At 42.6% G+C, this 57671-nt stretch carries 48 protein-coding genes (1 of these 48 running past the window's edge); 22 read left to right on the top strand and 26 right to left on the bottom strand.

Annotation, left to right across the window (positions count from 1 at the left end; genetic code table 11):
- Positions 1-450 precede the first annotated feature (450 nt).
- The 3 genes from dcuC to ACY3ZI_RS02275 form a co-directional block, all read right to left on the bottom strand.
- Positions 451-1809, bottom strand: a complete 1359-nt coding sequence (gene dcuC, locus ACY3ZI_RS02285; protein ID WP_036955315.1) for an anaerobic C4-dicarboxylate transporter DcuC — start codon at positions 1807-1809, stop codon at positions 451-453.
- A gap of 280 nt (positions 1810-2089) precedes the next feature.
- Positions 2090-2548, bottom strand: a complete 459-nt coding sequence (locus ACY3ZI_RS02280; protein WP_036955318.1) for a regulatory protein RecX — start codon at positions 2546-2548, stop codon at positions 2090-2092.
- Positions 2549-2617: 69 nt separating this feature from the next.
- A complete protein-coding gene (locus tag ACY3ZI_RS02275) occupies positions 2618-4066 on the bottom strand; it encodes a DUF4026 domain-containing protein (RefSeq protein ID WP_211887887.1) in 1449 nt (482 codons plus the stop codon).
- Between the two features lie 263 nt (positions 4067-4329).
- On the opposite strand from ACY3ZI_RS02275, the gene ACY3ZI_RS02270 reads away from it, so the two are divergent.
- From ACY3ZI_RS02270 to ACY3ZI_RS02235, 8 genes are all read left to right on the top strand, one after another.
- Entirely contained in the window at positions 4330-4512 is a 183-nt protein-coding gene (locus ACY3ZI_RS02270) for a hypothetical protein (RefSeq protein WP_006658236.1), read from the top strand.
- A gap of 256 nt (positions 4513-4768) precedes the next feature.
- Positions 4769-5770: a hypothetical protein gene (locus ACY3ZI_RS02265; RefSeq protein ID WP_487375917.1), complete on the top strand. Its 1002-nt coding sequence runs from the start codon at positions 4769-4771 to the stop codon at positions 5768-5770.
- Positions 5770-6915: a BamA/TamA family outer membrane protein gene (locus ACY3ZI_RS02260; RefSeq protein WP_211887889.1), complete on the top strand. Its 1146-nt coding sequence runs from the start codon at positions 5770-5772 to the stop codon at positions 6913-6915. The genes ACY3ZI_RS02265 and ACY3ZI_RS02260 overlap by 1 nt, the downstream gene beginning before the upstream one ends.
- Positions 6915-8066, top strand: a complete 1152-nt coding sequence (locus ACY3ZI_RS02255; RefSeq protein ID WP_487375916.1) for a DUF4056 domain-containing protein — start codon at positions 6915-6917, stop codon at positions 8064-8066. Before ACY3ZI_RS02260 ends, ACY3ZI_RS02255 begins: the two co-directional genes overlap by 1 nt.
- Positions 8067-8537: 471 nt before the next feature.
- A complete protein-coding gene (locus ACY3ZI_RS02250) occupies positions 8538-9344 on the top strand; it encodes a protein bax (RefSeq protein WP_036955332.1) in 807 nt (268 codons plus the stop codon).
- A gap of 455 nt (positions 9345-9799) precedes the next feature.
- Positions 9800-11218 (top strand): MBOAT family O-acyltransferase, encoded by a 1419-nt coding sequence (locus ACY3ZI_RS02245; protein ID WP_487375915.1) that lies wholly within the window; start codon positions 9800-9802, stop codon positions 11216-11218.
- On the top strand, positions 11205-12389 hold the full coding sequence (locus ACY3ZI_RS02240; RefSeq protein WP_487375914.1) for an SGNH/GDSL hydrolase family protein: 1185 nt from the start codon (positions 11205-11207) through the stop codon (positions 12387-12389). The genes ACY3ZI_RS02245 and ACY3ZI_RS02240 overlap by 14 nt, the downstream gene beginning before the upstream one ends.
- Positions 12340-13566, top strand: coding sequence for an SGNH/GDSL hydrolase family protein (locus tag ACY3ZI_RS02235; RefSeq protein WP_211887893.1), 1227 nt, complete (start codon positions 12340-12342; stop codon positions 13564-13566). The genes ACY3ZI_RS02240 and ACY3ZI_RS02235 overlap by 50 nt, the downstream gene beginning before the upstream one ends.
- A 91-nt stretch (positions 13567-13657) precedes the next feature.
- Here the strand turns inward: ACY3ZI_RS02235 and gntU are convergent, their stop codons facing one another.
- The 3 genes from gntU to gntR form a co-directional block, all read right to left on the bottom strand.
- On the bottom strand, positions 13658-15016 hold the full coding sequence (gene gntU / locus ACY3ZI_RS02230; protein WP_211887894.1) for a gluconate transporter: 1359 nt from the start codon (positions 15014-15016) through the stop codon (positions 13658-13660).
- Positions 15013-15555: a gluconokinase gene (gntK, locus tag ACY3ZI_RS02225; protein WP_211887895.1), complete on the bottom strand. Its 543-nt coding sequence runs from the start codon at positions 15553-15555 to the stop codon at positions 15013-15015. The genes gntU and gntK overlap by 4 nt, the downstream gene beginning before the upstream one ends.
- Positions 15556-15770: 215 nt before the next feature.
- Positions 15771-16766, bottom strand: a complete 996-nt coding sequence (gene gntR, locus ACY3ZI_RS02220) for a gluconate operon transcriptional repressor GntR (protein WP_211887896.1) — start codon at positions 16764-16766, stop codon at positions 15771-15773.
- Positions 16767-16960: 194 nt separating this feature from the next.
- On the opposite strand from gntR, the gene ACY3ZI_RS02215 reads away from it, so the two are divergent.
- The 8 genes from ACY3ZI_RS02215 to ACY3ZI_RS02180 all read left to right on the top strand — a co-directional run bounded on the left by ACY3ZI_RS02215 (position 16961) and on the right by ACY3ZI_RS02180 (position 25490).
- The gene (locus ACY3ZI_RS02215) at positions 16961-17992 is read left to right on the top strand and encodes an ABC transporter substrate-binding protein (protein ID WP_211887897.1); all 1032 of its coding nucleotides are present in this window, start codon (positions 16961-16963) and stop codon (positions 17990-17992) included.
- 41 nt (positions 17993-18033) lie between these two features.
- On the top strand, positions 18034-18993 hold the full coding sequence (locus ACY3ZI_RS02210; RefSeq protein ID WP_487377427.1) for a FecCD family ABC transporter permease: 960 nt from the start codon (positions 18034-18036) through the stop codon (positions 18991-18993).
- Positions 18990-19757: an ABC transporter ATP-binding protein gene (locus ACY3ZI_RS02205; protein WP_487375913.1), complete on the top strand. Its 768-nt coding sequence runs from the start codon at positions 18990-18992 to the stop codon at positions 19755-19757. Before ACY3ZI_RS02210 ends, ACY3ZI_RS02205 begins: the two co-directional genes overlap by 4 nt.
- A gap of 11 nt (positions 19758-19768) precedes the next feature.
- Positions 19769-20587: a class I SAM-dependent methyltransferase gene (locus tag ACY3ZI_RS02200; RefSeq protein ID WP_487375912.1), complete on the top strand. Its 819-nt coding sequence runs from the start codon at positions 19769-19771 to the stop codon at positions 20585-20587.
- Positions 20584-21429 (top strand): ModD protein, encoded by an 846-nt coding sequence (modD, locus tag ACY3ZI_RS02195; RefSeq protein WP_487375911.1) that lies wholly within the window; start codon positions 20584-20586, stop codon positions 21427-21429. Before ACY3ZI_RS02200 ends, modD begins: the two co-directional genes overlap by 4 nt.
- Positions 21430-21570: 141 nt before the next feature.
- Entirely contained in the window at positions 21571-23601 is a 2031-nt protein-coding gene (locus ACY3ZI_RS02190) for a TonB-dependent receptor plug domain-containing protein (protein WP_487375910.1), read from the top strand.
- 452 nt (positions 23602-24053) lie between these two features.
- A complete protein-coding gene (locus ACY3ZI_RS02185; protein WP_487375909.1) occupies positions 24054-25013 on the top strand; it encodes a winged helix-turn-helix domain-containing protein in 960 nt (319 codons plus the stop codon).
- Entirely contained in the window at positions 25014-25490 is a 477-nt protein-coding gene (locus ACY3ZI_RS02180; protein ID WP_487375908.1) for a FidL-like protein, read from the top strand.
- Between the two features lie 147 nt (positions 25491-25637).
- Here ACY3ZI_RS02180 and ACY3ZI_RS02175 read toward each other — a convergent pair whose 3' ends face one another.
- From ACY3ZI_RS02175 to ACY3ZI_RS02145, 7 genes are all read right to left on the bottom strand, one after another.
- Complete coding sequence (locus tag ACY3ZI_RS02175) at positions 25638-26492, bottom strand: MrpH family fimbial adhesin (RefSeq protein WP_487375907.1); 855 nt, start codon at positions 26490-26492, stop codon at positions 25638-25640.
- 65 nt (positions 26493-26557) lie between these two features.
- Entirely contained in the window at positions 26558-27109 is a 552-nt protein-coding gene (locus ACY3ZI_RS02170; protein ID WP_211887905.1) for a fimbrial protein, read from the bottom strand.
- Complete coding sequence (locus ACY3ZI_RS02165) at positions 27109-27603, bottom strand: fimbrial protein (protein WP_036955377.1); 495 nt, start codon at positions 27601-27603, stop codon at positions 27109-27111. Before ACY3ZI_RS02165 ends, ACY3ZI_RS02170 begins: the two co-directional genes overlap by 1 nt.
- A gap of 11 nt (positions 27604-27614) precedes the next feature.
- On the bottom strand, positions 27615-28106 hold the full coding sequence (locus ACY3ZI_RS02160; RefSeq protein ID WP_211887906.1) for a fimbrial protein: 492 nt from the start codon (positions 28104-28106) through the stop codon (positions 27615-27617).
- A gap of 11 nt (positions 28107-28117) precedes the next feature.
- Positions 28118-28855 (bottom strand): fimbria/pilus periplasmic chaperone, encoded by a 738-nt coding sequence (locus ACY3ZI_RS02155; RefSeq protein WP_211887907.1) that lies wholly within the window; start codon positions 28853-28855, stop codon positions 28118-28120.
- A gap of 34 nt (positions 28856-28889) precedes the next feature.
- Entirely contained in the window at positions 28890-31379 is a 2490-nt protein-coding gene (locus ACY3ZI_RS02150; RefSeq protein ID WP_487375906.1) for a fimbria/pilus outer membrane usher protein, read from the bottom strand.
- 92 nt (positions 31380-31471) lie between these two features.
- Positions 31472-32050, bottom strand: a complete 579-nt coding sequence (locus tag ACY3ZI_RS02145; RefSeq protein WP_036955392.1) for a fimbrial protein — start codon at positions 32048-32050, stop codon at positions 31472-31474.
- A 966-nt stretch (positions 32051-33016) separates the two neighbouring features.
- On the opposite strand from ACY3ZI_RS02145, the gene zur reads away from it, so the two are divergent.
- Positions 33017-33532: a zinc uptake transcriptional repressor Zur gene (gene zur / locus ACY3ZI_RS02140; RefSeq protein ID WP_036955395.1), complete on the top strand. Its 516-nt coding sequence runs from the start codon at positions 33017-33019 to the stop codon at positions 33530-33532.
- Positions 33533-33690: 158 nt separating this feature from the next.
- Here zur and lexA read toward each other — a convergent pair whose 3' ends face one another.
- Both lexA and ACY3ZI_RS02130 read right to left on the bottom strand, forming a co-directional pair.
- Positions 33691-34308, bottom strand: coding sequence for a transcriptional repressor LexA (lexA, locus tag ACY3ZI_RS02135; protein WP_036955398.1), 618 nt, complete (start codon positions 34306-34308; stop codon positions 33691-33693).
- A gap of 137 nt (positions 34309-34445) precedes the next feature.
- Entirely contained in the window at positions 34446-34820 is a 375-nt protein-coding gene (locus ACY3ZI_RS02130) for a diacylglycerol kinase (RefSeq protein ID WP_154634461.1), read from the bottom strand.
- A gap of 124 nt (positions 34821-34944) precedes the next feature.
- On the opposite strand from ACY3ZI_RS02130, the gene plsB reads away from it, so the two are divergent.
- Positions 34945-37449, top strand: a complete 2505-nt coding sequence (plsB, locus tag ACY3ZI_RS02125) for a glycerol-3-phosphate 1-O-acyltransferase PlsB (RefSeq protein WP_487375905.1) — start codon at positions 34945-34947, stop codon at positions 37447-37449.
- Between the two features lie 78 nt (positions 37450-37527).
- Here the strand turns inward: plsB and ubiA are convergent, their stop codons facing one another.
- The 3 genes from ubiA to pgi form a co-directional block, all read right to left on the bottom strand.
- Positions 37528-38382, bottom strand: a complete 855-nt coding sequence (ubiA, locus tag ACY3ZI_RS02120) for a 4-hydroxybenzoate octaprenyltransferase (RefSeq protein ID WP_036955408.1) — start codon at positions 38380-38382, stop codon at positions 37528-37530.
- 74 nt (positions 38383-38456) lie between these two features.
- Positions 38457-38960: a chorismate lyase gene (gene ubiC, locus ACY3ZI_RS02115; RefSeq protein ID WP_036955412.1), complete on the bottom strand. Its 504-nt coding sequence runs from the start codon at positions 38958-38960 to the stop codon at positions 38457-38459.
- 305 nt (positions 38961-39265) lie between these two features.
- On the bottom strand, positions 39266-40912 hold the full coding sequence (pgi, locus tag ACY3ZI_RS02110) for a glucose-6-phosphate isomerase (protein ID WP_211887910.1): 1647 nt from the start codon (positions 40910-40912) through the stop codon (positions 39266-39268).
- 359 nt (positions 40913-41271) lie between these two features.
- On the opposite strand from pgi, the gene lysC reads away from it, so the two are divergent.
- Entirely contained in the window at positions 41272-42639 is a 1368-nt protein-coding gene (gene lysC, locus ACY3ZI_RS02105) for a lysine-sensitive aspartokinase 3 (RefSeq protein WP_487375904.1), read from the top strand.
- A gap of 90 nt (positions 42640-42729) precedes the next feature.
- Here the strand turns inward: lysC and ACY3ZI_RS02100 are convergent, their stop codons facing one another.
- From ACY3ZI_RS02100 to metH, 4 genes are all read right to left on the bottom strand, one after another.
- Positions 42730-42975 carry a hypothetical protein gene (locus ACY3ZI_RS02100; protein ID WP_036955421.1) on the bottom strand — a complete coding sequence of 82 codons (246 nt, stop codon included), beginning with the start codon at positions 42973-42975 and terminating at the stop codon, positions 42730-42732.
- A 339-nt stretch (positions 42976-43314) separates the two neighbouring features.
- Positions 43315-44871, bottom strand: coding sequence for a tetratricopeptide repeat protein (locus ACY3ZI_RS02095; protein ID WP_211887911.1), 1557 nt, complete (start codon positions 44869-44871; stop codon positions 43315-43317).
- Between the two features lie 195 nt (positions 44872-45066).
- Positions 45067-45654: a hypothetical protein gene (locus ACY3ZI_RS02090; RefSeq protein ID WP_187128669.1), complete on the bottom strand. Its 588-nt coding sequence runs from the start codon at positions 45652-45654 to the stop codon at positions 45067-45069.
- A gap of 72 nt (positions 45655-45726) precedes the next feature.
- The gene (gene metH, locus ACY3ZI_RS02085) at positions 45727-49410 is read right to left on the bottom strand and encodes a methionine synthase (RefSeq protein ID WP_487375903.1); all 3684 of its coding nucleotides are present in this window, start codon (positions 49408-49410) and stop codon (positions 45727-45729) included.
- 261 nt (positions 49411-49671) lie between these two features.
- Here metH and iclR point away from each other — a divergent pair, with 261 nt between their 5' ends.
- A complete protein-coding gene (gene iclR, locus ACY3ZI_RS02080; RefSeq protein WP_036955435.1) occupies positions 49672-50502 on the top strand; it encodes a glyoxylate bypass operon transcriptional repressor IclR in 831 nt (276 codons plus the stop codon).
- A 56-nt stretch (positions 50503-50558) separates the two neighbouring features.
- Here the strand turns inward: iclR and ACY3ZI_RS02075 are convergent, their stop codons facing one another.
- The 3 genes from ACY3ZI_RS02075 to ACY3ZI_RS02065 form a co-directional block, all read right to left on the bottom strand.
- On the bottom strand, positions 50559-51446 hold the full coding sequence (locus ACY3ZI_RS02075) for an N-acetylmuramoyl-L-alanine amidase (protein WP_211887913.1): 888 nt from the start codon (positions 51444-51446) through the stop codon (positions 50559-50561).
- Between the two features lie 328 nt (positions 51447-51774).
- The gene (locus ACY3ZI_RS02070; protein ID WP_036955440.1) at positions 51775-52053 is read right to left on the bottom strand and encodes a helix-turn-helix domain-containing protein; all 279 of its coding nucleotides are present in this window, start codon (positions 52051-52053) and stop codon (positions 51775-51777) included.
- 411 nt (positions 52054-52464) lie between these two features.
- Positions 52465-53259: an N-acetylmuramoyl-L-alanine amidase-like domain-containing protein gene (locus ACY3ZI_RS02065; protein WP_487375902.1), complete on the bottom strand. Its 795-nt coding sequence runs from the start codon at positions 53257-53259 to the stop codon at positions 52465-52467.
- Positions 53260-53494: 235 nt separating this feature from the next.
- Between ACY3ZI_RS02065 and edd the strand changes: the two genes are divergently transcribed.
- Complete coding sequence (edd, locus tag ACY3ZI_RS02060; protein WP_211887915.1) at positions 53495-55345, top strand: phosphogluconate dehydratase; 1851 nt, start codon at positions 53495-53497, stop codon at positions 55343-55345.
- A 25-nt stretch (positions 55346-55370) separates the two neighbouring features.
- Positions 55371-56009 (top strand): bifunctional 4-hydroxy-2-oxoglutarate aldolase/2-dehydro-3-deoxy-phosphogluconate aldolase, encoded by a 639-nt coding sequence (locus ACY3ZI_RS02055; RefSeq protein WP_211887916.1) that lies wholly within the window; start codon positions 55371-55373, stop codon positions 56007-56009.
- 42 nt (positions 56010-56051) lie between these two features.
- Here ACY3ZI_RS02055 and aceK read toward each other — a convergent pair whose 3' ends face one another.
- On the bottom strand, positions 56052-57671 hold the 3' portion of the coding sequence (gene aceK / locus ACY3ZI_RS02050; RefSeq protein WP_211887917.1) for a bifunctional isocitrate dehydrogenase kinase/phosphatase. The gene runs 123 nt beyond the window's last position; the window shows 1620 of its 1743 coding nt (coding positions 124-1743); its start codon lies off the right edge, out of view; the stop codon is at positions 56052-56054.

The following is a 57671-nucleotide window of genomic DNA, read 5'->3' as shown; positions in this document are numbered from 1 at the left end:
AAAAAAGATGCGGCGAATTTTGCATTAAATGCGTTAGAGCAACTAGCTTATTTTGATTAATCTTTCTGGCTTTTTGGTGTAGATCTCATATCTGAATTTAAAAAAATGACAATTTGTTAATAATCGCAAATAAATTTTTATCATTTGATTGAAAATACCAAAACACCACATCAAAAAAGCGTAGAGTTTTTTTTCTTTTGAACCTAAGTTTTAACCGAAATAAATATCGATAAAAAAATGGCTAGAATAATTTCTAGCCATCAGACCATTTCCAAACCCATCAGGGTTGGAAATGGCTCTTTTGGGTTGTAGAATTAACAAGGAAAATCAATTCATTGATTTTCGCCTGATAACACAAAGAGGGAAAAACCACGCTTTTGTCCCTCTTTGTCAGCAACATAATGGCTAGAATAATTTCTAGCCATTTTTGTTTGGTAAATACCTATTTTGTTACAAATAGACTGGCACTAAAATCTCGGTAGCAATCACAACAACGATAAGCCCAACTAATACAGGAACCGAGGTTCTTTTCACCACTTCAAACGGTGAAATCTTCGCCATCCCCGATACCGCAACCACCACCCCAGAAACCGGTGATAATGTACGACCTAAGTTAGATGCCTGTAACATTGGAATGACAAGGTAAGCTGGGTTGACGCCCATTTGCTTCGCTAAGTGAGGGATCAATTCAACGAATGCGTAGAATGGTGCGTTACCAGAACCAGTGGTCATCGCCGCTAACATAGTGATCACCACCAGCGCAATCATCATCACAATCGCGCCAGAACCAAAGGATTGCGCTAAGTCGATCAAGCCTTTAATAAAGCCGATGGTGCTTAGACCCTGAGCAAATACGCCAGCTGCCACTAACAGCATCACGACGGTTGCAAACGCATCAGCCATACCTCTATAGCAAACTTCTAAGCCACCATAGACGTGTTTTGCACTGAAGCTACGAATGAACTCAATGATTGCAGCCATAATAATACAGCCAACAATAATAGTGACGATATGTAGCTCAGGCGCCCATTTACCATCAAACACTAATACGCCGATGATTGGAGTAAATGGTAGAATCGCGTAGAAACCTGGTGCGTGGGTTTTAATTTCATTCACATCCAGCATTTCGGTTTTGACGTGCTCTTTTCTATCCAGAAAACGCTGCCAGAAGAAGTGAGCCACTGACATCGCAACAATGGCAGCAATGGAGATAGGCAGTGTGGTTTTGAATGCAAAATCAATCAGAGGCATTTCCGCTGCTTTCGCCGCTAAGATAACGTCTCCAGACGTTGGTGCTAGAATGATAGCGGCTGGTGACGCACAGATAGCCGCCGCTGCGCCACGGCTGATCCCAACGTTAACCATCACAGGGAACAGGGTTGCCATCAATAACACCCCTAAACCTGTTGCCGATGAAACTGCCAGTGACATCAAGCAAGCAACAATATACGCCGCAACCATCAATAAGTATGGGGAGTTGATCATTTTTAATGGCTTGGAGGCAATTTTAACCACCACGTCATTCGCACCGATGTGAGTCATATAAGACGCAAACCCACACAGCACCATGATCATCATACCGAGGTCACCACCTCGGCTCATTAATAAGAACTTGATGTATTCCAGAATATCAGTAACGCGCCATCCCGTTGCTTTCACTGATTCTGGTAAAATGCTTTTACCCATTAACGCAGTAATAATTAGGAGTAAAATACCCCCCGTCATTAATACCCCAGTTGCAGAGTAACCCTTTATTATATAGCGCCCAACTCCAACGGCGACCAATACGCCTATTAAGAGCTCAATCATGTGTTTCTCCTGCCCGTCTCATTTTGTAATTATTGGTGGTACTCTGCCTAAAAAAAAAGCGAAATACACTGATAATGATCATAGTGGACAATATTTTTAATCTAGAAATAGATAAAAACACAAGTCAAAAAAATATTATTTTTTGACTAAGCAAAAGAAATGAAATTCAGGGGCATTAAACATTTAAACTAAAGCCAAATAATAGTAATTTAAGCGATATTAAATGGCGTGATTATCTACATAATGACCATCATAAATAATGTAAGATTAACTGCAAAAATTAGCGCGAGAATAACTCAAATATCATGTCACCAAAAAAACCTCGGTATTGCAGATAACGAATTTGTTTACCCTTCTCTTTAAAGTCAGTTGGGATTTCATCCCCAAATTTTTTACTGCGTACTTCTGCTGCCTTTTCAAACCAGTCGACATCAAGCTCAGCAAAATGGTGTTCGACTAATGTCTCGGCAAATCCTTTTTGCCGCATTTCTTGTTTGATCCGCAAAGGTCCATATCCTTTACGCGAATACCCTTGCAATAGCAGTGATACCACACGGTCATCATCCAAAAAGTGCTGCTCACTCAGTTTATCCAACACCCCTTCAATCAACTGCTCATCGATAATCCCCTCATTTTTTTCATACATACGGCGCTTCATACGGGCAAATAACTCCGCTTTGCCATAATCGCGTCTGGAAAGTAAAAATAGGGCATATTGGTACAGTTCAGGTTGGGTCATTGTCACATTTAACTCATTAAAAAGGGCACTGAATTCAGTGCCCTATTCGCATTAGTCAATCAAGATAGATTAATGCACTTGAGCACCACTAAGAAGTTTATAGATTGTATCAGGAGTATAGCTACCGTCCTGATAATAAATAGTCCAATCCGTGATATGGTCACGCGTTAGCGGATAAACACCGCCCTCTTCCATGGTTTCCACATAGAATGGGTGATTAATTAAACGGCCTTCAAACTGGTCGCCGTTCCATGTCAACGGCTCAAACCACATATGTTCGTGCCCTTCATCACCCTCTTCATCTTGATAACTAATGCCGCATTTAATTAAGAAGCGCCACTCTGATTCTTCCTCTTCTTCCGATTTTCCGAGCAGCTTCGCAAATAGCCCTTTTTTCGGTGCGACTGGCTTTGGACCATAGTTATCGAGCATGTGAGTGAAGTATTCCCAACGTAGTCTGGCTTTGCTGGACATATCCGCCGTTTCTTCATCAGTGCGCATAAACATCATTGCATTTTGGTCTTCAAACCCTTCAAAGAAGCTTTCCAATGTTGGGTTTTCTTGCGTGACACGGAATAACATTACGGATGGATGCTGGTGAGATTCGTCACGGTCGTGCCAATCCCCCATAAAACGCTCAGAGCTCATATCGCCAAACTCGAAGTTCATCTCTTCCAGCGGTTTTAAGTTATCGATCGGTGTGGAAGTTCCTACATGAAGGAGACCTTCTTCAAAAGGTACCGCCACTAAATATTCATAGCCGGTTTGTGTTTGCCCAATGAAAATCGGCTCATTAAAGTCGATTTTTCCGTTGGTAATGCTGTTGTTCACAAAGCTCCAGAACAACTCAGGGATCCCATAATAAGACGCAATCGGGTGTGGAATGATAATTTCCGCTTCCGATAAACCACAACGGGCTAACCCATGAGTATGGAACCAATATTTGGTCGGTGCTGAATCTTCTGAGTTTTCATCATGATCGTAAATGGCATGCACCACATACAAAGAATCAATGCTTGGCATTAAATCGTCGATCAGCTGGAAGTTAAGCCATTCACGGGTAAAGACTTTACCTGCGGCAGAAATATCCAAGCCCAGTAATAAATCAGGCACTAAAATTTGGATAATTTTAAGCTGCTGTAGGTAGCTCACTAAAGGCTTTTCTTGGAATAGGCATTCAACCACCACGGCCTGTGGCGCATTGCTTGCCTGCGTGTAAAGTTCTTGGCTAATAGGATCTGTCGCGAAATACGGGTTGATGGTGTATTCCGGGTCGCTCTCCACAAGCGAAACGTAAAAACGTAACTCTTCTTCGCCACGTTTACAGCTAAAGAAGAAACCGCCGCCTTCTTCATCAGGCAGGTAATCGATTTCCCCTTCAGTAAAGTAGGTTTGCTCTTCCAGACGCTGTTCAAGTTGTAGGGAGGTCAGCTCTGATGCAGGGATGGCCACCATCATCGAGGCTTCTTTCTCCCCGTTTCCAGCAGCAATATCAAGGTATTGTTGTTTATTGTTCACTATTTTGCCCTGTTATTTATTATCTTACTGGAGGATATCAGCTTATATTCGATAAGAATATTGTGATAATTCTTAACCCAATCAGATAGGCGTTTAATCTCTCATATTTAAACTAGGAGCACTAATCATCATTATTTGATGCAACGTAATTCCACTTTTCATCCCGTATTCACTAAGGCACAATGAGAACCAGCATCACCAAGGCTTTTGGTTGGTGAAATAATCCTTTCTTATATAGGTTTTGAAAATAGAGGCTTTACAACATGGCTGATTTATCTGAGAAACAAAAAGAATATATTGATGACCTCGCAATGAAGCGCGTTTTTGATATGAATAATGATGATGTCTTAATTAATGCGCTGGAACAAAAAATTCACAGCATGGAAGCGCATTTAAAAGATTATTTCCATGAGCGTGTTCAGTTTCATCAGAAAAACAGCAAATAATACCCTTCTTCTTCATATTCGTGCTGAGATATCCAAAATTTCAGCACGCTCTTTAGCACTTCAATAGCATCTTCCTAATATCTTAATCACATCCATCATATTGATAATAATACGCATTCATAGGTAGCGAAATATCATTAAAATAGCATCATGAGCCATATTATCAATTGTCATATATGCTAAACTTTTGTCGATAACTGTAAGTTAATTAATTTATTGTTTCCTTCATTCTATTCTACTAATCATTGAGTTCATTATGACACGCATTCATTACAGCGCAGCGCTGCTACTTTCCTCTTGTCTGGCTATCCCTGCCAGTTTTGCCGATAGTGACACTCCACTATTTTCATTAAGCATGAGCGAATCTGGAGTCCCTAAAAATAATAGCGAAGGCGGTGTCACGCGTTCATCAACGACTGAATCCCGTGTATTGCCTATTTGGGGAGATGAAGCACGCGCTCGAGGTTATGACTTACCACAGCCTTTTGGTGCCAGCTATGGCTATATGAATCTGCGTCAGGACATTGTCGTTGATAGCATTGGGTTTAATGCAAGCAAACCATTGGGGCAAGCTTTACTCTCTCAAATATCAGTAGAAACAGGTCATACTCGTGAGAAGAATGAATCACATACATTGAAGCTTGATGCTTGGGTGTTACCTTTCATGAATCTATATGGCGTCTACGGTAAAACCAAAGGTACCTCTAAAACGAACATCACAGGGATTTATATGGGTGATAGTCCTGATCGCATGTGGGATAAAGACATGCCTTTCGTTTTAGATTTTGAAGGTAAAACCTATGGTGGAGGCGTCACATTTGCAGGTGCATATAATCAGTTCTTCGGTACGTTAGATATGAACTATACCCGTACCAACCTCGATATTCTTGATGGTGATATTAGTGCCTTTGTTGTCACACCCCGTATCGGTTATGAATTCGTTTTTGAACCTTTAATTGCCGGTCAAGGAAATACCAAAGTTCAAGTTTGGACAGGTGCTATGTACCAAGATATTACCCAGCGCTTTAAAGGGGATGTCAGTAAGCTTAGCTTGCCAGAAGAACTCGACGATATGATGAATGGTGATTTTAAGCCTTTGATTGGAAATGTAAAATTCGACGTTAAACAACACCTTGCCCATAAATGGAACAATACCGTCGGTGCTCGTGTTGAGTTAACCCGCAACTTTAACGTTCTGACCGAAGTGGGCTTTAATAACCGTAACAGCTTCTTTATTTCAGGCGAGTTCCGTTTTTAATGTTACAACAGAAACACCTGCGTAGGCTGACACTGCTCAGCCTTATCATTGCCTTCTCCTCGCAAGCACAAATCCTTCCTGAACGGGAAAAAATTGATGGTTGGCTCAGCGAGCTTGGGGGCGAAAACAGCTTTGATGAATCCAAAACTATCGACTGGGGCGTCTTACCGGGGCCTTTCTATACTCCTGAAATGGGGTTAGGTGTCGGAACCGCTTTAGTGGGTTTATATCGTCTCGACAAACAAGACACCAAAACCCAGCCCTCTTCGATTGGATTAAGTGGTTTTGCATCATCCACAGGGGCTTTTGGACTCAACTTCACTAACTACAACTTTGTAGATAGCGACCAATGGCGACTATTTGTATCTGGCACCATCAATAATGTACCGACTTATTATTGGGGTAAAGGATACGCAGCGGGTAAAAAAGAGAGCAATAAAGAAAAATACCATTCCCAAGAGTTCAAAATTACCCCAAGGGCTTTATATAAGCTAACCGATGCCACCTATGTGGGACTAGGTTGGAATTTTTCGTCGATCAATGCCAGCGATCCCGATGAAGGCGCAAAAGCTTACTTTTCGCAATCAGTTGGCGGGCGTTCGGTTATCAGTTCAGGCGTCAGCGCCTACTATAGCTATGACACCCGAGACTTTTTACCCAACGCACATCATGGGCAAACACTCGAGGTTATCTATACTTATTTTTCACCAAACCTCGGTAGTGATACCCGTTTTCAAGCGGCCCAGTTGCAGTATGCCTATTACCATGAGCTCACAGAGAAAACCGTCGTAGCCGTTGATAACTATGCCCGCTTTACTACGGGAGATGTACCGTGGAATCAGCTTTCTTTATTAGGTAACAGTAACCGCATGCGGGGTTACTATGAAGGGCGCTATCGGGACAACAATATTTTTACTAGTCAAATCGAGTTACGACATAAATTAGACTGGCGGCACGGGGTTGTTGGCTGGTTAGGCACGGGGACCATGAGCGACTCTCCCTCAGAATTAGGTGCTGGACACTGGCTACCAAGTGCCGGTGTAGGCTATCGTTTTGAATTTAAGCCTAGGATGAATGTGAGACTGGATTTTGGTGTTGGTCGCAACAGTACGGGCGTCTATTTCCAAGTTGGTGAGTCTTTTTAATGTTTAAGCTGCTAATAACTTCATGTTTTTTACTTATGCTCGTCGCCTGCCAAACTCGCGAGGAGCTGAACTTACCTGCGGCGAACCTTCATCTAGATACGATTTCCAACGAGGAAGCATCTCAAGCGTGGTCTGTTCTGCAAGATCTCAAAGCCCCTCAAGGACTTCGAGCCTGCTGTGCTTTTGGCTATGACCTTCAAGCAGAAGTAGCAGGTATTCCCGTTCCTTTCTATACCATCGACAACATAGTGGAAGCCGATAATCTTGGTGAGCACCATTATAATGATAGTTACTTGGGCGCCACCGCAGGTCTAATGGGGATCAGTAACGAAAAAGTGGGGCTTATCTATACCACAGATGGCGGGTTTATTGATATTGCCCATGTTCGAGATACCGCCGACTATACGTTATATCTCTTTAGCCAGATTTACCCAAAACTTGGTGAAGAGTGGACACTAACCCTCAGCGATGAACTCGCGAGCAGACAAATCCATTTTTCCGCCTTTACACCACCTGCGTCCCCCGCAGAGCGCTATACGTTAAGTACTTATCTGGCAGCTAAACTTGCATTTCAGTTAGCTGCTTGGCATGAAATTGCACAATGGTATGGTTATCAATCAGTTCCTGGCTTTTCGGAGGGGATATCTGCCTTCTCTCCCGAAGACTTATATTCCAACTTAGTGGGAGCAAGGCTAGCAAGTTCGCTGATTTTACAAGGTCGTGCTGAGTCACTTGCGATATTCTCGCAATCTCTCGAAGCACTGCTTCCCATTGCACTACATCAACTTGGGGCTCAAGAAAAACCCTTAACTCGCGATGCATTTAACAAAATTGATGGGCTTTGGTGGAATAGTGCGAAGCGTGTTCCAGATAAATTTTTAGTGCTCACACGCGATTATGACACCACCGATAGCCGCTATCCGTTTTTACCTACCCAAGCTGTAGCGACTTTGGGGCTGAAACTCAGTTTGCCGTCGGAATATGCAGGATTCGCATTATCCTCTCTCGCACAGTTTCGCTTAGTACCCACCGATCATATGGCACAACTTCCTATCCCAGAGACATATTGGACAGTTGATGATTTCAAACGGCTCGCGGAGAATGCAAAAATTGAAGATCAGAAACAGCAAACCGTGCCATTGAACGACTAAAAAAGTCGTCGATTAATAGTAATATTTGGCTGAAGCAAAAGGTCAAAAAACGGTATTTTTTTTGTCCTTTTCACACATTGAAAGTCGATTTTGATTCTGTATTTTTAACAACCAATACCACTCATAAAATGCGAAACACCCCATTTTGTTTAAAATTTAGACCACTGATCGGTTATTTTTTAAGCATAATAACCCTACAATACACCTGTTAATTGTTTGAAAATTAATCTAATTTGGCTTAAATCAGATGATTGCAAGATGAAATCAAAAACAAAAATTGATAAATAAAGCATTGAAAATATAAATAACGCAATTATTTCTAATATAAAATCATTAAGTTAAAATAAATCAACACTTAATGACATACTAATACAGAAATTTACCTAATGTGAGTCGGATAAAGGTAGCTCGTGAAAAATTATTCTGCTACCATTCGCTCGATTTTTGTTCAGAGAAACATAGGAGAAGCAAATGCCCTCTCGAACGATGGGGACAAACGCCGTCTTCGCTTTCTTATTTTTACTTTTGTTTTCGGGCCTCAGTTTTGGCTCCACCAGTACCAGTACGATGCTTAAAAAAGACTTCACACTGAAGTCGGCACAAAACTCAAATCAAGCAGAAACACCACTGCCTGATATGCGTAAATACCCGTCTGGTACTCCACGTAAGAAAGCGTTTTTGAAAACGATTGTCCCGGTGATTGAAAAAGTCAATCAACAGATTATGGAAGAGCGTAACTGGCTGCTTTCCGTGCGCACGAACACCAAATGGAGCGCCCAAGAGCTACGTCGCCTAACCCAGATCTGCGATAGTTATGGCATCAGTTGCAGCAACCCAAAACGTATTAATTGGGATAAGCTGTTAAGTCGTGTAGACATCATGCCAACGCATTTAGTTGCGACACAAGCGGCTACAGAGTCTGGTTGGGGTACTTCTCAGCTTGCTCTACAAAACGGAAATTTATTTGGTATGCGCTGTGGTAGCGGTTGCCAAGTTAGCAAAGGAAAGATCAAAGGCTACTCAGCTTACGCTTCTGTTGAAGCAACAGTGACTGCCTATATGAAGAATATGAATACCCATAACGCGTATGAGTCTTTACGTCACTCGCGTGCTAAACAGCGTCAATCACAAGATGAGTTAGACTCCGTCAAGCTGATTAACGATATGAAAGGGTACTCAGAGTTAGGTTCATCATATAACCGCTATTTGAAAGAGATGTACGCGAGCAACGAAGAATTGATTACACAAGCTCAACAAAGAGCAGCGACTCGCAGCTAATTTTAGTATCTACACACCAGGTACACAGTATAAAAATCCACTTTTTCGAAAGTGGATTTTTTTTGCACTTTTTCTCATCTACTCGAAATATGACAACCCACCCCGCCCCAGCTATACTTCTTAGACTCTGAATCTTGAATCTTGAATCTTGAATCTTGAACTTTGAATCTTACATAACTTATTTCCCTTATCCCCTATTTACTCTAAATAATTCGGGTTTTAGGTAGGCGGCAAGAGAAGATATCCCTAGGAGCATACATAAGTATGTGACTAGGGTAGCTGAGCGCAGCCAACACCCCTAAAATTCGAAGTATAACGAGTAAACATAAGTATGTGACTAGGATGGCGATACAATGACAACACCGCGACAGCGCGAAATATGACGAAATTCTGATTGCAAGCCGAGGAAGAATAAATATCATGGTCACCCATAACAAATAACACCTGAGTCTAATATGAATTTCTTCTCATTTGAGTTTCTTGGCTCTTTTTTAGTTTTTTTTCTTATTTATTGGGGCTGCCAACCCAGCTCTAAATTACAGAATGGGCTGCTCATTACGGCAAGTTATTTCTTTGTTTACTCGTTTAGCCCTGACTTTGCCTATATTCTGTTTGGCTACACGTTATTTATCTATTTGCTCACCAACTGGGCAACGGTTTGGTTATCTAACCGATGGGTATATTCGTTATTAGCTATCGGGATCATTGGCTGCTTTACTGCGTTTAAATATTATTCTTTTTTCCAGGAAACTATTCAGCAAACCCTCGATAAGTTTGGATTTAGCGTTGGACTGCCTGTACTGGAACTGTTGGCACCATTGGGGCTCTCTTTCTACGCCTTCCATTCCGTCAGCTATACCGTTTCTGTATGCCGCAAAGAAATTGAAAAAGCCGACTTTTTTGACGTCGTATTATATTTGGCTTTTTTCCCAAGTATCGTTGCGGGTCCAATTAACCGTGCGAAAAACTTTTTACCGCAAATCCAAGCTGAAAGCCGTGTTATTCTCGACTCTCGCCGCGCCATTTTGTTAATTAGCTTAGCACTGGTAAAACTGTTTCTATTCAGCTCTTACCTCGCTGAAAACTACGTTAATCCGGTATTTGATGCTCCCGCAGGCTTTAGTGCAGGGGAAATATTAATTGCCACCTACGCTTACGCGTGGAATATTTATTTTAACTTCTCCGGTTATACCAACTTAGTGACGGGGATTGCATTACTATTAGGCTTTAGAGTGCCACTTAACTTTAATGCCCCATATTTAGCCACCAACTTACAAGATTTCTGGAAACGTTGGCATATCAGTTTATCGACCTTCATCATGGATTATATCTATATTCCATTGGGCGGTAGTCGCAAAGGATTTGTGCGCAAAAATATCAACGTACTAACCGCAATGTTAATTTCAGGTCTGTGGCATGGTGCGGCAATGACGTTTGTTATTTGGGGCGCCATTCATGGCTTAGGAACGGTAATTTTTAATATTAAAACTGAGCTAATGAAAAAACTGGGGAGAACCCAGTTAATTCCCAACGCCCACGTTTCAAAATTACTTGCACGAATTCTGACTTTCCATTTTGTCTGCTTTGCATGGATCTTTTTCCGTAGCCCATCGTTTGATGATGCGCTGGTAATGCTCAATCAATTTATTGAGCCTGGATTTATCGCCTCAATTAGCGCGAACCTCGGCTTGCTGATTGCATTCTGGGTACTATTCCTCGCCTACCCGTATTTCGTTCAAGGCTACCAGTATGTTGCCAAGAAATATCAAGATATCGCTTGGTACTATTACCCAATCCCATTAGCCATCGTGTTGACGATTATGTTTATGCTTTCACCTTCGGGAATGCCAGGATTTATCTATGCTAACTTCTGAGTTTAAAAATAACCTGAAAAAAACCGGACAAGTGGTGCTGATTGTCATCATCACAGGCTTGCTACTGATTTGGTTAAACCAAAGCTCCTTAGAGCGATTCTGGCAGCAAAAGTATCACCAAGATACTCCATGGGCGAAAATCAGCGGAAACCCCGTCTGGGATTACGGGAGCGCGTTACATGATGGCGTCCAAGAAGCAGGTGCAACTTTTGCCTATCACGCATCTGGACAAAAAGCCGCTGAAGATAAACTTGCCGCCCAAATGGCCGCTAACCACGAAACGTTAGTTTTCCCACAAGATTTCCGTGTCGGGCTACACTTTGTTAATGGTTATATTCATCCTGCAGAGAGCTTATCGGTCACGTTCCCTGAGTTATTAAAGCGCCCTCAAGCTCGCGCTAAAATTCCGGGCCGAACCTTTGCGGGAGTGACTATTGCACAGCCTGAAGGACCTGTCGTTCAAAAACAGATAGCTAATATTGCTGCGGGGGATCAAGTCTTGTTTGCTGGGGACTCCATGATGCAGGGTGTCGCTCCCCATGTTAAAAACATGCTGTTGAAAAAGTATAATATTGAGAGTATTAACTTAAGTAAGCAGAGTACCGGTCTCGCATACCCTAAATTCTTTAACTGGCCAGATACCATTGCCAAAGCATTGAACGATAACCCGAATATTAAAGTTTTAGTGGTCTTTTTAGGTCCTAATGACCCGTGGGATATGCCACCACAATCGGGCTATAAGTATGTGAAATTCAAGAGCGAAGAGTGGGAGCAAACCTATCGTTCGCGTATCAGTGAAATTCTCTCCACCGCACGCCAACATCATGTCGATGTGATTTGGGTGGGTCCACCGAATATGCGTAAAAACACCCTCTCCGATGGGATGAAGTTCCTACGCGGTCTCTACCAAACCGAAGTTGCGAAGTATGGCGAAATGTACATTTCTGCCAATGACGTCTTTAAATATAAAAATGACGACTATTCCGACTATATTGGGGATGGTAGCAATGCTATAAAATTGCGCAGTGGTGATGGGATCCATTTCAGTGGTAAAGGGCAACAAATGATTGCCGAAAGCGTATTTTCACTGATCCATTTCGAAGAGGAAGACAAGGAACCTCATGAAACTGAACAACCAGAATCAGGTCAAAAGCAAGCTACTCACAGCTAGTGTTATTACCCTGCTGTCATTAGGCTTAGTCTCTTGTCAAACCCCTGATACTAAACGCGGCAAAACGTCGCAAACTCAGTGGCAAGCGCCTACAGAGCAAGAGCAGTTAGTCAATAACGGTGAACCCAATTTAAGTCAATTGGCGTCTAAACTGCGCCAAGGTGGTCAACAAGTCCATATCGTTCAGATAGGGGATTCACACACGGCCGCAGATTTTTTCACTGGTGAATTAAGAGCATTGTTCCAACAACGTTATGGAGATGCAGGTCCTGGTTTTGTACCGCCAATTTCGGTACCGGGTCAACGCACCGCCACCATTAATCGCGTCAGTGATAAGTCAGATTGGTCACTTTCCAGTAGCCGCAAAGACGAGCGTTTTGACTACCCGTTAGGTGGATTGATAGCGGAGCCACAAGGTAGCAAGAGCAATGTGTTATTAAAACCGTTGCAGCCTGTCCAAAATAGTTATCGCTTACAAGCACTGTACCAAAGCTCGAATGGTGCCCAGATGCAGGTTTCGCCATCCTCATCTTCGACAGTTGCCTTACCTGCCACGGGAAATAGCTGGCAATTCTCTGCACCAGTGAGCACGCAATTGCCATCAACCGTGTCAGTTGGAACGACAAGTAATCTCAAGGTGGGTGGATGGTTAGTCCGTTCGAATAAACCCGGTGTGATGTTATCTGCTATCGGTTTGAACGGTGCGACCATCAACATGCTGGATAAATGGCAACCACAGTGGAGTGCCACGCTGGCTCAAATGTCGCCGGATATGGTGATTTTAGCTTTCGGTACCAACGAAGCATTTAATGACACCCTGAATTTGGCAGCTTACGAACAAAACCTACGGGATAAAATTCGCCAAATTCGCCAGCAGTCGCCTAATGCAGTGATTATGCTAGTGGGGCCAAGCGACTCAATTAAATTCAGTAATGCGGCGGGTTGTAGCGCACAGATGCCGGTGAATTTGATGGATGTTATTCGTATTCAGAAAAACATTGCCGCTCAGGAACATACGCTGTTTTGGGATTGGCAAGCTAACATGGGCGGGCCTTGTTCTATCCGCGCATGGGCATCACAAGGTTTAGCCCGTCCTGATAATGTGCATTTCTCTGCAGATGGTTATAAGAAAAGCGCACAAGCACTGTATAGCCAGTTTAATCAGATGCTGAAATAAACCTATTTCGTTATCTTCACATACAAAAAAGTCAGCTTACCGAAGTAAGCTGACTTTTGTTTTTTACAGCAGAGATAGAGAGAAATCAGTTTTACAGGAAGGTAAAGAAAATCATCCCAACAATCGCACCTGTCGTTCCTAAAATCGTTTCCATGATAGTCCACGTTTTTAAGGTTTGAGCTTCAGTTGCACCTGTAAATTTACCGAATAACCAGAAACCGGAGTCATTCACATGGCTCAGAATTAATGAACCACCAGAGATACAAATCGCTAATGCAGCCAGTTGTGCGCCAGAGTAACCTAGCTCACCGATAACAGGCAGGACTAAACCAACAGTCGTTAGACAAGCAACAGTCGCAGAACCTTGGATAACACGCACCGCACCCGCTAAGACGAAACACGCGACAGCAATCGGTAAACCTGCACCAATCAGTGAATCACCTAATGCCGGACCTACACCTGAGTCCACCAGTACTTGTTTGAATACACCACCCGCACCAGTCACTAACAGGATGATACCCGCAGGTTGAATTGCTGCGGAACAGACCGCCATCACACGCTCTTTATCCATGCCGTAGCGGAAGCCTAAGCCGTAGATTGCCAGCAAGCATGCCAGTAATAATGCCGTAAATGGGTGACCAATAAATTCTAACCAGTTTTCTAGATTCGAGCCTTTTTCCACAAAGTGAGTCCCGATGGTTTTTAAACCAACCAGCAGTAATGGGAACAACACGAGGCTTAAGCTGAAGCCAAAGCTTGGCATTTTGCCGTTAGAGCTTTGTGGTGCTTGGTAGTCAGCAGGAATATCAATATGAACAAACTTACTGATAAAGCTACCAAACAGTGGACCCGCTAAAATCATGCTTGGGATAGCCGCACACAGACCAATTAAAATCATCCAGCCGTAGTCTGCGCCCATTTGTGACGCCACCAGCATGGGTGTTGGCCCCGGTAACAGGAAGGCTGCCGCTGCTGCCACACCGGCAAACAGAGGAATAGCTAAGCGTACCACGTTGTGACCCGTACGGTTTGCTACCGCAAATACCACGCCGATTAATAACACGATAGCCACGTCAAAGAATAATGGCAGTGCGCAGATTAAACCGGCGATCCCCACCGCATAGTGCGCGCGCTTTTCACCGAAAAGATCTAATAGCTTATGAGCGACCTGATCCAAAGCGCCCGTTTCATGCAGGATTTTACCGAACATGGCACCTAAAGCGACGACGATAGCAAGGAATCCAAGGGTTCCCGCCATCCCTTTTTGCATGGTTGCAGTGATATCTTGGACTGGCATACCAGAAAATAGACCCGCGCCAATCGACACAATCATTAACGCTACAAAAGCGTGTAAACGCGCGTACATCACTAAAAATAGCAATAACACCACCGAGCCAACGGCAGTCAGTACCAGTGTTAAGGTACTTAATGTTTCTACTGGTGCGTTCATGCTTTATCTCCCGTCATGATTTGACGAATGGTTGCACAGGTATTGTCGATAACCTCATTGAGCGCGGGACGGATATCAACCGCATAAGCGTCGACTTCTTGGGTATCGGGTTCTTGCAGTGTATCGAACTGTGATTTCAACATTTCTGGTTTAAAGAAATGACCACGACGCGCTCTTAAACGCTCTTCAATCACTGCAGCATCGCCTTTCAGATAGATAAAATAGAGATTTTTATTATCTTCACGAAGAATATCGCGATAGCTCTTTTTCAATGCAGAGCACACAACCAGAGAAACCTGATTGGTTCTTTGCATTGCAAAAATGGCACCGTTCAGCGCTTCTAACCACGGACGACGATCATCATCATTCAGTGCATGTCCAGATGCCATTTTCATAATATTGGATTTCGGGTGCAAAAAGTCCCCGTCTAAAAAGGCAGCTTGTAACTGCTGAGCAACGCCACTCGCCACTGCGGATTTGCCGCTACCCGATACCCCCATTAAGACAAATGTGTAGTTTTGATTTTGGGTATCACTCATAGGAAACTCCTCGGGTGTTGAAAAGAGGTTATTTAATTCTAGATTTGAAATTTAATTTAGGTTGTTATTCCGGTACCCTGGTGGGATGTTACCGGTAACAGGTTACGGGTAACATTATTGCTAGTGGATATTTATTTAGCAATTAGATAGGTGAAGAAAACAGCGGAATTGTGATGGTAATCGCAATAATGTTTTGCTGACTCGATGCAACCTTATTAGATACTTTCACCAGTTAGTAACTTAAAACCAACATCGAATTTTTTCTGTGCTAATTTTTCACCGCGCATCCTGGCCAGCAGGACTTCTGCCGCCTTGCGCCCCATAAGGTCACGGGGGGTTAAGATACTGGCTAATTTCGGGGTCATCACCTGTCCCACATCGTGTCCGTGGAAGCCTGAAATCGCCAAATCGTTGGGGACATTGATCCCTAAGCGCTGGCATTCAAAAATCGCACCAATGGCTAAGTCATCGTTGGTACAAAATAGCCCATCGGTATCAGGATATTTTACACGGCATTCTTGAAGTAATTGTGCACCAAGAGAATAAGAGGAGCTCTCTTGAGTCATTAAATTACGTGGAGTCAGTTTGGCGTCGAGCATGGCTTTTTCATAACCTTCCAAACGGATGATTGTCCGTTCATCTTGCCTCGCCCCTAAATAGACGACTTTTTTGCAGCCACGGTCGATCATCGCCTGCGTCATTTGTCGAGATGCTTCAAAGTTATCAATGCCTACCGCTGCATCAAAACAAGGAGAAATACTATCCATAATTTCGACGACAGGGATCCCCGCCGTTTTTAACATGCGCAGGGTGCGCTCGGTATGGGTACGTTCCGCTAAAATCACGCCATCGATATTGTAAGAAAGTAACGAAGTTAGGCGCTCTTCCTCTTTTTCTGCACGATAACCATAGTGCGCCAACATGGTTTGATAACCATGTTTGTCGGTGACGGCTTCAATACCGCGGATCACTTCGGCAAAAACTTGGTTAGTTAATGATGGCAATAGAACGCCGATAGCGTGGCTTGTGGCATTCGACAAAATATCAGGCGCTTTGTTTGGGATATAGCCTAATTCCTCCACTGCATTGGCAATTTTCCCGCGCAAGGATTCTGAAACTTGCTCAGGATTACGCAGAAAACGGCTCACCGTCATTTTTGTGATACCGACTCGGTCGGCTACATCTTGCAAAGAAGGTCTTTTATTCTTCATATATCCCAGATTATCTATAAAACGCCGTTATATTTCGCTATGTTCTGCGATCTGCCAGTGGATATCAATCCTTGATATTGCTTTAAATCACAGAAACATCGACTTTTCAGTGCTATCTCGTTTTTACTGTTGACTCTGTTGCCTGACTTCGCTAATTTTCGCGCTATATAAATATAAGTATAACGATATTGATTATGGCAATGAATAGAAGACATTTTATCCAATCCTGCGCTGTCCTTGCGGCATTCTACAGTTTACCTGCATTTAGTCGCAGCCCTGTCGCAGAGGCATTATTCGGTACTTTACCTGCAAGCGGTAACATTCAAAAAGTGATCACGGCAGGTCCGCCCGCAGACTTACTGGTATTTGCCCTCGCCCCAGAAAAAATGGTGGGTTTTGCCTCGATTAACTTGAAAAAAGGGAACAGTGAATTATTTTCGCCACAGTGGATGAATTTACCCGTTTACGGTCGTCTTGCGGGACGAGGTAGCACGTTATCCCTTGAACAATTATTGGCTTATCACCCTGATTTGATCCTCGATACTGGCAATATCGATGAAACCTACCGTTCTCAAGCGGAAAAAGTCGCCAAACAAACGGGGATCCCGTATTTGCTGATGGACGGTAAGCTGATTGATGCTCCTCAACAACTGCGTCAACTTGGTCGTCTATTGAATGTTAATCAGCAAGCTGAAAAACTGAGTATGGTAGCAGAACGCTATCTTAGCAATGCGCAGCAATTTGCACTGACTCAGCAACAAAAACCCCTTAGTTTTTACCTTGCCAGAGGTGCAAAAGGGCTACAAACCGGCACAAAAGGCTCCATTCACACTGAAGCCATCGAAATGCTCGGTTTTCGTAATGTAGTAGACATCGATGGATTCCACGGTTTGACCGATGTTTCCATGGAACAGCTGTACCAGTGGGAGCCCGATATCATCATCACCCAATATGATGAATCTGTTGAATTAATCACTCGCTCACCATTATGGGCAGGACTCAAAGCCATCTCATCGAATAACCTGTTCGTATTCAGTGGGATGCCATTCGGTTGGTTAGATGGTCCACCAGGGATCAACCGTTTACTGGGCATGAGACGCTTACAAAGTCACTTTGATAAAGCGGTTGAAGAGACTATGACTCACGATCTAAGACAATTTTTTGAGCTGTTCTACCATTCATCGCTCACTCAAGAGCAGGTCGACTTGCTAATGGAAAGGTCATGATGGCGAGCTGGCTCAATACCAAAACTAAGCCATTATTATTGATGGCTATTTTGCTACTCTGTTTTCTGATGGCATTAACCAGTGGTAAATACTCACTAACCTTGGAAGAGCTCTATCGCCTGTTTACTCAATCACCTGTGGATGACCCTCGCAGCAACACGGTATTTTGGCAAATTCGCTTTCCACGCGTCTTAGCCGCTATCTTAATCGGTGGCGGGCTGGCGATAGCGGGGGCGGCTTATCAAGGCATGTTTCGCAACCCGCTGGTTTCCCCCGATATTTTAGGGGTTTCGGCGGGAGCGGGCGTGGGAGCGGTCTTGGGGATATTTCTCGGGCAATCTCTGGTTTCCATCCAGCTGTTTGCCTTTGTGGGTGGGCTTATCACTGTGGCCGTGGTGTATCTGATTGCTCGTCTCGCCCGCCAGCATGACCCTATTTTGTCCCTAGTGCTGGTTGGGGTCGCCGTCAGTGCAATTTGTGGCTCAGCTATCTCATTAATGAAAATTTTGGCTGACCCCTACACGCAGCTTCCCTCTATCACCTTTTGGCTGCTGGGGGGTTTGTCGTCCATTACTCAGCAAGATTTATGGTCAGTGCTGCCCATTATGATCGTGGGTTTCGTACCATTATTGATGCTGCGTTGGCGCATGAATTTGCTAAGTTTATCCGATGAAGAAGCCAAAAGTTTAGGCGTAAATGTCACACTCAATCGCACCATTTTGATTGTTAGCGCAACCCTGATTACCGCCAGCACCGTGTCGATAGCTGGCATTATTGGCTGGGTAGGGCTAATTGTTCCCCATATTACGCGAATGATAGTGGGTGCTAACTTCCGCTATCAGCTCCCTGCAGCAATGGCTATCGGCGCTATTTTACTGCTGATCACCGATACGCTAGCTCGCACCATTGCGGCCATTGAACTACCGCTCGGGATCTTAACCTCCGCAGTGGGCGCGCCCTTTTTCTTAGCCATTTTGCTACAAACAAGGCAGGTTAAATGAGTATTTTAACCCTAGACAATGTGGCGATTGGCTACCACCACCAAGCCATTATTGAAGGCATTAACCTGCATTTACCTGAAGGTGAGATGACCTGCTTGCTGGGTGCGAATGGGTGCGGAAAAACCACCTTAATGAAAACCTTATTAGGGTTACTTCCTGCCATTGATGGGGATATACGCTTGCAAGGGCAATCCATCAGCCGGCTGAAACAGCGAGATATCGCGAAAGTGATTGCTTACGTACCCCAAGCTCACGATACGCCCTTTACGTTTTCGGTGGTCGATATGGTGATGATGGGACTCACGCCCTATCTCTCTGCGTTTAGCGTACCGGGGGAAAAAGAGAAAGTCAGTGCTATGGAGCAATTGACCCAATTTGGCATTGCTCACCTTGCAGAGCGCTTGTATAGCACCCTCAGCGGAGGGGAAAAACAGCTGGTTTTAATTGCCAGAGCTTTAGTCCAAAAACCCAAGTTATTGATTATGGATGAACCCGCCGCCAGCCTTGATTTTGGCAATCAGATTCGGCTGTTACAGCATATCGAAACACTGAAGCAGCATGGGATCACGGTGTTGATGTCCACCCATCACCCCCAACATGCCGCTGCCATTGCCGACCATGTGATTTTATTAAACAAACAACAGCAGGCACGGCAAGGCTCGACTCAAAGTATGTTAACGCTCACTAACTTGGCAGAGCTCTATAATATCGATGCACCGAGTATTACGGCGCATTTTCAGCTTCCACTCAATTTTACTTGTTAAGGTCAGGGATCATGCTTATTCACCAACTCGATTTTGCCGCGATGTATCAGCAGCATATGCAACAAGCCCAACGCACGCGCAAAGAACCAGAACATTGGGATAAAAAAGCCCACCAAATGGCGCAAAACTGTGCCAATCCGAACGATCCATACTTAATTCGCTTTCGCCAATTAATGGATTTTACGGGTGCAAAAACCTTGCTGGATGTGGGATGTGGACCTGGCTCTATTAGCCTTTATCTCGCTAACCAATTTCAATCTGTCACCGGCATTGACTACAGTGCAGGTATGCTCGAAATGGCCAATATTCGCGCCAAAGAGATGAATGTCACCAATGCGCAATTTAAAACCCTTGCGTGGGAAGATAGCTGGGACGACTTACCAAAAGCCGATATTTCTGTGGCCTCCCGCTCTACTCTCGTAGATGATTTAAAAGCTGCGATGTTAAAACTCAACCGCCAAACTAACTTGCGCGTGTATACCACTCACACCGTTAACCCGACATTTATTGATGAGAAAATTATCCGTGAAATTGGGCGCGAAGTGGTTAGCCTGCCAACCTATATCTATGCCGTGAATGTCCTGCATCAAATGGGGATCCATGCCCGTGTCGACTTTATTAAAAGTCCAAATCGGGGTGGATTCGATAACGTGGATGCATTTATCGACAGCGTAAACTGGTCGCTCAAAGATCTCACAGAAGAAGAAACTGAAAAGCTGCGCGCTTACTACGAGAAACAAACCGCCGATGGTAAAACCCTGCCGTTCCCATCCCGCGATTGGGCGATGGTCTCATGGGATGTAGTGGATGAAGCGGAACTGACATTATGATTTACTTGCCTGACACCCTAATTGACCAACTGCTTCTCGATGATATCCAGTATGGGGATCTCACCAGCCGCGCGCTTGGCTTACACACCCAGCAAGGCACCATGACCTTTACCTCGAAGCTTGGCGGCTGCGTCAGCGGGTTGGATATCGCCCAACGAATGCTCACAAAGCTGGGCATACACAGCGAATGCCTATTTCGTGACGGAGATATTGTGGAGCCACAAAGCCGCTTGATTAACGCGTCTGGCTCGGTTGAAGCACTGCATCAAGGGTGGAAGGCAGTCCAAAATGTCTTGGAATGGTGCGGTGGCGTCAGCCACTACACCCATCAAATGGTCACGATATTAAAAAGATATCACCCACATGGGCAGCTCGCTTGCACACGAAAAACCATTCCCGCGACCAAACCCCTAGCGTTAACGGCGATCCTCGCTGGCGGTGGCATTATCCATCGTGCTGGCAGCGCAGAAACTATCTTGCTGTTTACCAATCATCGCAACTGCCTTACAAACCCCGATGATTGGCAGTCTCATATCAATACGTTACAAGCAGCCGCGCCTGAGAAACAGATCATCGTTGAAGCCGATGATTATCAGCAGGCCCTGCTTGCCATTGATGCCAACGCCGATATTGTCCAGCTGGATAAACTTCCTGTGGAGCAGATTCAGCAATTGCAGCGCTTGGTGAATGAGAAAAAGTCCCACTGCCGATTATCCATTGCAGGGGGCGTTAACCTGCAAACTATCGAAAGTTTCGCTCAATCGGGTGTTCCTCTGTTGGTCACTTCGGCTCCCTATTACGCAAACCCGAGAGACATCAAAGTACAGATATTTAAATCTTAACAACCCAAATACATAGATTTAAAACCTTATCCTGCGGCTCACCGCGGGATGGTGTTTTATGGCAAAAGTGACGCCTATCGTTATATAAAAATAAATATATCGATATAAGTCGCAGGAAAAACTAACTGGAAATTATTAATAATGAAAATAAAACAAATTACCTATTTGATAGGAATGGCGTTATTCGCAACACAGGGGCAAGCAGCAACGACCTCTCCAGAAAATAATCAGGCACAAGCTGACGCTAGCCGCGATGTGATGTCAGTCTGGAGTACCCCACTCGCCGCTGATGCTAACGTGATTACTGAGTCGCAAATGAAGCAACTCAATAAAACCAACGTGGCTCAAGCTCTCAGCACCCTACCCGGCGTGGCGATTCAAAAATCCGGTAACCGTAACGAAACTCAAGTCAACGTACGAGGCTTTGACAGCCGCCAAGTGCCTGTTTTCTTCGACGGTATCCCGACCTATGTTCCTTATGACGGCACCCTTGACCTTGGGCGCTTTATGACCAGTGAACTGGCGAGTGTTGAACTGTCTACGGGGTATACGTCCCTGTTACAAGGTCCGAACTTAATGGGCGGCGCCATCAACTTAACCACCGCGACCCCGAAAAAACCGTTCGAAGCTAATATCAGCCTGAACCAAGGCTTTGCACGTGGGGCGGACAATGCCCATAACGTTAGCGCCCGCCTTGGTGGTCGCAATGATTTAGGTTTTATTCAAGTCAGCGGTAGCCAATATAAGCAACGCTTTATGGGTCTGCCTAGCTCTGATGACAATAATCCTTATGCGGGAACCCACGGGCGCCGAACTAACTCAGCCACCGATGATAAGCGTTTGATGTTGAAAATGGGCTGGACGCCACGAGAAGCCGATGAGTATGTGGTGACTTATATTAAGCAAGATGGTGACAAAAATAGTGCACCGAATGCCAACTCAGATAAGCAGCAGATCTGGCAGTGGCCTGCTTATGATAAAGAGAGCATCTACTTTAATGGCACCACCCAAGTCACTGACGGGATTGCCCTGCAAAGCCGCGTTTATCACGATTCATTCAAAAACACGCTGCACCAGTACAAATCGGTCAAAGATTATCAAAAAGGAAATTATAACTACAGCCGCTATGACGACTACAGCAACGGCGCAGACCTACGCGCTGACTTTACTGTGCGTGAATTAGATATGCTGTCATTTGCCGCACACTGGAAAGAAGACGTTCACCGCTCTCGCAGTAATAAAACCAACCCATTTGACCGTTATAAAGATCAAACCTGGTCTGTCTCCACCGAATACCAATGGGTCGCGACAGATAAACTCGATATCATCGGCGGAATTGGCTATGACTGGCGTGATAGTGATGATGGGAAACGCTATCTATACAATAAAAAAACCGGCGCAATGGAAGGCGTTCAACATTATGACAATAACAACCAACATGCCTTTAACTGGGAGATGATGGCGCGTTACCATTTAGAAAATGAAGATACCGTTCAATTCTCTGTATCCGAAAGAAGTCGATTCCCGACACAAAAAGAGCGCTACACCGAAAATAAAATGAGGAATAATGATTCATTCCTCATTAACCCGCATTTAGATGCAGAGCGTGCACTAACCTTTGATTTAACTTATAAAGGACATTTCACTCCAGTGTGGAGCTACACCGCAAGCACCTACTATAACCACGTTTCTGATGCCATTATGGCGCACCATGTAGGCGAAAATAAAAAAGGTGGCGCATTACTGCAAAACCGTAATAGCGGCAAAGTGGATTATATCGGCGCGGATTTAGGCACTACAGGGCAAATCACCGATTGGATGGAAGCAGGTGTGAACTACAGCTATATCCACGCGGATCCGAAACACTATAGCGTACGCCATGTTGCAGAGCTGCCAACCCACAAAGCGTTTGCTTGGGTGAAATTTACCCCATATGAGCCAATGAGCATTACAATTACAGAAGAAGCCAGAAGCTGGGCATTTAACTATGTAGACAGTGAAGATAAGGTACGCGGCTTCGCCAAAACTGATCTCCGCGTGGATTATGACTTAGGGCATGGGCTATCCGTGAACAGCTCAGTCAACAACCTGTTCGACAAGTCTTATGAATATACTGATGGCTATATAGAAGAAGGTCGCAACTATTGGCTAGGAATTGAATATAAATACTAATACTTAATTTTATAAGGCAAGATATTACTTTCTTGCCTTATAAATTGAGAAATAAATTGCCTTATCAGTTAATTTGACCTATAAATAGAATTAAGCGAAATCCCTTAGGATAATTCTTATAAATAACTCTACTTAGCACCCTAGAAATTTAGTTTTATCTACCGATATAACAACAAAAACGAATATATTTATAATAATAAACTAGCAATAATATTTCATTTAGTTTATTACTCCAATATGATATTCAAATCAATATTTTTGCTAATTTATAGCAAAAAAGCTCATCTCCGAATACTTGAAGTTATTCCAATCCCTATTTAGACTATACCTATAATTAAATTAATAAAAATATATAAATCCCCAGAATAAATTTAACTTAAATTACACTAAGCCACTAATTAATAGTGGCTTAGCTATTGAATTATTTGAATTTCAGAGAGCAGACGATAACTATGATTGAAAAACATGATTATACAATCGATAACAAGTTTATTTTTGAGCACAGGACAAGTCGTATTTTTCTAAAAGATGATCCAGATCAACATATTGAATTATCTAAACCTGCCGCTCGATTATTTGGTGAAATCCTTTTATTAAATTTAAAGAAAGGCATTGCAACACGAGACGAACTTCTTACAAATGTTTGGGAAGAATATGGTCTGGTTGGATCAAATAATAATTTAAACACCTATATCAGCGAAATAAGGAAAAAACTTGAGCTGGTTGGTATTGATCCAAAAACAATTGTTACGGTTCCCAAAAAAGGATTTAGAATTGATAGTCATCTATCCAGTATTGCAATGGATAATGACAACAAGCAAACTGTATCCAATGAAATTATCACTTCAGATAATTATGGAATAACAGAAACACTTGTCACCCCATCTAAGAATTTGCTAATACCCAAAAATACTGAACTGACAAAAGTCGCTATTTCAGAGGGTGAAAATGAAATTTTAGAACTTAATACTTCAATAAGTAATAGTACAGATAATTCAACGACAAAACCCATTGCAACTTCAGAAATCATTGCCACTAAAAATAGCAATCTAAAAGGTAGAATGCTTTTATTCGCTATCATTTCATTCATCTTGATTGGATTATTTTACTTATTTATCAACATACTAAAACCAAACAATGATGAAAGGAATAGCTATACAACATTTGGAAATCGAGATAATTGCGTATTTCAATCACCCATCAAAATGAATGAACAGGCAAAAAAAACCAATCTCGATTTTATTAATAAAAAATTAGATAAATATAATATTGCCTGCGAAGAACCAAAACGAATTATTGTTCTTTCAGATGTCAATGCCTCTTACTCATTCGATAAAAATGCTGCAATTAGCGTTTGTAAAGAAAAAAATAATAAGTTTGACTGTGTTTCTATTAACGATCAGAGAATTTAAATGAAAAAGTATCTTATTACTGCGGCTCTAGCTGCGGTTATTATCCCCATTACTTATGTTACCTTTGCAAAAGATAAATATGATGTAAAACTTTGTCATTCTGAAATTGTTTGGATAAAAGAAAATGGCACACCGGATGGTATTATCCTTAAATCTAAAATGTCATTACAGGTTTCAGACAATCATAATGGTAGAATGAATTTTTATGGTTATATAAAAAACCAAGAAACCATTTATCGATTAGATCGTGCTATTTATTTTTCCTATACACCGGTAGATAAAAAGGGTAATTATTTAATTGTGATGAATTCCTCATCAGTGACAAACTCTGACAGCACCCCTAATGACGTATTCACCAATTTCATCCAATTAGAAAAAGACAAAATAAAATATTATGTAAATGTGACTAGAATGGAAGATAATGTTTATATTTTGAAGGATGAGGCCTATTCTGCCTTCACTTGCTATGTTGAATAAGCATAAAGTTTAATAAGTTCTATATTAGAAATGCATATTTTAGAGTAAATAAAAAAGATTAAAAAAAAGCCTACCAACATTTACGTTTAAGTAGGCAAAACCGTCAACATGGGAAAATGACGAATACAAAATTCTTAACGCTTTACATCATGGAATGGTCATTACCAGTGTAATAACACCACTAAAGTTACCCGGCGCAACCGTACCATTCGTTTTTAATACAGATTCTACTGTCACAAGCTCATTCGTATTTGCTCTTGCATTGATAATCGTGCCAAACCAAGCTGGTTGACCGTTCAATGTCACTCGTGACATCAATTCACCATTCGGACGTAAATACACGTATTCCTGCAACACGTTTGAAGAAACTTTTACAGGCATGTTTTGATTACAAACAATAGAGAAAAATCCGCGTTGTGAATCTCCATTCAGATCACTGGCATTCAAAGATCCATGATCTAATTCGAGTCGATTATTTGCCACATAATTAAAGTAGCATTTACCCGCTGGTGGTGGTGCAATACCACAAATTCCACCAGGTAACATAGTTCCGTAGGCGTTAGACTTCGATGCTTTTAAAAAGATCCCGACACATTCATCGGTTGTTATGGATCCAGAATGTCGACTTTCCCCTCTTCTTGGAAACGAAAGACCACATTGGCTTTGAGCCGCATTAATAATGGCTGACATAGAAGTATATGTGGCAAAGTTAATACTACATTCCCAGTCAGTACGCGTACCACTCCCCCCTGTATCCTTACCTGAGTGTAAGTGGTTGATAGAAAAGTAACAGTTCTTTGCTCCTGCGGCTCCTAATACAGACACACAAGGGTTACCTTCTGTCGAAGAGCTCGCGCGCCAATAATCCATTTGGTAATAATAAGTATGGCTACTCCCTGAAGAAACAATATCTTCAACATATGAGAAATAGACCGATGCATAGCTAAGAGAGCTTATAAAAAGCAACGTTATTAATAATAGACTTTGAATTCGTTTTCCCATTTCAGTTCTCTTTATATACTTAGTAAAATTTAGTTAGATCAAAGAAATATGCTTTGATAATAAAATTACTCGTACTCAAATATAAATGTTGCAGTAGCTGATATTTTACCGACTTTCACTTGTTTATTATTCACAACATCCGATGTCGCTTTGATAAATGAATTAAACTGTAATTCATTCTTACCTGCTTTACTGATTGGCATTAGCGATGAAAATTGGTTAATTTTCATCGGGGTTCCATCGGTTAACTCAATAAAAATACCTAATCCAGGGTTTAAATCACTGCCCGTCAACGCGAGGGAACCTGGCAACAGTAAGTTTTCAGTTCCTGAGAATTTTACTTTCAACTTTTGCGCAATGGTCAAATCACAATCTGACAACACTAACGTGAAGGATTCATTCGGAAATTGAAATCCCGGCTCATAGATATCCAACAGTCGGATATCACCAAAATCGACTTCAACCTTTGAATTTTCTGGTAACACCACACAAGGTGCGTTCACCAGCGTCCCTTTGATTTTCATATTATTCTGCGCGGCTTGTGCAGGCATCGTTGCTACCGCAGCGAGGTTTCCCAGTAATGCAAATAAAATTCCAAAACGTATTTTCTTATTCATTATTGGTACTCCACTAGCATGGTTCCGTTTGCAATAAAGTCGCCCGTTTTCAGCTCTTTATTACCATCACGAACCAATACAGCCCAAAGTACCCCAGGGTTACTTGGGTTAATTAAATATTTTTTGCCTAAATCTAAAGTTTGATCGCCCAGTTGAAATTTAACCGCAAGATTGGTAATTCCTGTATTCAACCCATTAGTATCAAATGCACTTTTTGCGCCATTTAATGTTAAATACATGGCCCAGTTGTTCTTGTTTTCTTCACACTGGATTTGGTAATTCACTTGTCTCTTTTGAGCATTACCTTGAATGGATTTAATGGAAACGTTACCAAATTCCACTTCAATATCTTTACCATTATCAATATGGCACGGTGGCGGCGTGATTAAATTACCTTTAATCAGAATGTCTGTTTCGTTATCTCTCGCCGTTGAAGAGAAAGGGAATAAGATAAACAGTAAAAACACCCCAATAAGCTTATAAATGTCCCGCATGTTTATCACCCTTATTGATACTCAACTTTGAGTGTCGCATTAGCCGTGAAGGCTTTCGCTGGCAAATCAGTACCACTTTTCTTCACCAACACCGCAAATAATTTAGTCGGTGATGCAAAGTTAAAGGCACGCCTAGTTTTTAATGGGAAATCGCTGGTATCCGCCTTAAAAAGGACACCGAGATTATCGACACTCGTTTTAAGCACCCGCTGGTCAAATGCAGCGGGCGTGCCGTCAATATACATATTCAATTTTGGCTGAACGCCGTCTTTACAGGTAATGGTGTAGTCCATTGGCTGTTTATACATTTCACCTTCAATACGCGTTGTCATGACATCGCCAAAATCGACTTCTATGGCTTGTCCATTATTAATCTGGCAGGGTTTGGATAAGACGACACCTTTAATTTCTACATACAGGTAGCCTGAAAACCCAAGGGCACCTGACGTAAAAAGAGTCGATGATATCAATAATACCTTGGCTAAATTTTTAATAGACATCATAGCGGTAGACCTTATTTTCTAGGTACGACAGAACACTCAACCGCGCTGCAGTTAAATTTCAAATCAATCGTACCGCCAAAATCGTTGAGATATACTAAGGTTGGTGATGTCCCGATATCCCCTGCACTTTTTCCTAAACTCATTTCACCGCGAGGTGGAACCATAATAGGTTCAAAACCAGTTACTTCTGTCTTACCTTTATTTAATTTAGTTACTGACAAGAAATAAGGGGTTGGGTTTTTGACGATATATCCACTACCCTGTTTCACCAGTTTGATGTCGTTTTCTTGAGGAATAGTTTCCATTCTATCTTTCGTTGCAATCGCAGCGGGACGATAGAACAGTTTAATTTTTGTTTGTAACGCAATTTGTAATACGTTGGCTTTCTCACTGCGCGGTGGTATTTCTCGCACGTTTAGGTAATAAACGCTTTCCTGATCTTTCGGTAATTTAGCAATAGCAGGCACAGACTGAATTTTAATTTGGCTTTTTGAATCCGCTTCAAGTCGGTGTACCGGTGGCGTCACAATAAAGGGAGAATTTACTTTTTCATCTTTATCGTTTTCTATCCATGCTTGCGCCAAATAAGGGCTAGTTTTGTGTTCATTACTCAAACCAACGCTCACTGATTTATCGCCCTCGTTGTAAATCACACGAGTTCTATCAATAGCAATGGCTGCATAAGCTGATTGAGCCAGTAATGAGGCGCTTAAAATAGCGACTGCATTGCGTTTAGTTAATAAATTCATATTTTCACCGTTGACGTTAAAAATTTTTTTTTAATTATTTACATGGCAGTAAAACATCGTGCTCCATGTTGCTATCTAATTTTTCAGGCAGTTGAATATGACATGACGTATCATCACCCCATGTCACATCAAGCGACTCTGATGGGTTAACACCCGCTAAGTAAACAAAACCTTTATCTGAAATAATTCCGACTTCTATTTTTTTCGCATTTTTCACTGAAGCCCCAAATGGTGGGTAGCTTCCATCAGCTAAGCTGATAATTCCCATTAATTTTTCACCCGTGATGACATTAAATTTACGGTAACCAATGGCACCTTCTGTCAGGGTTGCATACTGTGTCGATTGCAGCGCTTCTGCATTGTCCGGCACATTTTTCAGATCAATATTTAAATTATTACGGTTGTAGTCCATCACACTAGTGATCACGGCTTTACCGTAACGGTTGGTTTTCACTGGTGTTACTCCATTTAAGATGGGTACATCTGCGACACCATTAGTATCGACTAATATTCTTGATCCGCCACTAATTGAGTTATTACGGTGTATCGCGCCACCTTCACCCGTCATTGTCATACCGCCTTTTAACTGCATAGAAACGGCGGTTTGGTTATCCTGAATATAGGTACCGCTCAAATTCAGCTGGCTTCTATCGCCATCGTAACTGTATGTGCCCGCAGTCGTGACTTTATCTTTATCCCAGTTACCTGCAGACACTGAGTAAGAGGAGCGACTATCAATTCGGCTATAATAGTTAACGTTATTGGAGTTATTCCCCCCAGAATAAGAACCTGAATAGCTTATGCTCGACTCATTTTTATCTAATGGGATCATGAGGTTTAAATAAATACCATCATCATCATTGTCGCGTGATTTCGTTTTATATGCCGTTAAGCTCAGACTGATGTTTTTAACTTTGCCGATATCAAAATAGTTTGAAAGCGTAAAGTTATACTGGTTGGTTGATGCTCTATTCCAATAGGTTTGGTGCGAATAGTTTAAATACATATTGGCGTTATAATCAGGGAACGCCGTACCAAAGATAATGGTATAAAGTTCTTTACCGCTATCGACCTTATCGCCTTTATAGCGACGGTCAATAAACTGACTCATTGACATATAATTTCGTTCAGAGAATCGATAGCCCGCAAACGTAATCTGGCTGTTAATTTCATCAAACTGCTTAGAATACGTCAGGTTATAAGAGTTACCGGTTAACGTTTCATTGTCATCCAGTCGCCCCATTTGCGCGCGAGAAATGTTGATGTTTCCAGATAAAACACCAAATGGCGCAAAGTCACGACCTAAACCAAATGCAACGTTTTGATATTCAGATGATGCCTGTAAACCACCATAAACCGTGATATTGTTTGTCGCCCCCCAAGAGAGCGATCCCATGCTAAATGCAGGGCCTTGAGTATCATGGTCATCTTTTGTCGGTTTACCCATCACAAATTGATAAATCAGCTGACCAGGGCGTGTCAACGTACCCAGTCGAGAGGTTTCCACTCGATAGCTGCTTGTTGTGCCATCTTGTTCTTGAATCACTACATCCAGCGTACCGCCACCGAATGAGTTCACATCCTGAATACGGAATGGACCAGGACTAACTTCTGTTTGATAAATAATACGACCATCTTGTTTTACCATGACTGTCGCATTCGTTTTTGCAACACCCGCAATTTCAGGCGCATAGCCTTGTAAGCGAGGTGGCAACATGGATTCGTTGGTTTCTATACTTGCACCAAGATAACGAATACTATCGAATAAATTAGAGGTTAAATATTGTTCACCTAGCGTTAAACGAGCGCTCAGTGAACGAATCGCTCTATAGGCGTACAATTGGTTCCAAGACCATGATTTACTGCCTTTATTCAGCTCACCATTTTGAGTTTGCCAATCGGCACGCAAACGCCATGCACCGAAGTTTGCACCCATTGTCCCTGTGGCCGTCAGACCTGATTTCGTTCCTTTATCGCCGGTTTGTTTATTAACAACGCGTCCTGTCGCGTTATAGTCAATAAATGCACCCATGATCCCGTCATCCCAACGAGATGGTGGGTCCCAATCAGGGTCTGAGTACTCCATGTAGGCCTGAGGAATATTGAACTGTACAACGTTCTTTGCCAAATCCCCTTGAATGGTCATATCCGGAACTGAACGAATATCCAAACATTTTCCATCATCTAACCATTTGACTTGGTTATTCCACTCCTTTTTTAATCCCAATAATGCATAAATTTCAGGCGTGACACATGCCAACGAAACTTTGTCGTCGTAATTAGGATTAAAAAAGGTGATAGGTTGTTCCATAGAAACTTTAGCGCGGTTAACTTCAATCGCTAAAGAGTAATCCCCAGGAGGGACATAGTTGGCGTGAGAGAACTTACTGAAGTCGACGTTTTCTTTACCTTCAGAATCAATGAAGTCGGTGTTAAAATCAACGGCCTCTTCAGAGAATGCAACCATTGGCGTTAACATTAAAAGCATTAATTTTGTAATTAGATTTAGCTTCATGCTTTTCATTAACTATGCGCCTATACAAACAGATACAGTGAAGACGATATAAGAAATATGGCGTATGACTACGCCATATTGTTCTCTATAGAAACTGACTATTATTGGTAAACAATTTTGAAGTTAGCTACAGTGTCAAAACGACCTGTAGTAGCTTTTTGAGTTGGATCTTCGTTACCTTTAACGTACGCTGCGAAGTGCAGAGTAGTTTGTGAACCGTCACCATTGTTTAACGCGTAGCCGTCACCAGTACCTGGGAATGCTTTACCGAATTCAACGATTTTGTCAGCGCCGTTAGTGATTACGATACCAGCGTTTTTAACTTTACCGCCTAAGCCCAGTAAGTCACCAGTGAAGCCTTGGAAACCGTTTACTGTAGAACCAGTAAATGTGATTTTTGCGTTTTTGTAAGTTTCAGTAGAGCAGTTTTTCAGAACGATATCGAACGCTTTGCTGTCTGAACGGAATTGGTTAGAAGTCAGTTCATGTAACGCGATTTCGCCGAATTCAACTAATTGCTTCAGGTTGTCAGCATCGATTGAACATGGAACGTCGTTAATGAAACCAGTAAAACGGATTTCACCTTGTGAGCTTTCTACTGGATCAGCAGCTAAAGCAACACCTGAAACGCCAACACCTAAACCTAAAGCTAGAGTTAATGCTAATTTATTCAGTTTCATAAAAGTTTTCCTTTAAATGAGTAGGAACTGCTATTTCTCTTTTTCTCTTTCCTGTTTCCACTGATGCAAAATTAAGTCCATTTACTTAATCAGTGCACCCTTGAAAAATTCCTCTAGCTTTCCTACTTGATGAATTTCATTCAGGTTAGAGATTTTTTTATATAAACGAGCTCCATCTCATTTATGTGATTTAAAAAACAGAAATCATTAAGCCAACATTCTCACTTCTAAATTAATTACTGAGTCATTCATTAATTAATTAAAATTGATATAGAACACTAAATGAATTCTGATAACTACCTTGTGATATTTTCTGATGTCAATTCTACATACGTGACATATGCTGTCAAAAACCACCCAAATAAAGCGTTGACTTGGTTTTTTATATCGACAAAATGCATAAGGGCAACTTTTATCCACTGAATGAGTAATTAAATCTAAAGAAATGATGAATTACTTAGAAAGATTTATATGAAGACTTCATTTTGCATTTATAAAAATGTCTAAATATTGCAAAAAACCTATAAATATAAAAATCTATATTTATATTTAAATACAACTTAATAAACCTATCAGATGCAAATTTATTGGATTTAACATCTATCCAGCGTCTTTTTCGCATCAGTAATCGCTACATAAGAAAGAAGGGGTAAGATAAGTCTTAATTAAAATTAACGCCAAATAGTAACAATGAATTTCAATAATTGTTTTTATTTGGTTAAATTTAACACCCAATGATTAACTAAAATGTAGCAATTAATGATTTATTTAAAATAGAAAAAACCATCTCTTAAATAAGGAGTTCATTTTTTATTAATGTTGCCTTTATTAAAGTTAAAATTGCGTATTCAATTTAGTAAGAAATTGTTTATTTCATCACCACCATTTCAAACACAACAGAAATGGAAGTTATGGTAAACTAAACAGTAATAAAAACTTGAAGCTATCTAGGTGGGGCCAAACAAGATGAAAACAATCAGTGAAGACATGCTGCTTACGACGGCCGAACGTATTTGTCAGTCTCGAGGCGTGCGTTTGACCCCACAAAGAGAGACTGTTCTGCGATTAATAGCGCAGCAACACGGTGCGATCAGTGCTTATGATCTACTAGATTTACTACGTGAAATAGAGCCTCAGGCTAAACCCCCTACCGTTTATCGCGGTTTAGAGTTCCTCATGGAACAAGGATTTATTCATAAAATTGAATCCACAAACAGCTATGTGGTTTGTCACCATGTGGATAATCCAAGCCATATTTCAGTGATGTTGATTTGTGATAATTGTGGCAATGTGACCGAAAGTGACTGCACGACTATCGAACAAGCGATTAGCACACTAGCGGAAGAAAATCATTTTCATCTCAGGCATACGGTGGTAGAAAACCATGGTTTATGTCAAAAATGTTTTGAGATTTCCAATTGCCAAGATCATGAACACTGTGAGCATAACCATCACGCCACGGTCAGTTCAAAAAAGAAGTGATATAGAATAAGTGGTCTACAGGAAGTAAAATAAAGGAAGCTATATAGCAACATGGAAGATGGCTATATAAAGAAAAACAGTATGAAAATAGCTATATAAAGAAAGGCTATTCAAAAAATAGAGATATTGAGTCTGCTGCCAGACTCAATCACTCATCATCAATGCCAGTCACTGTTACGGATAACCCCAACAGCTAGACCTTCGATAGTAAAATTCTGTTCGCGTAAATCAACCACAATTGGTGCAAAATCAGAGTTTTCAGCAATAAGCTCAACGCGATTGCCTTGTTGCTTAAAGCGTTTAACAGTAACTTCATCTTCGATACGTGCCACAACAATTTGCCCATTATGGACATTCTGTGTTTTATGTACCGCAAGTAAATCACCATCCATGATACCGATATCTTTCATCGACATACCATTTACGCGTAATAAAAAGTCTGCGTGTGGTTTAAATAATTCTGGGTCGACTTGGTAATGGCTTTCAATATGTTCTTGTGCAAGCAATGGTTCGCCAGCAGCAACACGTCCAATCAGAGGAAGTCCTAAATCTTCGGATTCTTCTTCTAACAACAGACGAATGCCTCTGGAAGCTCCAGAAACAATCTCAATTACCCCTTTACGAGCTAAGGCTTTTAAATGTTCTTCTGCCGCATTAGGCGAACGAAAACCCAAACTTGCTGCTATCTCAGCGCGTGTTGGTGGCATGCCCGTTTGCGAAATGTGGTCACGCACCAGATCGTAAACTTGCTGTTGTCGAGCTGTCAGTGCTTTCATCCCGTTCCCCTGTTTGTTTATACAGTCAGACTGTGAGTATATACAGGTAAATGGGTATTGGGAACTGTTAAATTAGCCAAAACCTGCTTTTGTTGATGAATTTCTGGCTTTTTATCTCTTTTACTGTTTTTAGCCCACTAAGCCGTAAAATAACGTGCCCATAATACGGTTCCCCAGATAAACAGAGCTAATCCTATCGTGACGAACACAGCTGCGGAGCCGATATCTTTCGCTCGCCCAGATAATTCATGGTATTCACTGCCAATACGATCAACAACCGCCTCAATTGCACTGTTAATTAACTCAACGATTGCGACTAATACAACTGAACCAATCAACAAAACTCTGTCAATTTGGCTAATATCCAAGTAAAAAGCTATAATTATCGCAATGATAGCAGCAATCGCTTCTTGACGAAATGCGGCTTCATTTACCCATGCTGCTTTTAAACCTTTAAGGGAGTATCCAGCCGCTTTGATGACCCGAGTGAGTCCCTTAGTTTGACTTGCCATATTTTTTCCTTAATTTTTAAACAATAATCAACTTTTGCAGTCAAAGTGAATTATCGATAACAGATCTAAACGTTGCTTTCTGCTATGATTGCGCAGCATTACTAACAAGAGGCTATAATCATTTATGTCACTATGGCGTAAAATATATTACAACACGTTGAATTTACCACTGAAATTATTGGTAAAAAGTAAACTAATCCCAACGGATCCGATAACAGAGTTACAGCTTGACCCAAGCAAGCCAACGCTGTACGTCTTGCCATATCACTCAAAGTCCGACCTGCTCACGCTTCGCCAACAATGCTTAGCGATTGGTTTACCTGATCCGCTAGTGGATAACGACATCAATGGCACCAAGCTCCCAGCCTATGTGTTTATTGATGATGGCCCGCGCGTGTTCCGTTACTACTCCCCAGATCCACGTAAAGAGTCAGTAAAAATATTCCATGCGTATCTGGATTTGCATAAAAACAATCCAAATCTTGATATTCAAATGCTACCTGCATCCGTCATGTTTGGACGTGCGCCGGGTCGCGAAGGGCATAAGCCTGCCCCGCTAAAACTCTTAAACGGTGTGCAAAAATTCTTTGCAGTCCTGTGGTTAGGGCGCGATAGCTTTGTACGTTTCTCTCCGAGTATTTCTCTTGGCCAGATGGCGCAAGAACATGGCACCGACACCATCATTGCCAATAAACTTGCTCGCGTAGCACGTATTCACTACTCTCGTCAGCGTTTAGCTGCGGTCGGGCCAAAACTGCCTGCCCGTTATGAGCTATTTAATAAGCTGCTATCCTCTAAAGCGATTGAAAAAGCCGTTGAAGACGAAGCGCGCAGTAAAAAAATCCCATTACAAAAAGCCCAGCAAAATGCCGTGGCGATGATGGAAGAGATTGCTGCTAACTTCTCTTATGAAGCAGTGCGACTGACTGACCGTGTACTCGGTTGGACATGGAACCGCTTATACCAAGGGATCAACGTTCAACATGCTGAGCGCGTTCGCCAGCTGGCGCAAGATGGTCACGAAATTGTGTATGTGCCCTCTCACCGTAGCCATATGGACTACCTGCTGCTTTCTTATGTGCTTTATCACCAAGGCTTAGTGCCACCACACATTGCGGCGGGTATTAACCTTAACTTTTGGCCAGCCGGTCCTATTTTCCGCCGTTTAGGTGCGTTCTTTATTCGCCGTACGTTCAAAGGCAATAAACTCTATTCCACCGTATTCCGCGAATACCTTAGTGAGCTATTTGCTCGCGGCTATTCGATTGAATACTTTGTGGAAGGCGGTCGTTCACGTACAGGTCGCTTACTGGAACCGAAAACCGGTACCTTGTCGATGACCCTACAAGCGATGCTACGCGGAGACTCCCGCCCTATCACCATCGTTCCTATCTATATTGGTTACGAACATGTGATGGAAGTGGGAACTTACGCAAAAGAGCTGCGTGGCGCTGAGAAAGAGAAAGAAGGCTTCTTCTCCATGGTACGTGGTCTGCGTAAACTACGTAATTTGGGTCAAGGTTATGTGAACTTTGGGCAACCAATTTCACTGACCCAGTACTTAAATAACCGCGTACCAAATTGGCGTGAATCTATCGACCCGATTGAACCACAGCGCCCGAGCTGGTTAAACCCAACCGTCAGCAGCTTAGCCGATAACATTATGGTGAATATCAATAATGCGGCAGCTGCCAACGCGATTAACCTATGTTCAACGGCATTGTTGGCTTCACGTCAGCGCTCGCTCACCCGTGAACAACTGCTTGAACAAATCGAGTGCTATCTACAGCTACTGCGCAATGTGCCTTACACTGCCGATGCAACTACGCCGAACAAAACGGCTGAAGAGCTGCTTGAACACGCTTTGCAGATGAACAAGTTTGAAGTCGAAAAAGACAGCATGGGGGATATTATTATTCTGCCACGCGAAAATGCCGTCTTAATGACCTATTACCGTAACAATATTCATCACTTACTGGTTCTGCCTTCGCTTATCGCCAGCATTGTGCTGCACCATGAGCGCATTAGCCGTGATGCAATCCACCAGCAAGTTGCGCTGATTTATCCATTCCTGAAAGCTGAGCTGTTTATGCGTTATGACGCAAACGCGCTTACGGAAACAGTGGATACATTGATTGATGAGCTGAATAACCAACAACTGATCTGCTTGAAAGATGAGAATATGGTGGTGTTAAATCCTCGCCGTATCCGTCCGTTACAGCTACTGGCAGCTGGTGTTCGTGAAACACTGCAACGCTACGCCATTACACTGTCATTGCTCAATGCAAGCCCAGAAGTCAGCCGCAATACGTTAGAGAAAGAGAGTCGTATGCTCGCGCAGCGTCTGTCCGTTCTGCACGGTATTAACGCCCCTGAATTCTTTGATAAAGCCGTGTTCTCAACACTGGTCGATACCCTCAAAGAAGAAGGCTATATCGACAATAACGAGAATGATATTTTCTCGACGAATGCGAAAAACTTGTACGCCGTGCTTGCACGCTTGATGTCACCGGAAATCCGTCTGACCATTGAGAGCGTTAGCCAAACTGAAGAACTTTCTGCACCAAAACCAGCGCCGAAAAATACGCCGGAAAGTGCTGATGCAGACTCAGAAACGCCGCAAGAGTAATATCACAAGTCAATGATATTCAACAATAAAAAAGGGTAACGCATCTGCATTACCCTTTTTCTTATCCCGTTTTAGCGGTTAAAAATAACTAATTACCATACCGATAAACAGAATAAAGCCAACATAGTTATTATTCATAAACGCTTTGAAACACGGTGCTCGTTCTCGGTTCACCATCAATTGCTGTTGATAAACAAACAGCGCAGCGGCTAGCACTAACGAACCATAATAAACCATGCCTAAGTTAGCTAATGAGCCAATCACCACCAGCAAGCCAACCATCACAATTTGCAGCAAACCAATAATCAGCTTGTCATATTGACCGAACAGAATCGCCGTTGATTTCACGCCAATTTTTAAATCATCGTTACGATCGACCATGGCATACTGCGTGTCATAAATCACTGACCAGATGATATTCACTAAAAACAGTAACCAACAAACTAGTGGTAAGGACTCACTAACTGCTGAGAATCCCATCGGGATTGACCAGCCAAATGCAGCGCCCAAGACTACTTGAGGCAAATGGCTCACACGTTTCACAAACGGGTAGATCCACGCTAGCGCTAAGCCTGCGACCGATAACCAGATGGTCATGGTATTCAGACTCAATACCAATAAGAAAGAGAGCCCTACCAACGCAGCAAATAGAATTTTTGCTTCTTTTTCCGTAACATCACCGCTAGGCAGTGGTCGGTGTTTAGTTCTTTCTACATGCCCATCGAAATTACGATCAGCAAAGTCATTGATAACACAGCCTGCGGCACGCATTAAAAATACACCGGCCGTAAAGACAATCAGAATATGCAAACTTGGCGTGCCTTGGGCGGCAATCCACAGCGCCCAATAGGTTGGCCACAGTAATAACAGTGAGCCAATAGGTCTATCAATACGCATTAAACGGCTGTATGCATGCCATTTACTTAGCGCCATACTTCCCTCCACGTTATCGTGCTCCTTTATGCTTCTATTTTACCCATAAACGTTATTTGAATTATGTTAGATAGTTATCTATATGCAGGTGATTCAGGTAAAAATATTTCGGTTAATAATAATGGTTTTTGGGACAATCTAAGTAGGGAGCGGCGTACCCAGCGGTCAGCGCTGGATCCCATTTCAATATAATCTCGGGTTAGGTTTTCATGACTAAAGAGATAGCGCCCTAATGGGACACGCCCAATATCCACTAATTTTTTGTCATTATCAGTGAGCGTCTCTTCTGGGATCAGCGTTCTGCCAATCAACCAAGGGATATTATCCCCATACATAATCACTTCCCGTAGCCAATAACGCTCACTAATTGGTAAGCATTTTTGTTCGTCGGCGGTGAGCATATCCAGTGAGATATAGCGTTCTAAATAAGGTATTACCGTCACTTTCTGACTATGCTGCTCAAACCGCTTGGTCATCGACCCCTGCTCTTGCAACCAATCTAATACACTTTCAGGAACACTCTCGTCGCCCTCTTCTAACCAATTTATCGGGTGAGAGGTAAAAATCGTTTCAGGCATTCAATCAAATTCCACCATAGTAATTATGGTTATCCCCTGATTGCTACTCAAGCTTGTTAACGTCTAGCGTATTAAAGCCACAACCAGCATCGTTCATCTAAATTATTGGGCGATAGAATAGCACGTTGTTATTGTGCAAGGTTAAAGATAGATAACAATTTATATAAAAAGTCGCTAATTCAACACAAATTGTAAAAATTTTGTGAAAAATATTTGATTTATAATGAGTTAGCTCAAAAATCGTATTTTATTAGGATACTAATAGCCTGCCAATTACAGGCTATTAGTCGCTTAAAAAAACGCCATTAACGCCAATTTTTATAGCAATTAATCAGCCCATTGGTAGAGCTATCATGGCTCTCTACCGCTTGGCTATTTTCCAATTCAGGCAGAATACGGCTCGCCAGTTGCTTACCTAACTCAACACCCCATTGGTCAAAGGTGAAAATATTCAAAATTGCACCTTGGGTAAAGATTTTATGCTCATACATAGCGATCAGCGCCCCTAATGAATACGGAGTGATCTCTTTAAGTAAAATAGAGTTAGTTGGGCGGTTTCCTTCAAACACTTTGTAAGGCGCCACATATTCCATCTCTTCGACAGTTTTACCTTGCGCGGCAAATTCAGCATCCACCACTTCACGGGTTTTACCGAAGGCTAATGCTTCTGTTTGTGCGAAGAAGTTAGACAGCAACTTAGTATGGTGATCCCCCAGCGGGTTATGTGTCATTGCTGGCGCAATAAAGTCACACGGGATCATTTTTGTCCCTTGGTGGATCAACTGGTAAAACGCATGTTGCCCGTTAGTTCCTGGTTCACCCCAAATAATCGGACCTGTTTGGTAAGTGACTGCATTGCCATTACGGTCGATATATTTTCCGTTTGATTCCATATTGCCTTGTTGGAAATAGGCGGCAAAGCGATGCATGTATTGGTCGTATGGAAGAATCGCTTCAGTTTCTGAGCCAAAAAAGTTGTTGTACCAGATGCCGATCAGCGCCAATAAAACAGGGATATTGCTTTCTAGAGGCGTTTGCGTGAAGTGCTTATCCATTGCATGAGCACCGCTCAGTAATTGAACGAAATTCTCATAACCGACGGATAAAATGATAGACAAACCAATCGCTGACCACAGAGAGTAGCGACCGCCAACCCAATCCCAGAATTCGAACATATTATTGGTATCAATACCAAATTTTGCGACTTGCTCGCTGTTCGTTGAGAGCGCCACAAAATGCTTCGCAATATGTTTTTCATCTTTGGCAAACGTCAATAACCACTCACGCGCTGAATGCGCATTGGTCATGGTTTCTTGCGTTGTGAATGTTTTCGATGCAATCAGGAATAACGTAGTTTCAGGATTGAGATCCTTCAATGTTTCGGCAATTTGAGTGCCATCAACGTTAGAAACAAAATGCATATTTAAATGGTTTTTATAAGGACGTAGCGCCTCAGTCACCATAAATGGTCCCAGATCTGAACCACCAATCCCAATGTTCACCACATCAGTAATGGCTTTACCGGTGTACCCTTTCCACTCGCCACTGATAATGCGTGTGCTGAATTGCTGCATTTTTTCCAGTACCGCGTTCACTTCTGGCATCACATCTTTGCCATCCACCAGCACTGGGGTATTGTCGCGGTTACGTAATGCGGTATGCAGCACAGCACGATCTTCAGTGCGGTTGATTTTCTCACCACTGAACAGACTTTTGATTGCATCTTCCAGTTGCGTTTCTTTGGCTAATGCCAAAAGTTTGTCCAATGTCTCTTGTGTAATACGGTTTTTGGAGAAATCCACTAAGATTTGGTCATCAAAAGTGGCAGAAAACTTCGTAAAGCGCTGTGCATCTTGTGCAAATAAGTCACGCATATGCACATTTTTCATGTCTGCATAATGCTGCTCTAGCGCTCGCCATGCCGCCGTCTGGCTTGGATTGATACTTTTCATGGATAACACCTCCAAAACAATTTCAAATAATAATAGATTGTAACTCGCCGAGGACACGAAGCTTATCGGTTTTCTGCGTTCTCATAATCTGCTGCTGTTGGGTCTATTCTCCCAAACCTAACGGCAACTGTCATCTCATCCCCAAAATGATATTGAGAAAACCGATAATCATTTGCCCATCATTAGAATTACTGATTTACCTCGATTCATTATTGACGATACGTGCCAAAGTCGATAAATCTATTACTCCAACGTATTTCAAGCTGTTGATGTCGTGCCGTATTCGGCCTGCGCCGCAGGAATTATTTTGGGTTCATGCATTATTTAAAGATAGGCGGTTTAATTAAAGGGATTGGAAAATGAATACAGTAGCTGGCAGTAATCAGTTTGTTATCGCAAAATTCGGCGGCACAAGCGTCGCTAACTTCGACGCCATGAATAAAAGTGCGGATATCGTACTGGCAAATGATCAAGTTCGTGTGGTTGTGCTTTCCGCAAGTGCGGGGATCACCAACTTACTCATTGAACTCGCTGAAGGCTGCGACACTGATAAACGCAATGAGCTACTGCAAAGAGTCAAACAGACTCAGTATGACATTATCGAACACCTGCAAACTGCGAACGTGATCCGCGAAGAAATCGACCGTCTACTTGAGAATATCGCCCATTTAGCTGATTCCGCCTCTCTTGCCACTTCCGATGCCTTAACGGACGAAATGGTCGGCCACGGCGAGATTATGTCCACATTACTGTTTGTGGAAGTGTTGCGCCAGCGCGGGGCATCCTCACAATGGTTTGATGTCCGTAAAGTGATGAGAACCAATGAAAGCTTTGGTCGCGCTGAGCCGGATCTTGAACAGCTACAAGTGCTCGCACAGCAGCAGTTGCTTCCACGCTTAGCCGAGTCGATTGTTATCACTCAAGGGTTTATTGGTCGTGATGCCAAAGGGCGCACTACCACACTAGGGCGCGGAGGGAGTGACTATACCGCAGCCTTACTGGCTGAAGTATTGAACCTATCCCGCGTGGATATTTGGACAGATGTACCCGGCATTTACACCACCGACCCTCGTGTGGTGCCGAATGCCCAAAAAATCGATGAAATCGCCTTTGACGAAGCGGCTGAAATGGCGACTTTCGGCGCAAAAATTCTGCATCCAGCCACGTTATTACCCGCAGTGCGTGCGGGGATCCCCGTATTCGTCGGCTCGAGTAAAGCCCCAGAAGCGGGCGGGACGATCGTCAGCGACCAAACGGAAAACCCTCCGCAATTTAGAGCGCTCGCATTACGCCGCAAACAAACGTTACTGACCTTGCACAGTTTGAAAATGCTGCATGCACGTGGTTTCCTGGCAGAGATTTTTACTATCTTGCTGCGCCATAATATTTCCGTGGATTTGATCACCACGTCGGAAGTGAGTGTCGCACTGACATTAGATACAACGGGCTCAACAGGCACTAATGGTAGCTTGCTGACTAATGCCTTAATGACCGAATTATCCGCGCTGTGCCGTGTAGAAGTGGAAGAAAACCTAGCTCTGGTAGCGATTATTGGTAACCAACTTTCACAAGTGAACGGGCTCGGCAAACAGATTTTCGGCGCGTTGGAATCCTTTAATATCCGTATGATCAGCTACGGTGCTAGCAGCCATAATATTTGTCTGCTTGTGCCAGGTAACGACGCGGAAGAGATTGTTCGCACGCTGCACAATAATCTTTTTGAGTGATAGCGGATAGCTAACCATAAATAATAGCAATCCATAAACGATAACGGGCAATCTTTTGATTGCCCGTTTGACTTGCTAATAAAAATAAATTTAACGACTTAGGAAAGAGGTAATCAGCCCACTAAACGTCGACTCACCTGCAAAAGCATAAGTGCTTTTTAGCTCTTCTCCGCGAATATCTGCAAAGCGCGCTAACGCTAATTCTTTGCTATTCGCCTCAATCTCTTCAAACTGCTTTTGGTAACCCATATTCACTAACTCGGTAGCATTTTGGGTTTCAGTCATCTCTAACGCAACAACTTCGTCAGATTTAATAAAAAAACAATAAGTGCTCATTTAACACCTCATTTTTTCATGCTCAAAAAACAACTAAACTCGTTCTAATCTAATGGAGAGATTTACAACAAAGACTCAACAAAGAACCAGTTAATAAAACTATACTTCATTATTTAGCTAAATAAAAATAGCTTCCTAATTCACAAAGATTGATAAATTTTATGGTGTAGAAATACGTAATTATCTTAAAAGAAAGAGTAAGAAAGTAATTTTTAAGAATATCAAAATGATATTTGTCATTACGATGAAAAAAGCAAAATAGATAGAAATGATTAAAAGCCAACAGTATTAATAAGGTTATTGGCTTTTAAATGAAATGGAATGGATTCTTTCAGTGATTCATTTTTTAGAAGGCAATGAATTTTTTACACTTTCTGTATATTGCAGCATATTCGCTTTTGCATTATGGTCTTTTTGCAATAATGCTAAGTTATTTTTTGCGGTCACATTACCCAGTTTATCCGCACGCTCAAACCACATAATAGCGCGGAAAATATTTTTACTGCCACCTTCTCCTCGGGCATACATTACGCCGAGGTTATTTTGCGCATCACTGTTTTCTTTGAATGCCGCAGACTCCAAAAGCTCCCGTGCTTTTTGGCTATCTTGCTGAACCCCAGTTCCAGTCAGATAAAAAATCGCTAACTGGTTTTTTGCATCCATATTGTCTTCTTTAGTGACTTCCAGCCACTTCACAATCTGCTGGATCTCAACATCTTTCAACTGACCCGCCAGATATAAGTTCGCTAACTTTAATTGTGCGTCGACAATATCTGAATCCGCTAATTCGATATACCACTGGATCGCTTTCGCCATATCCGGTTTAACGCCGCCAAGGCCTTTTTCATAATACTCAGCCACTTTCATAGCGGCTTCAGCAGATTCATTATCCGCCGCCATTTGGTACCATTTGAAGGCTTCGCTCAGGTCTTGCCCAACTCCATCGCCTGTCTCATACGCTTGCGCTAACGCATATTGAGCCGAAAATTCACCTTGGTTTGCCGCGCGTTTATACCAGTAAACGGCTTGGTAGTTATTTTGCTCAACGAGCGGATGACCTTTGCTGTAAAAGTCTCCCATATTTTTTTGTGCAACTGGGGAGCCCATGTTCGCGGCTTGGCGATACAGGTAAATCGCCGTATCCTCATCTTTTTCCATGCCTTCGCCATTTTCATACATCACGGCTAAGTTGTTCACGGCAGAAGCTACGCCATTACGTGCACTGCGCTCATACCATGTAAAAGCTTTATTGTAGTCAATATCACCACCAAGCCCATCATGGTAGAACAGCCCAATGGCAAACTGTGCATATTCTTGCTCTTGTTCTGCGGCCTCATAATACCAAGCACGTGCTTGTTTATAGTCTTTTTCGACACCTAAACCGCGCTCAAATAAATAGCCCATCGCATATTGGCAGTATGCATCGCCTTTTTCGGCGCATTTGCGATACCAATTACCCGCTTGCTCATAATCTTTTTTGCGCTGTGCCAGCATCCCGATGTAGTAATCACCATCATTACTATTTAAATCAGAAGCTTTCTTAAACCAGTAATAAGCTTTATTTTCATCGGCATCGAGAAAATCTGTGCCATCCAAATAAGCGACACCCACGTCAATCATGGCATCAACTTTGCCCGCATTGGCCTCTTTAATGCTACTTTGGAAATCAGTTGGAAGGTTGCTTGGCTCAGCCACTTCAAGAGCTTTAGGTAAAGGTTCAACTAAAGCGGAGTCCGCCTGAGGAGTTAAAACCACAGGGGTAATAATTGGGGTGGAAGATTGGTTAACAGCCGCTTTGGCTGGCTGGTTATGAAACGAACCCGACTCTATTGGCTCTGCTTGCACATAAGGGGCACAGATAATGCAGAAACTAAATAAGAGAGAGGGTAATTTCATGACATTTACTCACAGCTTGGCATTGACCACTGCTATATAAGATATCATTCCCATACAAAAATCATAAGGACTATAAGCAGAAAATAACCAAATGATGTGAATTTTTAAGAAAATAATTTGGGTGATTATCGTAATTGGTTATAAAACGAGCTAATCACCCTCTAATTAATAATTAAATTGTCTTAATGCGCAAAATTAATTAACGCGATATCCGCCATGCTTACTGGCAAATAAATTAAACTTACCCCACTCAATTAAAATCAATTCTAATTTTTGATGACTAATTTTGCATAGCGTCGATATTTGGGAAACCACAAAATGGTTTTCACCCACTAATTCTTCTGAAAATACCTCGGCAATTAATTCACTCTCTTTAGCTGTAATTAACCAACCATCATTAGTCGCAAATTTATGAACCGGAACCATACCTTCTTTGGTACTTTCTTTAGAGAGTAACTTATCTTCCGCTTGTTGCGCTTGATAAAACGCGTCGATTTCCTCTTGTGAAGGGATCGGCTCAACCCTCTCTTGGTTTTCCAAGAACAGATAAATTTCTTCTGCTCTTGCTGGCGTTAACTCGCTTCTTAACCAAATTTGGTTAAAACAATGTTCCGTCAATGAATCTTCAGTATCCAATTTGTCCATGATTTGCAAAATACTCATCATGGCACTCACCGCGTCTTCGCTCATCATAAATGTCTCTGGCGCGGCGCTATTTTGGATCTGATAAGGATAAACTACCGAGGACGGCAGTTTTCCTTCAATTATAAATTCATAGCTCATCATTTGCTCCCAATAGATTTCCTACCTATAAGATGGAGGCGAATAACTGAAAAATCAATCTTATGGATCAAATCAATCTTCTGGGTCATAGCCTAAGTTTGGCGCTAACCAGCGTTCTAATTCTGCGACCGTCATTCCTTTGCGTTTGGCATAATCTTCAATTTGATCTTTTTGCACCTGTGCCACCGCAAAGTATTTACTATCAGGGTGACTAAAGTACCAACCCGACACCGAGGCTCCCGGCCACATTGCGTAAGAGCTAGTCAGTTTCATACCAATTTTGTCTTCCACATTCAGGAGCTGCCAGATTTTTTCCTTTTCTGTGTGTTCAGGGCAAGCGGCATAACCCGGTGCAGGGCGAATGCCTTGATAATTTTCACGGATCAACTCTTCGTTGCTCAGTGCTTCCTCTGACGCATAGCCCCAATACTGGGTTCTAACTTGCTGATGCAGATATTCTGCAAAGGCTTCTGCTAAGCGATCAGCCAAGGCTTTCACCATGATTTTATTATAATCATCGTGGGCATTTTCATACTGCTGGGCCAGCTCATCCTCTTCTAACCCGCCAGTAACGGCAAATGCACCAATATAATCCGCTTTACCGCTCTCTTTAGGTGCCACAAAATCGGATAAACAGTAGTTCGGAAAATCGGTTTTCAACGTTTGTTGGCGTAAATTAAGTGCCACCGCTTGGACTTCATCCCGAGCATCGGAACGATAGATTTCCACATCATCCACCACGCGGTTTGCTGGGAAAATTCCAAAAATCCCTTTTGGCGTCAGTAAGTTTTGGCTTTCCAACGTGTCGAGCATCGCATTGGCATCAGCCAACAATTTGCGCGCCTCTTCCCCGACCACTTCATCTTCGAGAATTCGCGGGTATTTACCAGCCAATGACCATGTCATAAAGAATGGTGTCCAATCGATATAGTCACGCAATGTTTTAATGGAAGCCGTCACTTCTTGAACGCCTAGGAATTTAGGAACCGGCGGCTGGTACTGTTGCCAATCAATATTCACCCCATTAGCGCGAGCGGCTTCTAATGTAACGGGTGGCGTTCTTGGTTTTTTGCGCCCATGTTGCAGGCGAACCGTGTCATACTCACGACGCGTTCGGGCAACAAACTCGGCTTTTTGGGTTGCTGAAAGTAATGCAGCGACGACCCCCACCGTACGGGATGCGTTCTGCACATAGACCGTAGGTCCTGAATAGTTTTGCTCGATTTTCACCGCAGTATGAGCTTTCGAGGTGGTTGCGCCTCCAATCAATAGTGGTAAGGTAAACCCTTGTCGCTCCATCTCCTTTGCCACATGCACCATCTCATCCAATGACGGCGTAATCAGACCCGATAAACCGATAATATCGACGTTTTGTTCCCGGGCTGTTTTTAGGATCGTTTCACACGGCACCATGACGCCTAAATCAATGATTTCATAGTTATTACACTGTAAAACGACACCCACGATATTTTTGCCAATGTCGTGTACGTCCCCTTTCACCGTCGCTAGTAATACTTTACCTGCACTGCTTCCCGACTGTTTTAGCTCCTGAATATACGGCTCTAAGTACGCCACGGCTTGCTTCATCACGCGGGCGGATTTCACCACTTGGGGCAGGAACATTTTTCCTTCACCAAATAAGTCACCCACCACGTTCATGCCGTTCATTAGCGGGCCTTCAATCACTTCGATCGGGCTTGACGCACGTTGGCGAGTCTCTTCCGTATCTTGGATAATAAATTCCGTAATCCCTTTCACTAGCGAGTATTCAAGCCGTTTTTCCACTTCCCAGCTGCGCCATTCCGCTTGTTGAACTTGCTGCTCCTGTCCTCCTGTTCCACGGTATTTTTCAGCCAGTTCCAGTAGCTTTTCAGTGCCGTCTTCTCGGCGATTGAGGATCACATCTTCTACCGCGTTTTTGAGCTCGGCGGGAAGATCGTCATAAATGGCCAGTTGCCCCGCATTGACGATCCCCATATCCATCCCATTGCGGATCGCGTGATACAGGAAAACAGCGTGAATTGCCTCACGCACCGGATCATTGCCTCGGAATGAGAAAGAGACGTTAGACACCCCACCTGAGATCAACGCATGGGGCAGTTGATCTTTGATATCTTTACAGACTTCAATAAAATCAACAGCATAGTTATTATGCTCTTCAATCCCCGTAGCAACTGCAAAAATATTCGGGTCAAAAATAATATCTTCAGGTGGAAAACCGACCGTTTCCGTTAATATTTGGTATGCGCGGCGGCAAATTTCGATTTTACGCTCGCGGGTATCAGCTTGCCCCACTTCATCGAACGCCATGACCACCATTGCCGCACCATATTTACGGACTAATTTGGCGTGTTCAATAAAGGCATCAACCCCCTCTTTCATGGAGATGGAGTTCACGATCCCTTTGCCTTGGATGCACTTCAGCCCTTTTTCGATCACGTCCCATTTCGAGGAGTCGATCATAATAGGCACTCGTGCAATATCAGGTTCTCCCGCGATCAAATTCAGAAAACACACCATCGCCGCGTGGGAATCTAACATGCCCTCATCCATATTGATGTCGATGATCTGCGCGCCGTTTTCCACTTGTTGGCGAGCGATATCAAGGGCTTCTTGGTAATTTTCTTCTTTAATTAAACGCTTAAATTTTGCAGAGCCTGTGACGTTAGTGCGCTCACCAACGTTCACAAATAGAGATTGCGCACCAATATTCAGCGGTTCTAAACCGGATAACCGACATTTCACAGGTAATTTTGGTAACTGGCGAGGTTTAAGTCCCTCAACGGCTTGAGCCATTTTTTGGATATGAAGTGGTGTTGTCCCGCAGCATCCACCGACGATATTTAAAAAGCCAGCTTCCGCCCATTCGCGGATCTGCTGCGCCATATTTTGGGCATCAAGATCGTATTCACCAAATGCATTCGGTAACCCCGCATTGGGGTGGGCGCTAACATAGCACTCTGAAATACGAGATAATTCAGCGATATATTGACGAAGTTCATCAGGCCCCAGTGCGCAGTTAAGCCCGAATGATAACGGCTGAGAGTGACGCAATGAGTTGTAAAATGCTTCCGTGGTTTGCCCCGATAAAGTTCGCCCCGAAGCATCGGTGATAGTCCCTGAAATCATCACAGGCAAGTGGATCCCAAGGGATTCAAATTCAGTTTCTACGGCAAAAATCGCCGCTTTTGCATTTAATGTGTCAAAGATAGTTTCGATCATGATCAGATCGACACCACCCTTAATCAGCGATCGTGTGGATTCACGATACGCGTCCACCAGCAGATCAAACGTCACGTTGCGATAGGCCGGATCATTCACATCAGGAGAGATCGATGCTGTACGGTTTGTTGGTCCCAAAACCCCAGCCACATAGCGCGGTTTTTCTGGGGTTTTACGTGTCCACTCATCGGCACATTCACGAGCAAGGCGAGCTGCGGTTTCGTTGATTTCCGCAGAAAGGGCTTCCATTTTATAATCCGCCATCGCAATGGTGGTGGAGTTAAACGTATTGGTTTCAACAATATCTGCCCCTGCTGCAAAATATTGGCTATGGATATCGCGAATAATCTCAGGTTGAGTGAGCACAAGTAAGTCATTGTTGCCTTTCAAATCACTTGGCCAATCTGCAAAACGCGCGCCGCGAAACTGCTCTTCAGAGAGCTTATGGCGTTGGATCATCGTTCCCATCGCACCATCTAGGACGAGAATTCTATTTTTTAGTTGTTGTTCTAATTGGTTTTTCTTGCTGGACACTGCACTGTCCTCCTGAAAATGATAATCCCTCGGCTTAATCTGCCCCATGCTGTGACTTCGCACAGCTAAATCGTCAATGAATTGAAACTAAACTAAATTTGTATGAATCACATCCTACCATAACTTCAGAAGAGAAAATTCGTCGTTATGATGAGAGTTTTTCAGGTTGCCAAAGATCGACTTTTTGCTGATCCGATGAGTATTTTTGAATGAAATCATTCATAATAGAAACGAATACTCATTCCTGTCAGGAGACACTTGATGGCGGCTACACCCATTACTAAAAAAATAAAGAAGGCAAAAGGACCTGCGAGTGGCGCTACGGCTGCCGGACAAGTTCAATCCTTAAGCCGTGGACTGACGCTTTTGGAATACATTTCTGAATCAACTGGGGGGATCGCTCTCACCGATTTAGCCCTTCAAGCTGGTTTACCTAATTCCACAACTCACCGCTTATTAATGACCCTAGAGCAGCACGGTTTTGTGCGCCAGACAGGGGATCTTGGGTTGTGGGTCATCGCTTCTCATGCCTTTATCATCGGCAGTAGCTTCCTTGAAAGTCGTAATTTATTAGCCCTTGTCCATCCAATATTACGCCGTTTGATGGAAGAATCTGGCGAAACCGTCAATTTAGCGATTTTGGATCACACAGAATATGACGCTGTGATTGTTGACCAGGTGCAATGTAATGCGTTAATGCGCATGTCTGCCCCAATTGGCGGAAAGCTGCCATTACATGCATCGGGTGCAGGAAAAGCGTTTATTGCCAATTTGCCTGAAGAGCAGCTAATTCCATTACTGGGCAAAAAAGGCTTACATGCCTATACACCGCATACATTAACTAACCCATCAGCATTGAAAGAAAATCTGCAACAAGCTAAAAAACAAGGATTTTCTTATGATGATGAAGAGCATGCGCTGGGGTTAAGATGTATTGGCGCCTGTATTTATGATGAGCATAAAGAGGCATTTGCCGCGATCTCAATTTCTGGACCACTTTCTCGGATCACCGATGATCGGGTAACAGAGCTGGGAGCGATGGTGATCAAAGCCGCTAAAGAAATCAGCCATGAATATGGCGCTAATCGCTAGCAAGCAAAAGTGCGGGATCTTCCCGCACTTCTTTAATTAATCATGTTACTGGCAGGTTAATCACCCTGTTGACTGGATGCATTTTCCGATTTATTCGATTTCAAAGATTGTTTGAACTTCGGCATATTGCGATATTTTTCAATCAAGGCTAAAGCGATAGCTTCCGTTTCCGCATCTGCCCGCCCATCAATATCCCGTGGACGATAATGCATTTGGAATGCACGCAACGTCTGTTTCGTTTCTTTATCTAATTTTCCTGTCAGTGGGATCCCTGCATAGCCATAAAATTTCAATGCTTTTTGTAGGTTTAACACACTGACAGATGCATTAATCTGCCGCCCTGCTAAATACTTATTAACGGTTTGAGGGTCTGGCCAAGCGCCAATCCCATGCAGCGCTAATGATTGCCACGGGAATGCACGACCCGGATCTTGTTTACGCAGCGGGGCGATATCACTATGGCCAATGACATTTTCTGGAGGAATGTCATAACGTTGCATAATGTCTTTCAATAGCGGGATCAACGCATCTATCTGCGAGTCATTAAAAGGCGGCCAGATATCTTGACCATTTTTTCTCACCAAACCTTCATTAACGATTTCAATACCAATCGAGCTATCATTGAGCCCGTGATGATATTGCCAACGGCTATCCCCTGCATGCCACGCTTTCAAGCGCTCAGGAACAAGTTGTAAAATGACAGGCTGACCATTTTTTTGTGCAGGTTGACTAGGAATGAGGTAATGGGAACTCACCTTTCCTTTCGTTAATATTTTAATTGAGTGGGCATCATCAGAAACAGTGTAATGTAGAACAATAAATTGAATACGCTCGCTGGTATTCTGTGACGGGTAACTCTGATCGAGATAGTAACCCGTTTTTGAAGGTGTCGTTGAACAACCGACAAGTAGGAATATGACAAATATCCATATTGCCCTAGCCATTTAAAACTGCCCTTTTTCCATGTTGAATTGTCGCACATTTAAGCACACCGACCTCGATAAAACCATGAGAACTTTGCGCAAAGAATCGTCTTAAATATGAACAAACATTCAAAAAAGCGTAAATTAAATGAATCAAAAAAACAAAATATGAATACTTTTATAAAAATAATCTAATTGAATTTAATCGTTATCTGCTTTTATCATTTAAAAGCAGAATCATCAGATTTATGAAATTTAATTAATACGTTAAAGATAGCATTAATAATTAAAATCATTTAATCATTGTAGTTTTATTAATCTATAAGATTTTAAGATAAGATAAAATAAATTAAAAACTCGCTAACGCTAGCTCACTTGAATTAATCCTTTCTTTCTCAAACTGACGTGCAATCATAGTGGTAATTTCATGAATATCAATTTCAAGTAAAATAGCAATCTCGATTAATTTATCTAAACTTAGCTTGTTAACACCCAATTCATATCGAGATACCTGCTGCTGGCTAAGCTGAATAATAGCCGCCAACTCCTGTCCTGATAACCCTTTACGTACCCTAGCTTTACGAAGATGATTGCCAAGCAAAGCATAAATATTTTGTTTTTCTGACATGTACACGCTCACCTCAATATAAAGAATCTAATCAAACATTAATGGGCATTATAAAAACAATCTATTTTTTTTAAAATAGATAAAAACAATCGAATTAACTATTATTGATAGGAATTTAAGGTGTCATTATGATTTTAATTTTTAATCTTTACTACTCTGGGTTGTAATTCATTGCTTTATAAAATATTTTTTTAATATCAGTAGTTGTTTTAACCATGTGAAACTATTATTAAAACATCTCTAATTTAATAATGTCTTACAATTTACACGGTTATGGCAATGATTAGTAACTAAAAATCACTTGTACTTACGATTTAAGTTTATTTTAAAAATTAAAATTTATTTAAAATAAGACGGGCGTAATTAACATTAAAAAATAGGTAATTAGATAGCTTAACTTTAAAACCGACTTTATCTAAATACCATAATTCCACTTTTTCCTTGAAGATACGAAAATAGCTCGACATCCATTACCCGTAAATTTTTTCGTTGTGAAGAAGCATGGCGAAATAGCACCTTTTCCCCTTCTCGAATCACAACCCCCACATGGGTAACATCCAATCCTGATGCTGAGGAATAAATACCAATGTAATCCCCTGTTTTTAACTGCTTCAGTAGTGCTCTATCAATAAATCGAGTTGGGACATAACTAATCACTCTTGGTGTTATTTTAACCGTAGCAATAATAGGGTCACCGTTACTTTTTTTATTAAGTTGTTTATTAACAAAAACCGTATGGGGGCTTAATTGAGCCGTTATATCAGAGACAACTTTATGCTCCCCTTCCGCCCAATCAGAAAAGAAATGACGACGTTGATTAAATGCGACTTTTGCATCGACATAGCGTACTTTTTCTAAATATGAGGCAAATTGTTCAGCATCATCCGCATGTTTAAAGGCTTCGCTATACTCAATAAATGTCATGCAATCAACGGCTTTCAAATCAATGATTAACCGTTCAGCAGAGAATGCATCCATATTTAAAGTGCGATTGTTGTACGGGGTGCCCAGCAAAATAGCGGTGGCATTCGCCATTTTTTGCTCCGCAGAACTACCTTGGCTGGCTGAAATCGCCTTCTCTAAAACGCCGTAAGATCCAGTGGTTAAGACCACTTCAGGCACTTCTGTCGCTTGAACGCTGCTTGAGCACAACCAAAAAATACCTAACATCCACCCAAGCGGATTACATTTTTTCAAAAATGCCATATTCCCCTACTTGATTTTCATCTTAATGCCATCGACTAACTCATTATAGTTATTATTTATCATTCTGTTAGGCTGAAATGGTCACGATTACTCCCAAATTACTCTCCGATCCTCTTCTTGATTCAGATCACAGATATGTCGAAATCTTCATTTTGATCATTGCAACAATTGTTTTTTCATTGAACAATGTTACCGGTAACATAAAGAGTACTGTTTGTATAATGGAGCCATTATCATGAGCAAAAATATTTCTGACGTCACGCCTTCAACGAAGGTCAATGACCACATTTTACAGATCACCCAACGTATCATCGAGCGTTCTAAAGAGACTCGAAAAGCCTATCTCGAAAAAATTGAACAGGCTCGTAGCAGTACTGTGCATCGCGCTGAATTAGCGTGTGGGAATCTGGCTCATGGTTTTGCCGCCTGCCAAAGCGAAGAAAAAAGCATTCTCAAAAGCATGACCCGTTCCGATATCGCTATCATTAACTCCTATAACGACATGCTTTCCGCCCATCGCCCCTATGACCGCTACCCTGACCAGCTGAAACAAGCATTACTTGAAAATGGCGCCATTGGGCAAGTAGCCGCTGGTGTTCCTGCCATGTGTGATGGCGTTACCCAAGGGCAAGATGGTATGGAGCTCTCATTACTGAGCCGCGATGTTATCGCGATGTCCACTGCCATCGGCCTTTCCCACAATATGTTCGATGGTGCGCTCTATTTAGGGATCTGCGACAAAATTGTTCCAGGACTGATGATGGGCGCGCTCTCTTTTGGGCATCTACCCGCCGTTTTTGTCCCCGCAGGTCCTATGAGCACAGGCTTGCCCAACAAAGAAAAAGTGAGAATTCGTCAGCTATATGTTGAAGGAAAGGTGGATCGTAATGCATTACTTGATGCTGAAGCCGCGTCCTATCACAGCATTGGTACCTGCACATTTTACGGCACTGCAAACTCTAACCAAATGGTGATGGAAGTGATGGGACTACATTTACCTGGCTCTTCCTTTGTTCCGCCTGATTCCCCATTACGTGATGAACTCACTCGCGCTGCGGCTCGCCAAATTACACGTCTTACTGAGCAATCAGGAAATTATTTACCGATTGGTAAACTGGTTGATGAAAAAGTGATTGTAAATGGTATTGTGGCACTTCTGGCAACAGGGGGATCCACTAATCTCACCATGCATCTGGTGGCGATTGCACGCGCCGCCGGCATCATTATCAATTGGGATGATTTCTCTGATCTTTCTGCTGTCGTTCCGCTGATTTGCCGTATTTATCCAAATGGTCAAGCCGATATTAACCAATTCCAAGCGGCCGGTGGTGTTCAGTTGTTGATCCGCCAGCTCCTTGCTAAAGGTTTACTCCATGATGACGTTCACACCGTCGCCGGATTTGGATTATCACGCTATACCCTCGAACCGTGGTTGGACAACGGTCAATTATCTTGGCGTGAAGGGGCAAAAAATTCTTATGATCTTGAAGTGATTGCTGATATTGATCATCCTTTCTCCCATCATGGTGGGACTAAACTACTGTCTGGAAACCTCGGGCGCGCTGTGATGAAAACCTCAGCCGTTCCCGTTGAAAACCAAGTGATTGAAGCCCCGGCCATCGTGTTCAATAATCAAAATGATATTGCACCGCGTTTTGAAGCAGGCGAATTAGACAGAGACTGCGTGATTGTCGTTCGTTTCCAAGGGCCATCTGCGAATGGCATGCCTGAACTGCATAAATTAATGCCGCCACTCGGGGTATTATTGGACAAAGGCTATAAAGTGGCATTAGTCACTGATGGGCGACTGTCGGGCGCATCCGGTAAAGTGCCTTCCGCGATTCATGTCACCCCAGAAGCTTACAATGGCGGCTTACTCGCCAAAGTCCAAGATGGTGATTTAATTCGCGTTAATGCATTAACGGGAGAAATCGAGCTTCTCGTGGATGAACACATTTTATCCGCTCGTCAACCTTATCAAGCCGACCTGAGTGCAGAACGAGTGGGTTGTGGTCGAGAGCTGTTTGGTGCATTAAGACAACATTTATCTGGCGCCGAAGAAGGTGCTTGCAGCATTAATTTTTAATTTATACCGCTTAATAGGATTTATTATGAATAATTGGAAAATGACCGCTGAAGATGTTCTAAAACAAGGTCCTGTTGTTCCTGTCATTGTGATCAAAAAACTCGAGCAAGCCGTTCCTTTAGCAAAAGCCTTACTCAAAGGCGGTATCAAAGTATTGGAAGTCACGTTGAGAACGGAATGCGCTATCGAAGCTATCCGACTGATTGCTGAAGAAGTCCCTGAAGCGATTGTCGGCGCTGGTACTGTCATCAATGCAAAACAGCTAGCAGAAGTGACACAAGCGGGTGCGCAATTTGCTATCAGTCCCGGTTTAACGGACGAGTTATTAGCGGCTGCAAATCAAGGCAGCATTCCATTAATTCCTGGGATTTCCACCGTATCTGAATTAATGGCGGGCATGAACTATGGGCTTAAAGAATTCAAATTCTTCCCAGCCGAAGCCAATGGTGGCGTGAAAGCGCTCAAAGCAATTGCAGGACCTTTCTCTCAAGTTCGCTTCTGCCCAACTGGCGGGATCTCCCTCGCCAATTACCGTGATTATCTCTCGCTAGACAGCGTGTTATGTATTGGCGGCTCATGGTTGGTACCTGAAGATGCTCTGGAAAATGGCAACTACGATAAAATTACCGAATTAGCACAACAAGCAGTGCAAGGTGCTCTGTAATTGTTAAGTCATGAAGTGGGTCATTGACCCACTTTTAATCAACTAAACCGTAGAGATAGTGCGAAGAAATCGACGACAAAAGCGCTGATCTTCCGAGTAAGCAAACACATCTTCGACATACCCATCCAAAATGCGTTTTTGCAGTTTTTGCCAATAATCCGCGCTAAATAAATCTTGATGATGCAGCTGCAAATAGTCCCTGACTTTCGGATCTTGGCATAAGAATTGCGCAAACTCTTCGGGGAAAACATCTTGCTCTCGCACACTGTACCAAGGTTCGCCTGAGAGCTCTTGTTCAGGGTAGAGCGGCTCAGGGATATGGCGGAAATTCACCTCGGTCATATAGCAAATTTCATCATAATCATAAAATACCACCCGACCATGGCGTGTTACCCCAAAGTTTTTAAATAGCATATCCCCCGGGAAAATATTGGCGGCAGCCAGCTGCTTGATGGCGCAACCATATTCTTCTATCGCGTGATAAAGCTGCTCATCCGATGCCTCATCCATAAAAATATTCAGCGGGATCATCTTCCGCTCCATATAGAGATGACGAATTAATATTTTATCCCCCAAATCTTCAACCTGAGACGGCGCCTCCATCAGTAACTCGGTCATTAGCTCATCACTGACAAAACGCTTTTCAATAATAAAGTTTTCAAACTCTTGAGTATCCGCCATGCGCCCCACTCGGTCGTGCTCTTTGACCATTTGATAACACTCAAGCACTCTAGCTTTAGTCACTTCTTTTTGTGGCGCAAATTTATCTTTAATAATCTTAAATACCCGATCAAATGATGGCGCCGTAAACACCAACATCACCATCCCTTTCACACCGGGGGCAAGGGTAAATTGTTCTCGTGAAAAGTTTAAATACGCCAAATATTCTCGGTAATATTCTGTTTTACCATGCTTTTGACAACCAATCGCCATATACAATTCAGCGATTGATTTACTGGGTAAAATTTCACGTAACCAGAAAACTAACCCTGCGGGAAACGGGGCGTATACCATAAAGTAGGAACGAGCGAAGCCAAACACGATACTTGCGTCATCAAAGCCAGTTAAACACGCATCTACATACATTTTGCCGTCTTCATTATGGTGAATAGGCAATAAGAATGGGTAAACTTGATGATTGATATATAGCTTCCCAACTAACCATGCAGCTTTATTTCGGTAAAACAACTCATTCGCCACATGTAATTGGGCACTTTGCTCTACAATCTCAGGGAAGCGCTGCCTTAGTGTTTCCACAATACATTCAATATCAAAGGCTAAATCTCGCCACACCAAGCGAATCGGCAACCCGCTTAAGATCCCATTAAATACCGTTTCCATGTTCCCATTAAGCTTATATTCGCGAGCTAATGGCCTCGGTAAGGTGCAAAAGCGCCGAGCAGGTTGTGAAGTAAAGATAAACAGATTTTCTTGGGTTAACTCTCGATGTTGAAACAGTCGGCAATACACTGAATTAAAAAAACTTTCAGCAATTTCAAAACGTGGGTAATCCGGTAGCAATGTCGCATAGACCTGTTTGATCCTCGCCAAATTGTAGGGACTGAGCGATTGCACTAGCCCCATACATTGCAGCTGAGCAACGACAAGCCCCACATGATGGTCATACAGCTTTATCCTTTGTTTCATCGCGTGTTGAACCGC

This window comes from Providencia sp. LY12 (assembly GCF_057621555.1).
This window is presented reverse-complemented; position numbering and strand designations above follow the sequence as displayed.

Coding starts and splice junctions, on each gene's coding strand:
- gntU (WP_211887894.1), bottom strand. CDS start 15,016: ATGAACGCACCAGTAGAAACATTAAGTACCTTAACACTGGTACTGACT.
- ACY3ZI_RS02215 (WP_211887897.1), top strand. CDS start 16,961: ATGGCAATGAATAGAAGACATTTTATCCAATCCTGCGCTGTCCTTGCG.
- ACY3ZI_RS02155 (WP_211887907.1), bottom strand. CDS start 28,855: ATGAATTTATTAACTAAACGCAATGCAGTCGCTATTTTAAGCGCCTCA.
- iclR (WP_036955435.1), top strand. CDS start 49,672: ATGGCGGCTACACCCATTACTAAAAAAATAAAGAAGGCAAAAGGACCT.
- ACY3ZI_RS02185 (WP_487375909.1), top strand. CDS start 24,054: ATGATTGAAAAACATGATTATACAATCGATAACAAGTTTATTTTTGAG.
- ACY3ZI_RS02070 (WP_036955440.1), bottom strand. CDS start 52,053: ATGTCAGAAAAACAAAATATTTATGCTTTGCTTGGCAATCATCTTCGT.
- ubiC (WP_036955412.1), bottom strand. CDS start 38,960: ATGCCTGAAACGATTTTTACCTCTCACCCGATAAATTGGTTAGAAGAG.
- ACY3ZI_RS02210 (WP_487377427.1), top strand. CDS start 18,034: ATGGCTATTTTGCTACTCTGTTTTCTGATGGCATTAACCAGTGGTAAA.
- ubiA (WP_036955408.1), bottom strand. CDS start 38,382: ATGGCGCTAAGTAAATGGCATGCATACAGCCGTTTAATGCGTATTGAT.
- ACY3ZI_RS02165 (WP_036955377.1), bottom strand. CDS start 27,603: ATGCGGGACATTTATAAGCTTATTGGGGTGTTTTTACTGTTTATCTTA.
- ACY3ZI_RS02145 (WP_036955392.1), bottom strand. CDS start 32,050: ATGAAACTGAATAAATTAGCATTAACTCTAGCTTTAGGTTTAGGTGTT.
- ACY3ZI_RS02065 (WP_487375902.1), bottom strand. CDS start 53,259: ATGGCATTTTTGAAAAAATGTAATCCGCTTGGGTGGATGTTAGGTATT.
- ACY3ZI_RS02205 (WP_487375913.1), top strand. CDS start 18,990: ATGAGTATTTTAACCCTAGACAATGTGGCGATTGGCTACCACCACCAA.
- gntK (WP_211887895.1), bottom strand. CDS start 15,555: ATGAGTGATACCCAAAATCAAAACTACACATTTGTCTTAATGGGGGTA.
- modD (WP_487375911.1), top strand. CDS start 20,584: ATGATTTACTTGCCTGACACCCTAATTGACCAACTGCTTCTCGATGAT.
- ACY3ZI_RS02100 (WP_036955421.1), bottom strand. CDS start 42,975: ATGAGCACTTATTGTTTTTTTATTAAATCTGACGAAGTTGTTGCGTTA.
- ACY3ZI_RS02095 (WP_211887911.1), bottom strand. CDS start 44,871: ATGAAATTACCCTCTCTCTTATTTAGTTTCTGCATTATCTGTGCCCCT.
- ACY3ZI_RS02280 (WP_036955318.1), bottom strand. CDS start 2,548: ATGACCCAACCTGAACTGTACCAATATGCCCTATTTTTACTTTCCAGA.
- ACY3ZI_RS02240 (WP_487375914.1), top strand. CDS start 11,205: ATGCTAACTTCTGAGTTTAAAAATAACCTGAAAAAAACCGGACAAGTG.
- plsB (WP_487375905.1), top strand. CDS start 34,945: ATGTCACTATGGCGTAAAATATATTACAACACGTTGAATTTACCACTG.
- ACY3ZI_RS02250 (WP_036955332.1), top strand. CDS start 8,538: ATGCCCTCTCGAACGATGGGGACAAACGCCGTCTTCGCTTTCTTATTT.
- ACY3ZI_RS02270 (WP_006658236.1), top strand. CDS start 4,330: ATGGCTGATTTATCTGAGAAACAAAAAGAATATATTGATGACCTCGCA.
- ACY3ZI_RS02090 (WP_187128669.1), bottom strand. CDS start 45,654: ATGAGCTATGAATTTATAATTGAAGGAAAACTGCCGTCCTCGGTAGTT.
- dcuC (WP_036955315.1), bottom strand. CDS start 1,809: ATGATTGAGCTCTTAATAGGCGTATTGGTCGCCGTTGGAGTTGGGCGC.
- zur (WP_036955395.1), top strand. CDS start 33,017: ATGAAAACAATCAGTGAAGACATGCTGCTTACGACGGCCGAACGTATT.
- ACY3ZI_RS02255 (WP_487375916.1), top strand. CDS start 6,915: ATGTTTAAGCTGCTAATAACTTCATGTTTTTTACTTATGCTCGTCGCC.
- edd (WP_211887915.1), top strand. CDS start 53,495: ATGAGCAAAAATATTTCTGACGTCACGCCTTCAACGAAGGTCAATGAC.
- pgi (WP_211887910.1), bottom strand. CDS start 40,912: ATGAAAAGTATCAATCCAAGCCAGACGGCGGCATGGCGAGCGCTAGAG.
- ACY3ZI_RS02235 (WP_211887893.1), top strand. CDS start 12,340: ATGAAACTGAACAACCAGAATCAGGTCAAAAGCAAGCTACTCACAGCT.
- ACY3ZI_RS02245 (WP_487375915.1), top strand. CDS start 9,800: ATGAATTTCTTCTCATTTGAGTTTCTTGGCTCTTTTTTAGTTTTTTTT.
- gntR (WP_211887896.1), bottom strand. CDS start 16,766: ATGAAGAATAAAAGACCTTCTTTGCAAGATGTAGCCGACCGAGTCGGT.
- ACY3ZI_RS02160 (WP_211887906.1), bottom strand. CDS start 28,106: ATGATGTCTATTAAAAATTTAGCCAAGGTATTATTGATATCATCGACT.
- ACY3ZI_RS02190 (WP_487375910.1), top strand. CDS start 21,571: ATGAAAATAAAACAAATTACCTATTTGATAGGAATGGCGTTATTCGCA.
- lysC (WP_487375904.1), top strand. CDS start 41,272: ATGAATACAGTAGCTGGCAGTAATCAGTTTGTTATCGCAAAATTCGGC.
- ACY3ZI_RS02200 (WP_487375912.1), top strand. CDS start 19,769: ATGCTTATTCACCAACTCGATTTTGCCGCGATGTATCAGCAGCATATG.
- ACY3ZI_RS02170 (WP_211887905.1), bottom strand. CDS start 27,109: ATGAATAAGAAAATACGTTTTGGAATTTTATTTGCATTACTGGGAAAC.
- lexA (WP_036955398.1), bottom strand. CDS start 34,308: ATGAAAGCACTGACAGCTCGACAACAGCAAGTTTACGATCTGGTGCGT.
- ACY3ZI_RS02150 (WP_487375906.1), bottom strand. CDS start 31,379: ATGAAAAGCATGAAGCTAAATCTAATTACAAAATTAATGCTTTTAATG.
- ACY3ZI_RS02180 (WP_487375908.1), top strand. CDS start 25,014: ATGAAAAAGTATCTTATTACTGCGGCTCTAGCTGCGGTTATTATCCCC.
- ACY3ZI_RS02260 (WP_211887889.1), top strand. CDS start 5,770: ATGTTACAACAGAAACACCTGCGTAGGCTGACACTGCTCAGCCTTATC.
- ACY3ZI_RS02075 (WP_211887913.1), bottom strand. CDS start 51,446: ATGGCTAGGGCAATATGGATATTTGTCATATTCCTACTTGTCGGTTGT.
- ACY3ZI_RS02055 (WP_211887916.1), top strand. CDS start 55,371: ATGAATAATTGGAAAATGACCGCTGAAGATGTTCTAAAACAAGGTCCT.
- ACY3ZI_RS02265 (WP_487375917.1), top strand. CDS start 4,769: ATGACACGCATTCATTACAGCGCAGCGCTGCTACTTTCCTCTTGTCTG.
- ACY3ZI_RS02130 (WP_154634461.1), bottom strand. CDS start 34,820: ATGGCAAGTCAAACTAAGGGACTCACTCGGGTCATCAAAGCGGCTGGA.
- ACY3ZI_RS02175 (WP_487375907.1), bottom strand. CDS start 26,492: ATGGGAAAACGAATTCAAAGTCTATTATTAATAACGTTGCTTTTTATA.